Origin of the sequence: Cronbergia sp. UHCC 0137, assembly GCF_034932285.1 — a bacterium.
Lineage (GTDB): Bacteria > Cyanobacteriota > Cyanobacteriia > Cyanobacteriales > Nostocaceae > Cronbergia.
Window position 1 is genome coordinate 50,050 of the sequence record NZ_JAYGHC010000011.1, and the last position, 57,671, is coordinate 107,720.

General features: G+C 38.6%; 41 protein-coding genes, 1 CRISPR repeat array and 1 riboswitch (1 of these 43 running past the window's edge). Of the genes, 18 read left to right on the forward strand and 23 right to left on the reverse strand.

The genetic code is table 11. From position 1 onward, the window contains the following. Positions 1–35 precede the first annotated feature (35 nt). From VB711_RS07440 to VB711_RS07465, 6 genes are all read right to left on the reverse strand, one after another. Positions 36–1,049, reverse strand: a complete 1,014-nt coding sequence (locus VB711_RS07440) for an ABC transporter ATP-binding protein (RefSeq protein ID WP_323285193.1) — start codon at positions 1,047–1,049, stop codon at positions 36–38. Further along, positions 1,046–2,137, reverse strand: a complete 1,092-nt coding sequence (locus VB711_RS07445; RefSeq protein ID WP_323285194.1) for an iron ABC transporter permease — start codon at positions 2,135–2,137, stop codon at positions 1,046–1,048. The genes VB711_RS07440 and VB711_RS07445 overlap by 4 nt, the downstream gene beginning before the upstream one ends. After that, positions 2,137–3,315 (reverse strand): ABC transporter substrate-binding protein, encoded by a 1,179-nt coding sequence (locus tag VB711_RS07450; RefSeq protein ID WP_323285195.1) that lies wholly within the window; start codon positions 3,313–3,315, stop codon positions 2,137–2,139. Before VB711_RS07450 ends, VB711_RS07445 begins: the two co-directional genes overlap by 1 nt. Before the next feature lie 73 nt (positions 3,316–3,388). Beyond that, a complete protein-coding gene (locus VB711_RS07455; protein ID WP_323285197.1) occupies positions 3,389–4,249 on the reverse strand; it encodes a (2Fe-2S) ferredoxin domain-containing protein in 861 nt (286 codons plus the stop codon). 175 nt (positions 4,250–4,424) lie between these two features. Next, positions 4,425–6,506 (reverse strand): TonB-dependent receptor, encoded by a 2,082-nt coding sequence (locus VB711_RS07460; RefSeq protein ID WP_323285198.1) that lies wholly within the window; start codon positions 6,504–6,506, stop codon positions 4,425–4,427. A gap of 227 nt (positions 6,507–6,733) precedes the next feature. Then, positions 6,734–7,144: a DUF1636 family protein gene (locus tag VB711_RS07465; protein WP_323285199.1), complete on the reverse strand. Its 411-nt coding sequence runs from the start codon at positions 7,142–7,144 to the stop codon at positions 6,734–6,736. A 562-nt stretch (positions 7,145–7,706) separates the two neighbouring features. Continuing rightward, a riboswitch (cobalamin riboswitch) is annotated at positions 7,707–7,850 on the reverse strand. Positions 7,851–8,439: 589 nt separating this feature from the next. Here VB711_RS07465 and VB711_RS07470 point away from each other — a divergent pair. The 5 genes from VB711_RS07470 to VB711_RS07490 all read left to right on the forward strand — a co-directional run bounded on the left by VB711_RS07470 (position 8,440) and on the right by VB711_RS07490 (position 13,148). Continuing rightward, positions 8,440–8,940: a DUF2231 domain-containing protein gene (locus VB711_RS07470; protein ID WP_323285200.1), complete on the forward strand. Its 501-nt coding sequence runs from the start codon at positions 8,440–8,442 to the stop codon at positions 8,938–8,940. Continuing rightward, positions 8,937–9,551: a DUF2231 domain-containing protein gene (locus tag VB711_RS07475; protein WP_323285201.1), complete on the forward strand. Its 615-nt coding sequence runs from the start codon at positions 8,937–8,939 to the stop codon at positions 9,549–9,551. The genes VB711_RS07470 and VB711_RS07475 overlap by 4 nt, the downstream gene beginning before the upstream one ends. A 325-nt stretch (positions 9,552–9,876) precedes the next feature. Next, positions 9,877–10,806 carry a cytochrome c oxidase subunit II gene (locus VB711_RS07480; RefSeq protein ID WP_323285202.1) on the forward strand — a complete coding sequence of 310 codons (930 nt, stop codon included), beginning with the start codon at positions 9,877–9,879 and terminating at the stop codon, positions 10,804–10,806. 4 nt (positions 10,807–10,810) lie between these two features. Then, a complete protein-coding gene (gene ctaD / locus VB711_RS07485; RefSeq protein WP_323285203.1) occupies positions 10,811–12,454 on the forward strand; it encodes a cytochrome c oxidase subunit I in 1,644 nt (547 codons plus the stop codon). Between the two features lie 91 nt (positions 12,455–12,545). Continuing rightward, on the forward strand, positions 12,546–13,148 hold the full coding sequence (locus VB711_RS07490; protein ID WP_323285204.1) for a heme-copper oxidase subunit III: 603 nt from the start codon (positions 12,546–12,548) through the stop codon (positions 13,146–13,148). A gap of 86 nt (positions 13,149–13,234) precedes the next feature. Here the strand turns inward: VB711_RS07490 and VB711_RS07495 are convergent, their stop codons facing one another. The 5 genes from VB711_RS07495 to VB711_RS07515 all read right to left on the reverse strand — a co-directional run bounded on the left by VB711_RS07495 (position 13,235) and on the right by VB711_RS07515 (position 15,951). Beyond that, positions 13,235–13,399, reverse strand: coding sequence for a hypothetical protein (locus tag VB711_RS07495; RefSeq protein ID WP_323285205.1), 165 nt, complete (start codon positions 13,397–13,399; stop codon positions 13,235–13,237). A gap of 248 nt (positions 13,400–13,647) precedes the next feature. Next, entirely contained in the window at positions 13,648–14,229 is a 582-nt protein-coding gene (locus VB711_RS07500) for a CPBP family intramembrane glutamic endopeptidase (RefSeq protein ID WP_323285206.1), read from the reverse strand. Between the two features lie 54 nt (positions 14,230–14,283). After that, complete coding sequence (locus tag VB711_RS07505) at positions 14,284–15,330, reverse strand: DUF3326 domain-containing protein (protein ID WP_323285207.1); 1,047 nt, start codon at positions 15,328–15,330, stop codon at positions 14,284–14,286. Positions 15,331–15,356: 26 nt separating this feature from the next. Next, positions 15,357–15,539: a hypothetical protein gene (locus tag VB711_RS07510; RefSeq protein ID WP_323285208.1), complete on the reverse strand. Its 183-nt coding sequence runs from the start codon at positions 15,537–15,539 to the stop codon at positions 15,357–15,359. A 94-nt stretch (positions 15,540–15,633) separates the two neighbouring features. Further along, entirely contained in the window at positions 15,634–15,951 is a 318-nt protein-coding gene (locus VB711_RS07515; RefSeq protein ID WP_323285210.1) for a 2Fe-2S iron-sulfur cluster-binding protein, read from the reverse strand. A gap of 698 nt (positions 15,952–16,649) precedes the next feature. On the opposite strand from VB711_RS07515, the gene VB711_RS07520 reads away from it, so the two are divergent. Continuing rightward, on the forward strand, positions 16,650–19,823 hold the full coding sequence (locus VB711_RS07520; RefSeq protein ID WP_323285211.1) for a substrate-binding domain-containing protein: 3,174 nt from the start codon (positions 16,650–16,652) through the stop codon (positions 19,821–19,823). Between the two features lie 237 nt (positions 19,824–20,060). Here VB711_RS07520 and VB711_RS07525 read toward each other — a convergent pair whose 3' ends face one another. Together VB711_RS07525 and VB711_RS07530 are read right to left on the reverse strand one after the other, a co-directional pair. Then, positions 20,061–20,435 (reverse strand): hypothetical protein, encoded by a 375-nt coding sequence (locus VB711_RS07525; RefSeq protein WP_323285212.1) that lies wholly within the window; start codon positions 20,433–20,435, stop codon positions 20,061–20,063. A gap of 110 nt (positions 20,436–20,545) precedes the next feature. After that, entirely contained in the window at positions 20,546–21,952 is a 1,407-nt protein-coding gene (locus VB711_RS07530; RefSeq protein WP_323285213.1) for a sensor histidine kinase, read from the reverse strand. 662 nt (positions 21,953–22,614) lie between these two features. Between VB711_RS07530 and purB the strand changes: the two genes are divergently transcribed. Beyond that, positions 22,615–23,910: an adenylosuccinate lyase gene (gene purB / locus VB711_RS07535; RefSeq protein ID WP_323285214.1), complete on the forward strand. Its 1,296-nt coding sequence runs from the start codon at positions 22,615–22,617 to the stop codon at positions 23,908–23,910. A gap of 103 nt (positions 23,911–24,013) precedes the next feature. Here the strand turns inward: purB and VB711_RS07540 are convergent, their stop codons facing one another. The 3 genes from VB711_RS07540 to VB711_RS07550 form a co-directional block, all read right to left on the reverse strand. After that, on the reverse strand, positions 24,014–25,087 hold the full coding sequence (locus VB711_RS07540; RefSeq protein WP_323285215.1) for a fatty acid desaturase: 1,074 nt from the start codon (positions 25,085–25,087) through the stop codon (positions 24,014–24,016). Between the two features lie 305 nt (positions 25,088–25,392). After that, entirely contained in the window at positions 25,393–26,451 is a 1,059-nt protein-coding gene (locus VB711_RS07545) for a fatty acid desaturase (protein ID WP_323285216.1), read from the reverse strand. 380 nt (positions 26,452–26,831) lie between these two features. After that, positions 26,832–27,647, reverse strand: coding sequence for an acyl-CoA desaturase (locus VB711_RS07550; protein ID WP_323285217.1), 816 nt, complete (start codon positions 27,645–27,647; stop codon positions 26,832–26,834). Between the two features lie 90 nt (positions 27,648–27,737). Here VB711_RS07550 and VB711_RS07555 point away from each other — a divergent pair, with 90 nt between their 5' ends. After that, positions 27,738–28,958, forward strand: a complete 1,221-nt coding sequence (locus VB711_RS07555) for a methionine gamma-lyase family protein (protein WP_323285218.1) — start codon at positions 27,738–27,740, stop codon at positions 28,956–28,958. Positions 28,959–28,999: 41 nt separating this feature from the next. Continuing rightward, positions 29,000–29,377, forward strand: a complete 378-nt coding sequence (locus tag VB711_RS07560) for a GxxExxY protein (protein ID WP_323285219.1) — start codon at positions 29,000–29,002, stop codon at positions 29,375–29,377. 36 nt (positions 29,378–29,413) lie between these two features. On the opposite strand, the gene VB711_RS07565 is transcribed toward VB711_RS07560, so the two are convergent. From VB711_RS07565 to VB711_RS07580, 4 genes are all read right to left on the reverse strand, one after another. Further along, on the reverse strand, positions 29,414–30,607 hold the full coding sequence (locus VB711_RS07565; RefSeq protein WP_323285220.1) for a Coenzyme F420 hydrogenase/dehydrogenase, beta subunit C-terminal domain: 1,194 nt from the start codon (positions 30,605–30,607) through the stop codon (positions 29,414–29,416). 109 nt (positions 30,608–30,716) lie between these two features. Continuing rightward, entirely contained in the window at positions 30,717–30,956 is a 240-nt protein-coding gene (locus tag VB711_RS07570) for a 2Fe-2S iron-sulfur cluster-binding protein (RefSeq protein ID WP_323285256.1), read from the reverse strand. A gap of 34 nt (positions 30,957–30,990) precedes the next feature. Then, positions 30,991–32,466, reverse strand: coding sequence for a cobyric acid synthase CobQ (cobQ, locus tag VB711_RS07575; RefSeq protein WP_323285221.1), 1,476 nt, complete (start codon positions 32,464–32,466; stop codon positions 30,991–30,993). A 381-nt stretch (positions 32,467–32,847) separates the two neighbouring features. Next, positions 32,848–33,165 carry a hypothetical protein gene (locus VB711_RS07580; protein ID WP_323285222.1) on the reverse strand — a complete coding sequence of 106 codons (318 nt, stop codon included), beginning with the start codon at positions 33,163–33,165 and terminating at the stop codon, positions 32,848–32,850. A 514-nt stretch (positions 33,166–33,679) separates the two neighbouring features. On the opposite strand from VB711_RS07580, the gene VB711_RS07585 reads away from it, so the two are divergent. The 7 genes from VB711_RS07585 to VB711_RS07615 all read left to right on the forward strand — a co-directional run bounded on the left by VB711_RS07585 (position 33,680) and on the right by VB711_RS07615 (position 40,698). Continuing rightward, positions 33,680–33,808 (forward strand): hypothetical protein, encoded by a 129-nt coding sequence (locus tag VB711_RS07585; RefSeq protein WP_323285224.1) that lies wholly within the window; start codon positions 33,680–33,682, stop codon positions 33,806–33,808. Between the two features lie 473 nt (positions 33,809–34,281). Next, the gene (locus VB711_RS07590; protein WP_323285225.1) at positions 34,282–34,974 is read left to right on the forward strand and encodes an acyltransferase; all 693 of its coding nucleotides are present in this window, start codon (positions 34,282–34,284) and stop codon (positions 34,972–34,974) included. 144 nt (positions 34,975–35,118) lie between these two features. Then, positions 35,119–36,762, forward strand: coding sequence for a SpoIID/LytB domain-containing protein (locus VB711_RS07595; RefSeq protein WP_323285226.1), 1,644 nt, complete (start codon positions 35,119–35,121; stop codon positions 36,760–36,762). A 420-nt stretch (positions 36,763–37,182) separates the two neighbouring features. After that, entirely contained in the window at positions 37,183–37,866 is a 684-nt protein-coding gene (gene bchM / locus VB711_RS07600) for a magnesium protoporphyrin IX methyltransferase (protein ID WP_323285227.1), read from the forward strand. 251 nt (positions 37,867–38,117) lie between these two features. Next, the gene (locus tag VB711_RS07605) at positions 38,118–39,704 is read left to right on the forward strand and encodes a hypothetical protein (RefSeq protein WP_323285228.1); all 1,587 of its coding nucleotides are present in this window, start codon (positions 38,118–38,120) and stop codon (positions 39,702–39,704) included. Between the two features lie 100 nt (positions 39,705–39,804). Continuing rightward, positions 39,805–40,287, forward strand: a complete 483-nt coding sequence (locus VB711_RS07610; protein ID WP_323285229.1) for a hypothetical protein — start codon at positions 39,805–39,807, stop codon at positions 40,285–40,287. A 30-nt stretch (positions 40,288–40,317) separates the two neighbouring features. Continuing rightward, a complete protein-coding gene (locus VB711_RS07615; RefSeq protein ID WP_323285230.1) occupies positions 40,318–40,698 on the forward strand; it encodes a DUF423 domain-containing protein in 381 nt (126 codons plus the stop codon). A gap of 172 nt (positions 40,699–40,870) precedes the next feature. Here VB711_RS07615 and VB711_RS07620 read toward each other — a convergent pair whose 3' ends face one another. After that, positions 40,871–41,188 carry a DUF433 domain-containing protein gene (locus VB711_RS07620; RefSeq protein ID WP_323285231.1) on the reverse strand — a complete coding sequence of 106 codons (318 nt, stop codon included), beginning with the start codon at positions 41,186–41,188 and terminating at the stop codon, positions 40,871–40,873. A gap of 221 nt (positions 41,189–41,409) precedes the next feature. On the opposite strand from VB711_RS07620, the gene VB711_RS07625 reads away from it, so the two are divergent. Both VB711_RS07625 and argC read left to right on the forward strand, forming a co-directional pair. Continuing rightward, positions 41,410–44,850, forward strand: a complete 3,441-nt coding sequence (locus VB711_RS07625; protein ID WP_323285232.1) for a GAF domain-containing protein — start codon at positions 41,410–41,412, stop codon at positions 44,848–44,850. 682 nt (positions 44,851–45,532) lie between these two features. Next, on the forward strand, positions 45,533–46,591 hold the full coding sequence (argC, locus tag VB711_RS07630) for an N-acetyl-gamma-glutamyl-phosphate reductase (RefSeq protein ID WP_323285233.1): 1,059 nt from the start codon (positions 45,533–45,535) through the stop codon (positions 46,589–46,591). A 294-nt stretch (positions 46,592–46,885) separates the two neighbouring features. On the opposite strand, the gene eno is transcribed toward argC, so the two are convergent. Both eno and VB711_RS07640 read right to left on the reverse strand, forming a co-directional pair. Next, the gene (gene eno / locus VB711_RS07635) at positions 46,886–48,175 is read right to left on the reverse strand and encodes a phosphopyruvate hydratase (protein ID WP_323285234.1); all 1,290 of its coding nucleotides are present in this window, start codon (positions 48,173–48,175) and stop codon (positions 46,886–46,888) included. Positions 48,176–48,579: 404 nt separating this feature from the next. Beyond that, positions 48,580–55,521: a CRISPR direct-repeat array (repeat unit 37 nt; unit sequence ATTGCAATTTCATTAACTCCCTATTAGGGATTGAAAC). 233 nt (positions 55,522–55,754) lie between these two features. Beyond that, on the reverse strand, positions 55,755–57,671 hold the 3' portion of the coding sequence (locus VB711_RS07640; RefSeq protein ID WP_323285235.1) for a recombinase family protein. 210 nt of this gene lie beyond the right edge of the window; 1,917 of the gene's 2,127 nt are visible here — the last part of the coding sequence; its start codon lies beyond the right edge, outside the window; the stop codon is at positions 55,755–55,757.

A 57,671-nucleotide genomic window follows, 5' to 3' on the forward strand; every position in this document is an offset into this window, starting at 1 on the left:
GGGTATAGTACATTTTGAAGTGCGGAATGTGGGTTTTATAAACAATGCAAAAATTTAATCACTTCATACAACGAATGAAGTATAGACACAGACTGACTATTTGTAATTCGCCAAAAAACTACTTTAGAAGCAGATATCACCTCTACCGTAATTTGTGTATTTTTATCATCTTGTATAACTATAAATCCAACTCTTTTTAAAGCCCGAATAGTCCAAATAGCTGCAATACCTTCACCTATTAAATTAACCTCTCCTTTGTATGGTATATGTAGATGAAATTCCCCAGAAAATATATCAAATTCCACACCTTCACTGCGAAAAATATCAGTAAATGTACCATTTAATATCAAATCTTCTGGTGCGCCAACGTGTAAAATACCATTATTTCCCAATAACCAAACTTTATCAGCAAGACGTAAAGCTAAGTCTAAATCATGGGTAGAAAGCAAAATGGCTTGATTTGTATCCTGCGCTAATTGACGCAACAATTGCATAATCTCTACCCGGCGTGGTAAATCTAAAAATGCTGTTGGTTCATCCAATAACATCACAATAGGAGACTGTGCTAAAGCACGAGCAATCATGATTTTTTGTCTTTCACCATCACTTAATTCGCTAACATTGCGTTGTGCTAGATTTACCGCTCCCACAGATTTTATCGACCAATTAATTATATCTTCATCTTTAGATGTTAACTTTCCCCACCAGTCAGTATAAGGATATCTTCCCATTGTCACCAAAGCATAAGCCGATAACATTCCCACATCAATTTTTTCCGTCAATACCAAACTCAAACGTTTTGCTAATTCTTGTGGTGGTAATTTGTAAATATCATGGTCTAAAAGTCTAACCTCCCCAGCAAGTGGTGGTTGCATTCCCGCCAAAGTTCGCAATAAAGTAGATTTACCAGAACCATTATGTCCTAGTAAACAAACCAATTCTCCTGCTTGCAAAGAAACACAAATATTAGATGCAATATTACGAATAGTCTTTTGGGATGTCTTGTAACCTATATTCAGATTGTAAGTTGTCAGAATTGAGTTACTCATGACGGAAAAGATTTTTTTGAATTACGTTGTAGAATTACCCAAGTAACAACGGGAGTTCCTATCAAAGCAGTAATAGCATTTAAAGGTAAAACCATTTGATTGATCAGAATTTGGGAAAATAAATCAGCAAACAAAGCTAAAATAGCACCCATAATTATAACACCAGGGGTTAATACTCGATGATCTGAAGTATTGAAAACACTGCGACAAAGATGAGGAATCGCTACACCTAAAAATGCTATTGGACCACAAAAAGCAGTAATCGCTCCTGCTAATATTGATGCACTGCTAATAACAACAAACCTGGTTTTCTGCACCGTTAATCCTAAACTGCGTGCATAAGATTCACCTAATAAAAGTGCATTGAGAGACTTTGATTGTAGCAAGGCTATTAATAAACCTGAACAGATAACTGGGGTTAAGATAGCTAATTGTTGCCAAGTTACCCCGGTGAAACTGCCAAAAGTCCACATTATATAACTTTGAATACGTTCTTTTGAACTAAATTGCAACAGAATACTCACTATTGCACTTGTCGCATATCCAAACAATAAACCTAAAATTAACAGCGTCATTGTGTCTTGCACCCGACGAGAAACAACTAACATCAACCCTAATACTGATGCTGCACCAAAACTCGCAGCTATAACTAAACTAAAATCACTAATTATTCCTAGATTAGTTAATAATGTCGGTGCAGTTGTGCTTACAGTTAATAAAAGTAATGCTACTCCTAAACTTGCACCAGAACTAATTCCTAATACAAATGGACCAGCTAAAGGATTTTTAAATAGGGTTTGCATTTGTAACCCACTCACCCCTAAAGCCGCACCTGCTAAAATTGCGGTTAAGGCTTTAGGTAAACGAAACTTGAAAATAATACTTGTCCATGTTGTTTTTTCTCCTTCTTGTCCCAGCAAAATCGTGATTACTTGATTAATCGGAATATCCACAGCACCTAAAGCTAAATCTAGTAGAAATACTAAGAATAAACCTAGTAGTAAAATTAAAAAAATTAGAGTTCTGATTCCAGGAACAACCTTTTGTTGTGGTAGAGAGGTTAAATTTTTAGATTTTGCACTTAACATTATTGAGTAAGTTTTTGGTAGTAAAATAGTTGATGGTTGGGTAATATTTCTGGATGAAGTATTTTAATCAAATCAGATAAAACTACATCTGGATTACTAATACCACTTTGCCAGTAATCATTACCACCATTAGCATTAATACGAGCGTTGTTATTATAAAGATTTCCTTTTTTGAAAGCCTTAAAATCACCATAGCGATTATCTTCAATAATGACATCTTTGGAATTATTCCAAGATTGTCTAAAATTCAACCAATAATCGGCATTAGCAGCACGTTCAAAAACAGTTTCAAAAGATATAGGTAAACTACCAGATGATTTATCCTCACTCCAGAGATAATTTGCTCCTGCGTCAGCGAGATATTTAGCAACATAACTGTTACCACCAGGTGTATACCAAGTCCCTTTAAAATTGAATCCTACAAAAACAGTTGGACGTTTTTTAACAGCTTTAGCTTTAACAACGATATCTTCATACTTATTGGCAATTTCAGCAAATATCTTTTCGGACTCTTCCTCTTTATTAAAAAATAAAGCAGTAAATTTCAACCATTCACTTCTTCCCAGTGGTGTATCTTCCATATATTCAGCATTTATCGCTACTTTTAATCCAGCTTCTAACAGTTTAGGAAAACTGTCAATTTGTTTATTTCCAGTACCAAAAGTGGTAATTAATTCAGGATTAAGTTCTAAAATTTTCTCGACATTAACACTAGAATTATTCCCAACAGATACCACACTACCAGCTTTGATTCTATCAATAAACTCTGCTGTAGTTACTTGCTTGATATCGCTAACACCAATTAACTTATCAACAAGGTTTAATTTAGCAAAATGTGGTAAATGAGTTGTAGAAAGAGAAATCACAGAATTTACAGGTGTAGTAAATATCTGAGATTCTTCAAACCCTTGTGGTATTGGTGTACCGCATTGAACCAAAACATATTTAAACCCCGTTTTAGCATCTTTCCAAGGATTTTTAATCGTCACGACTTTATAGTTGTTATAGTATTCAACTGCAAAGCCCATTGCATGAGTAACCTTCACCTTATTGGGAAAATAATCAACATTAGCATCATAACTTTGAACACAGCTATTATCAACTGAACTAACAACCGGACTATTTTTAGAACCTTGACAAGAAACAACAACTAAAAACAACTGAAATAGAAAAATCATTTTCCATATTGTTCTTAATTCTCTCTGTGCCTCCGCGCCTCTGCGTGAAAAAATAACCCTAAAAAAACACCAACTAAGGATATATATATTCAACAACCTTATTCCCCTCTACTAAATGTTCCTGTACAATTCTTTCTGCAACTTCCGGCTTAACACGACTATACCAAGTTCTATCAGTAGAATGATAAACAACAGGACCCAACTTACAAACTTGTAAACAACCACTTGTTCTAACTTCCAAATCTAATTCCGCTTTTTCAATGGCTGATTTTAAAGCATCAAAAGTAGGTTGCCATTTTCGAGAAGGATAACAACGTCCAGATGTACAAACTGCAAGATAGGCACATTTGAGAGGGTTTTTAGTAAAAGGAATTGGTTTTTTACCTAATACATAAATATCTCTAAGTTCCTGATAAAAATCTAATTTTGTAAAATCTCCCTTACCTTCAGGAAGCAAATTTTCATCCTCTACATAGGGATTAGGTAAAAATATTGTCATAGCTTTTTCACCAGCACCATTCCAAAATTGAATACCCCAACTCCTGGGTTCTCCCTCTGGATTTATCCGTCGATAAAATGCACCCTTATTAATCAAACGTTGTTGTCTTACTTCGATAGAAGTTTCTGCATTAGGTCCTCCTAAAGTTTCTTCGATACATAAATGGAAATGCCAATCTCTAGTAATTACAGTTAAATATCCATCATAGAGAACACATTTTTTAGGCGCTTCGTGAAATTCCAATTCTAAAACACTACCTTGTTCCAGGTGTCCTAAACCGACTTGATGCCAATTTTGCTGAAATAAAGTATATACCAAACAAGCAAGGATATCACCTTGACAATCAAAAAATTCATATTCAATTTGCCAATTACTCCCCGTCGCTTCAATTGTTTTTTCATTTACTGGTGTTACCCAACAATTAAAATCAGCCATAAAATACCTTCCTTGTATTAAACTTTTGTGCTTTTTTAGTGAAATAAGGTGCGTCAGAAACTTAAAATTAGTGATTTTAGCCTAAATTATTCTGTCTGACGCACCCTACAAGAGACATTAACTGTGAGATTTATATAACTCATAACTCTCTAAAATTCTGCGTGAGAAAACAATATTAAAACATAGCACTAAAACCAAGTTGAAATCCTCTACCTCCGTCTGGAAAACCTGGAAACAATTGATAACGCTGATTAAAGAGATTTTCTAGGCTACCTGTAACTACCAGTTTATCAGTTAAAGGTACGCGAATTTTAAAATCAAAGGTGGTATAACCAGATAAAAATTCTGTATTGATATTATTGGTAGGATATCCATTTAAGGAATTCATTAATAAACCCAAATACAAACCTTGAGGATTTTCATAGGAAACTCCTAAATTTAATTTATCTGCACCTGCAAACCGCAATTCTTTGTCAATTTCTGCGGAATTGGAACTTTTTAAAATGCGTGGATCATTTGCAGTATAATTGATGAAGCTATAAATGTTTTTGGCAAGCTGCAAATTCAATGTAGCTTCAATTCCTGTGGTTTCCACTAAGCCAATATTTTCCCAAGTTCCTGTATTACCATTTACTGGTGGTGTCAGTCGCTTAAAGGCTATTGTATCGGATACATTATTTTTGAAAAATGTTAATCTTAGTAAGCCAATATTACCAAGTTTTTGGTCAATGCCAATATCATAACTATCACCTCTTTCTGGTTTAAGTTCTGGGTTGCCAATATTGCTAGGATTGACATTAAATAAGTTAGCAATGGTAGGAACGCGGAAATTTTTGATGTAGTTTGCTCTTAAAGTAGTTGATTCAGAAACAGCAAATTTTGTTCCTACAGATGGGGATGTGACTGAACCATTTACCAGGCTGCTAAAGTCTTGACGTAAGCCTAAATTAACAGTTAATTTAGGGATTAAGGCTACTTCGTATTTGGCAAATAAGGCTCCTTGATTAATATCATTATCGTAGTTTAATCTTTCTTGATTAGTAGAATAGCTAAAGGAAGTATTGCGAACATTGACAGTGCGATAGTCAAAGCCATAAACTAAATTTTGGTCTTTAGCAAAGTTCCAATTGTGTGTGGTTTGAATCCCGTAGGAAGTTTGGTTAGTCTCAAACCGACTTGAACCACTAGGATCAAAACGAGTGTTCAAAAAATCACCATAAATTCTTGCTGTTAATAAAGAATCATCCCCATCTCCTAGTTTTAAATTCCAGGTTAAATCACTCAAGATTTGATCTGTGTATTTACGATTTTTATCTGTGAGTGAATTAAAGAAACCTTGTCCATTGACTGGAAAAGGAATTGGAACTCCTCCCGGTACTCCCTGTTCTTTATTTAAGTATAAAGTCGAGAAACTGAGGGTATTCCGTTTTCCTAAATCTGCTTCTAATTTGAGATTAAAATTGTTATAAAGTGCATCATTATTTTCTCGAGTTCCTGAAAAATTAGCTTCGGGAATAGAAAAAGGATAATTATTTTCTGCTTGGGTACGGTTGTAACCTATAACCCAAGAGATATCATCTTTTTTGCCGCTATTTTGAATACTCTGTTGGTTCAATCCATAAGCACCTAAATTGACTTTAGCTTCTGTAGTAATTTTCTCTGTGGGACGACGGGTAATAATATTAATTACTCCCCCAATTGCATCAGAACCGTAAAGAGTTGAACCTCCTCCTGGTAATACTTCAACTCTTTGAATATTATTGGTTGTAAATTCTGAAAGATCAAAACCACCACTTCCTGCATTATTAATTGGTCTACCATCAAGTAATATTAATACTTGACCTGTATTAGAACCACGAATGAATTGACCACTTAAAGCATTAACTTCTGTGCCAACTGTACCATCACCTAATATACCAGGCAGAAATTTGAGTGCTTCTCTTATGGTTCTAGCACCTTGTGCCTCCATTTCTTCACCTGTAATTACATAAATTGGACGGGTGGAATCTTTAACTGTTCCTTCTTGACGGAAGGGTGAAAAAACAGGTTCATTTAATAGTTTATCAATGACGTTTATTTCAATGTCAGCTTCTTTTTCTGCTGTGGTTTCTGGAGGATTTTGAGTAATTTGTATTGCGACTGGTTGTAAATTTTCTACTCCCATAACTTTGTAATTCTCAAACAATATACCCAAGGAGATAGTTACACTAGATGCAACAATTTTAATTCCCACTTTCGCAAATAAATTAGTAGACATTTTTTGATCTAAACACCTGGATAACTAAAAATTCGGTCATGAAAAAGTTGCAGTCTCTTTAGGAGGAGATTACGACAATAGGACTTGAATGAGAATTGTAATCATTCTCGCATGAATGGTCTAAAATGGCAATAGATATCTCCGAAAATTCAATATGCGTTATCTGGAGACCTTGTAGAGGGGTTCAATGGAACGTTTTTACATTCTTTTCTGGAGATATCTATTAATTAACAACAACTGACGCTTAAATTTGCCCACTTATTGAGAGGGGGAATCTTGGCTAAAATACCTTTTTTCAAGGGTTCTGGCCGTTCTGACCAAGGCAGCAAACCATCTGCTTTAGCATAGTATTGACTGGCACATTCTAATATTGCAGATGTACTTATATCTACGGTTAAATCACCAAAAAGATAGGTGAATTTTGCTGGTGCGGCAAAAGCAATGATACAAGCATGACTACAAGCACTCATACATTCAACCCCCTGAATGCAGAATTGATCATGCAAGTCGCTATGTTTTGCAAGTTTTTGAAGCTGTTGTAGTAGTTGTTCACCTTGACTTTGACCAATTCTTTTACCGTCTTGCCATTGACTACCACAAGTTGTGCAGACAAATAGACTATGTTTTTGATTGGACATTGATTGAAAAATATGTAAGAATAAGTTGGAAAAGCAGATTATTAGCCAATACTTGTTGGTGCTTGGGTTGTTCCCATCAGGGTTGCGGAGTGATGAAACTTATCCCTCCAGGACACTGGATGTTCGCAAAGCGTGTGAAAGGGAAGGCATAACCTAAGATTTATAAGCATTTGTTGGGTTGCTACAAAAATCTTTAACCGAACAGTATTGATATCTATTCCACATTTTTAGAAGAAACAAAAAATCACCGCAATTTTTTCTGTTCTTTTTGTGAAAGGTCGAATTGATTTTGCACGATTACTGATGGAATACAATCAAAGTTAGGCAAATCCTGTGTCTACAGGTTTGAAGATTTACTGACTGTATTTGACTGAGATGATTAGTAATTTTTAGGTTCTGATTAATCTTAATTAATCTAACTAGCAATTTAAGTTAGATATCTGGTGAAAGTTCTTGGATGTGTATTGGATATCTCCAATTTGTAGAGTCTTTATGGAGGTAAACCGATTAATTTTGATTGAAAGATTCATGATTTTAATCATCTGTGCCTCGCAGATGGATATAGTTGATGTTGATTTTCGGCGGGCATTCTGACTTTGAGAGTTATGTCTCATTACAGCTGCGGGACAGTGCTGGATTCACACCAAGCTTTCCCCGTTACCTCTGATGGGTGTTTTTCATCAGAACCGAGTTGCTGTGCTAACTGTATCATGATTGCGAGTTTTTAGATTGGATGATGATACATTTTGTAATAATTACCTGTCCTGTTGACGGTGTTTTGCTGCCTGTAATAAAAGTGATTCAGTGAGAGCGATCGCTATATTAACGCCATTATCCTCAATCAAATAAACTTCTGTGATTTTAATGACAAAAAAATAATTGTTAAATGTACGGTAGTAGACATCAAAACTTTTGCTTTTAACTTAATAATATTTAAATGAAGCAAGTGTGGCTAGATAAGTGCAGTTACCGCCTTGTTCTCTAATTCTAAAAGTTTTACTTTTAGTTTTTTGACAATTCACAAAAATTTACTTAACCTAAAGGTAGGGTTAGTAAATCGGACTCACAACAGCGATTAAATTTAGCTACATCAATGATTGCCGTTGCTGATGATTGGTATGAGGAAATGAGTTAACCCTAGATCATTTTCATAAATACAAAAGGCTCTAATCTGCTTTATTGTATAGCCTCACACAGATATTCTTCAAGACTTGTTGAGGTGTAACAATATAAGCGGGTATGTAGAAATTATTAAAGTGCCACTGAGCAGCAATCAATATGTCTAGGAGAATACAATGCTGAAGTATTTAACTTCATTGAATGACCATAACTTGCCTTATCCCGATACGATTCATCCAATTGTGGTTCACTTTGTAATTGCGATGATTTTATTCGCAGTATTTTGTGATTTAATTGGCTTTTTAACCGGGAAAACTAACTTATTTGAAGTGAGTTGGTGGAATATGTTTGTGGCAACGATCGCTATCTTTGTCGCCATTATCTTTGGTCAATTTGAAGCTGGTTTATCTCAACCCTACGACCTAGTTAAATCAGTCCTAAATTACCACACCCTCATCGGTTGGTCACTGTCGGGAATCATTGCCACAATTACCGCTTGGCGTTATGTTCTCCGCACCCGCGATCCTCAAAGATTGCCAATTCATTACATCGCCGCAGCCCTGGGTTTAACCCTAATTGTTGGCTTTCAAGTCTATCTCGGTGATCAACTCGTATGGGTGTACGGATTACACACTGTACCAGTTGTCGAAGCAGTAAAGGATGGACTTCTACCATGAACCCAGAATTAGTGACTCAATTAAATATTCAACTTGGTGCAAATGGTCTTCCTTACACCATTCCCATTCACCCCAATTTAGTCCATTTAACCTTGGGTTTATTCATTATTGGTATTACCTTCGATATCGTTGGTATGCTATTCCCCTTAGAAATGTGGGCATTTAAATATTTGGGCATTTCTGTAAAACGCGCCCAATTATTTGATGTTGGTTGGTACAACATGGTTGGTTCATCTACCATTACTTTTGCCACGGTAGCGGCTGGTTTTTATGAAATGTTTTTAGCAACTCCCGCATCTGATATTAAAAGTGCTTGGGGTCTAAAGGCGATGGAAACTATGATGTGGCATGGTATGGGAGGTCTTGTACTTTTAGCCCTAATTGTGGGCATGACTTTTTGGCGCGGTTGGCAACGTTATGTTTCCTACAAAGACGAAGATCAAGAAGTGCAATGGAGTTATATATTGGCAGGTTTGACAATCATGTTTGTGATGTACATTCATGGCACTTTGGGAGCGCAATTAGCCGCCGAGTTTGGTGTTCATAATACGGCTGATAGTTTGTTGCGTTTGGGTGAAGACGTTAATACTGTGCTGGGTAATAAGAATTAGGTAACAAACTCGGAACTTCAGGCTTTGAACTCGGAACTTCAGGCTTTGAACTCGGAACTTCAGGCTTTGAACTCGGAACTTCAGGCTTTGAACTCGGAATTTCAGGCTTTGAACTCGGAACTTCAGGCTTTGAACTCGGAACTTCAGGCTTTGAACTCGGAATTTCAGGCTTTGAACTCAGAACTTCAGGCTTTGAACTCGGAATGTCGAGATCAGAAATACTTCCTTTGTGTTGGAAGGGTACGGATTTAGTGAACCGCGTTGGCAAAGCCTCCCGTAGGGATAGACGCTAAGAACGGGAAGAAAAAGGAAGAAGAAGGAAGTTATGAATATCCGGCAAATTGTCAATTTTTTGACTATATCCACGGGGGCGATCGTTATTGGTTTAATTAGTATGGCGATCGGTAAAAGTGCTTATTCTTGGCTTCCCCCCCAAGCCGCAGCCGAATCTGTGTTGATTGATGATTTGTTTAGCTTTTTGGTAACTTTAGGTGCTTTTATCTTTTTGGGTGTTACCAGCACTCTTTTGTATTCCATTACTTTCCATCGCGCTAAATCTTATGATTTGAATGATGGACCCCACATTGAAGGTAATGTGACTCTGGAAGTTGTTTGGACTGCTATCCCCATTATGTTGGTTTTGTGGATTGCTACTTACAGTTACCAAGTTTATGAACAAATGGCGATTCAAGGGCCTAATGAATTGCTACACCTGCATAATCCCATGCAGATGGCTTCAGCCTATGCCGCATCCCCAGAAGAAGCACCAGGGGAAAATGCAGAGGAATCTGTGGAAAAGATTAATGTCCTGGCTAAACAATGGGCTTGGGTTTTCCATTACCCAGAAAACAATGTCACCAGTACAGAATTGCATTTACCTAGCGATCGCCGTGTTCGTCTAATTCTAGAATCAGAAGATGTACTCCACGGTTTCTACATCCCCGCTTTCCGTCTCAAACAAGATATAATTCCTGGTCGGGCTATTGATTTTGAATTTACTCCAATCCGCAACGGTAAATATAGTCTTACCGATTCTCAGTATAGCGGTACATATTTTGCCACCATGCAAGCAAACGTGATTGTGGAAGATTCCACCAATTATCACGAGTGGTTGGACAAAGCTGCTACCCACATCCCTACACCCGCACCTAATCAAGCTGCATCAGAATATGCCCAAGCAGCTAGTCGCAATCTCAAAACCGGTTGGGAAACTGTTAAACCCGCCGCACCTCCTTTAGTTAATTTCCCCGGTTAAAAAGATGACTAATATCGCCGTTAACAGCCCTGGTGAACAACATCACTCACCAACTGGCTGGAAAGAATATTTCACGTTTAGTACAGACCACAAGGTAATTGGGATTCAATACCTCGTTACCTCCTTTCTGTTTTTCCTCGTTGGTGGTATCTTCGCCATGATTCTCCGGGGAGAACTGATCACCCCAGAATCAGATTTGGTAGATCGCACCGTATACAACGGAATGTTCACCATGCACGGAACTGTCATGCTGTTCCTGTGGACATTTCCCTCTCTAGTTGGTCTAGCTAACTATCTCGTACCCTTGATGATTGGGGCGCGAGATATGGCTTTTCCTCGCCTCAACGCCGTCGCTTTTTGGATGGTTCCCGTGGTGGGAATCCTCCTGATGAGTAGCTTTTTCGTTCCCGGTGGACCCGCCCAAGCTGGTTGGTGGTCTTATCCCCCTGTCAGTTTGCAAAACCCCACAGGTCATTTAATTAACGGTCAGGTTCTTTGGCTTTTAGCGGTGGCGATTTCCGGTGTGTCCTCGATTATGGGGGCTGTGAACTTTGTCACCACTATCGTCAAAATGCGCGCTCCTGGGATGGGTTTCTTTAGAATGCCCCTATTTGTTTGGGCTGTATTTAGCGCCCAAATTATCCAATTATTTGGACTTCCGGCTTTAACGGCTGGCGCGGTGATGCTGTTGCTAGATTTAACTGTGGGTACTGCCTTTTTTGACCCCAGTAAAGGCGGGAATCCAGTGATGTTCCAGCATTATTTCTGGTTTTATTCCCATCCGGCGGTGTATGTGATTATTCTGCCTGTGTTTGGGATTTTTTCGGAGATATTCCCTGTTTATTCCCGCAAGCCTTTGTTCGGCTACAAAGTCGTGGCTGTTTCTTCGATGTTAATCGCCGTTGTGAGTGCGATCGTCTGGGTACACCATATGTACGCCAGTGGTACTCCTGGTTGGATGCGGTTGATTTTCATGTTAACTACCATGTTTGTTTCAATCCCCACAGGGATTAAGGTATTTGCTTGGGTAGCAACTATCTGGGGCGGAAAATTGCGTTTAACCACGCCGATGTTATTCGCTTTGGGTGGGTTGATCATGTTTGTTTTTGCTGGTATTACCGGCATTATGCTTTCTTCTGTGCCGGTGGATATTCACGTTAACAACACCTATTTTGTAGTTGGTCATTTCCATTATGTTCTTTACGGAACAGTGACGATGGGGATGTATGCAGCCATCTATCATTGGTTCCCTAAAATGACTGGCCGGATGTATTCGGAAGGTTGGGGACAAATTCACTTTTGGTTAGCTTTTATTGGTACTAACCTCAACTTTTTGCCCATGCACCCTTTAGGTTTACAAGGGATGTTACGTCGGGTTGCTTCCTATGCACCAGAGTACACTGGCTGGAATGTTGTGGCCAGTCTTGGTGCTTTCTTGTTAGGGATGTCTACTTTGCCTTTCATTTTCAATATGTTGATTTCTTGGATGCAAGGTGAAAAAGCATCTAATAATCCTTGGAGAGCGATCGGTTTGGAGTGGACAATTTCTTCTCCACCACCTGTAGAGAATTTTGAAGAAATTCCGATTGTGATTAGTGAACCTTACGGTTATGGCAAGTCTGAGCCTTTAATCGCTTCTCAAGAATAACGAACCGCAGAGGACGCAGAGAACACAGAGGAATAAAATCTTTTCTTCTTTGCGACTTTGCGCGAAACTCTAATTAAGGAGAATTTAACCAATGGATAGTTCCATTAACCCCGATGAGTTACATCACAGTACAGAGGAACATGAACATGATGAAGAAGGCAATAAAATGTTTGGTTTTATTGTTTTTCTCTTATCCGAAAGTGTCATTTTTCTAAGTTTTTTCGCTGGATATTTTATCTACAAAACTACAACGGTTAACTGGCTACCTGCGGAAGTTTCAGGGCTGGAAATTGTAGCACCTGCGATTAACACGGTGGTTCTGGTTGCTAGTAGTTTTGTGATTTACTTAGCAGAAGTAGCTCTCAAACGCGATAATTTACAACAATTCCGCCTATTTCTTGGCGCTACAATGCTGATGGGCAGTTACTTTTTGTATGGACAAGCTGTGGAATGGAGTGAATTAGAATTTGGCTTTACGGATGGTGTATTTGGTGGAATGTTCTATTTACTGACAGGGTTTCACGGTTTGCACGTTTTCACCGGTATTCTGTTGCAGTCAATTATTTTATTGCGTTCTTTCATTCCTGGAAATTACGATAACGGTCACTATGGTGTAAATGCAACTTCGTTGTTTTGGCACTTTGTTGATGTAATTTGGATTGTCTTATTTCTGCTTATCTACGTTTGGCAGTAGAGAGAAAAGAGAATTTAATTCTGGTTCGTAATGGTGGCTCAAATGCTGATTACGAACCAGTTAAAATTTTTATTTTTAAATCTGTCTCAATAGTTATTATCAGCTACACAAATACCTTTACATTTAATACCGTTTGTAGCAGTCCGTTGACAATGAGAACATAGAATTTCTTCTTTTTCTGATTCTTTATCTATTTTTAAATCGGGTTTTACCTGTAGATTATCTTTTTCGGACTGGAGTTTTACATTCATTATAGCAATTCCCATTTAAGTGATGTACAAGCAGTAATAATTAAACGCAGATGGACGCAGATGAAAGCAGATAATTTTGTACTTCATTAGACGAAGAAAGGCTATAGATTTAGTATAAGTATTCAGGATCTCAGACTAATAAAAGCTTTTCGATTCCAATATGATGATTTCGAGAAAATCTAACTTCTCTCTACTCCTGATTTCATAAATATTCTGACTCCTGACTCCTGACTCCTGGGTTCTTATATCTATTTCTGCTGTATTTTCCACCAATAGCTAGATAATATATTGGTGACAATATGGGCAACAATGGGTACTAATAAATTACCACTAAATAGGGCGCTATATCCTAAAATAATGCCGATAATTGTTGCCCAAACCACGTAAGGCCATTGTTCTGCACCACTCAAATGTAAAACACCAAAGCATAAACTTGAGATAACGACAGCTAAATGATTACCACCTAAAGCTGGCAACATTACTCCCCGAAATAATAATTCTTCACTTAATCCTGGTAGCAATCCTAGCCAAATCAAATCTGGTAAGGCTAAAGGCTTGAGTACGAGTTCTAAATAATAATTTGCGCTTTGACGATAGCGGGGAATCAAACGATAGGCTAAACCACTTAAAACTGTGATTGTTACACCTAACCCAAGTCCTAAAAATACATCTCTTGTATACCAGTGCCATTCAAATAAAATAATATTGTCAAAGCGTAACCACAACTTGGCAATAATCCACAAAATTATGGCTGTTACACCCATAGCCACAAGGATTTGGATGCGTGTTAAATAGGGGATTTCTGGTTCTTGGTTTTGTTTTTCAATCACGAGTATTTAAGGATTTGGAACTGAGGATACAGAAAAAATATGAGAAATTTTGATCTACAATCCATAACGTGGACTAATAGCAGATAGATTAATGTTGGCTTTATGAGCAAGCAAGACACCTACAGCTTCTAAATAGGAGTTTACCTGAATGGATTTTATCCCCAATGCTGAAGCAGAAACTTCTATGAGAGTTTGATTTTCTGTCACTGTAATTATTTGACATTGCTGTTGGCTTAAACTGAGTAAGGCACTGCTACCACAGGCATTTGCGGGGGCGATCGCAGCATCAACTTGATCTGCCCAAATATCTATTGCTAAAGAATTGGTAAGTTCTTTTTTGACAATAAATTGGGGGGCATTACTCAAGCCAACTAGAACACAGGGTAGAAAGGTGTAACCCAGTTCTTCGGCGGCTGAACGAGGGGACAAGTGAGGATCAACAGGTGATGGAGCAAGGGCGGGAGCATGGGCGCAAGGTATTTGAAATGTTCGCACTAATAAATGACTAATTACTGCTTCTGCACCTGCTAGGGGATCTACGCCTTTACCATGTCGGTAGTTTTGGGCTGCCTGTGGATCTATGTTATCAGGAAACCGGGCAACTACAGCGATCGCTGTTGCTTTCTCTTTTGTAATCAATTTCTCGGCTGCCCTTAATAAACTATCTGGGTTGCCAATTGTCCCCCAACTTACACCAGATGGAGATGTACGCAATTCCACGTTTAAGGGTGCATCGGTAATTACAGGTTTTGTCACCGTCAACCCTAGAGTTGCCCTAGCTGCATCGGCTGTTTGCAGATGTCGCAACATTAATTCTGGTTCAATGCCCTGGTCTAAAAGTAACCCAACTCTGTTACCATGAACAGGACGTAAACCCCATTCTCCAGCCGCGAATTTGTCAAGACCATAACCTTCTACATAGAAAGCATTGGGGATATTCCAGTATAAACTAGCAGCATTTAAGACATTGGGATGAGTAATTAAGCGATCGCACACCTGTGAAATTAATTTAGCTATTGGCAAACCGTCTCCGGCATAACCGCCAATAGCTGCCCCAATCCCCGTGGGTATCATTAAAATGGCTGTATATGGGCGTTGCATAGAATCTCAGGGCAAATCCCCAATATTCACTCCACGCTGACTGTAGTTACAACCGCTTCCACAGTTGCCTTTTGCTGTTCCTCATCTACAGAAGTAATTGCCCAACGGAGTGCTTCACCTTGTTTTTTCAATTCTGTCTCTATTGCTTGTTGTAATTCTGTGGGCGTTTCTTGGAGATCAATTTCTGCGGTTATAAAATGGGTAGTCATGGCACTAAATTTTGCGTATTGATGATTTAATCATAGCAAGGATGGAGAATTAAAATGAAATACCATAATTCAGTCTCTATCCCTCCTTTTTTAACTATTTTTTACCAAATTGCAACTGATAAACTACGTCTTCTTTTTCTGTTTCAATTTTTAAATCAGAAAGCGGTTTAGCAATGCAAAGCAATACATAGCCTTGTTCTTGTAATTCTAGACTGACACCCATACCCTCACTTTGATCTACTTTTCCCTGGGTAATTTGACCAGCACAAGTTGTACAAACCCCAGCATGACAAGAAGCAGGGAAATCTAACCCAGCAGCTTCTGCCACTGATAAAATAGTTTCATTTTCCGGGACTTGCAAAGTGTGGATTTGCTTTTGGTGGGTAATTTCTACGGTGTAGATATTGGTCATAAATCTAAACTGGATATCTCAAAGGTAAAAGACTATCTTCTATATGAGATCATAATCTAAGTTGCTATGACTTACGCACTAAGTAGGACTTGCATAAAAATCTTTTGGTTAGGAGTCAGGAGTCAGGAGTCAGGAGTCAGGAAGAAGAATAGAAGACAATACTGCTCGGTTAAACAAATTTGTGAGCCGAAAACCCCTGTAGGGACGAGAATCCCTACCCATGGAACGTCTCTACACTCCTTAACCGAGAAGTATTGGAATAGAAGAAGGGCAGAGCAATACCCTCGTACTTTTATTTACATACACGAGTTACGCATGGGATACGAAACATCAGGGTTTGAGATTGTTACGGAAGCCTCACAATGACGAGAATACGTTAATCTTCCGTAATTCCTGAAATTAATGGGTGTGGGTGCAAGGTATGGGAAATAATTTAACTTTGGGGAAATGAGTGATTATTCATAAATCTTTATAAATTAGAAACACGGTAAATTTATTGTCAAATAATCACAAAAATCAATTATCGACTAATATTACTAGCATATTCGATAGACTACACTGAAGTTTATATTTATCCTTAGTCACTTTGGTAACTTGGATAAATATATCAAAGTTGTATAATTAGTCTATCTCTTACAGAGAGAGAACATCTTGAGTAAAGATAGGCTGGCAATTTCCTTGATATTGATAAGGGATTTATGTGGCAACAAGAGAAAAAAGATAGTGCAATTCTTAGTCTGGGTTTATGGCTGGCCTTAGCTACAACCCCAATGGCAGTTAGTTTCTTGATATCAGCACCTTTGATGGTTCATGCAGCTAACAATCCTACCTTTCCATTACCGGAAACCGTGGAAAAGGGAACTGTCGTACAAATTGATGGTTCTATTAACCTGTTAGCAATCAATCAAAGCCTAAAAACCGAATTTGAGCAACAATTCCCTGGGACGAAAGTAGAAGTTGGGTATAATGATACTGATGTGGCGCTGAAATATTTGCTAGATGGCAAAATAGATGTGGCAACGATCGCCCGGGGACTAACCCCAGAGGAAAAAGAGCAAGGTCTAGAACAAATCCTTTTACACCGCGAAAAGATCGCCATCATTGTAGGTGCAAACAATCCTTTCAAAGGAACTTTAACGAGTACACAATTCGCTAAAATCTTTCGAGGAGAAATTACAGATTGGTCAGAATTGGGAGGAACTGCGGGTAAGATCCGGTTTATAGATCATCCTCCAACCAGCGAAACTCGGAATAATTTTCGTCCATACCCAGTTTTTAAAACTGCTGAATTTGCCACAGGTTCTAATGCTATACAAATAGCTGATAATGACATTGGTAAAATTATTCAACAGTTAGGGAAAGACGGTATTAGCTATGCGATCGCTAATCAAGTATCCCAATTAGTAAATGTCCGAGTGATCAAGATCGATCAAACTCATCCCAATGATTCTACATATCCTTTTACCCAACCTTTGGTTTACGTTTACAAAAAAAATCCTAGCCCAAAAGTAACGAGTTTTTTAGGGTACACTCTCGCATCCCCAGGAAAAAAGGCAATAGAGTCAGGTAGAAAAGATGAAGCTGCTGCTATCTCTACTATGACATTGCAAAGTTTTACTCAGGTAAATTCCAATACGATAACCAATGAAAACACATCTGTAGCAACTACTTCTTCCCAAGAAACAGAATCAACACCAATGTCTCAATCGAACTATCCTACTAACGAAAAAACCAATAAAACACCTAGTCAAGATAGTTCTGGGAATGAGCCTGAGTTGATGAATGCTATCAACAATAACCCTTTGTTAGAAGAAAATGTACCAATTTGGATGCTATTTCCTGCTATTTTAATATCTGGGTTTGTTGGGTCTATACCTTGGTTATTTGGTGGAAAACGCCAGCTTAATCAAACAAATAATTCATTACAAGCGCCCACTTCTAATGTGCCAAATAAAGAAATCAAGCCAACAGAAATTAATTACCAATCACCTTCAAATAATAGTAAATCTGAATCAACTAACAATACAACTTTAGCAGATAGTAAACCAGAACAAATAAGCAATCTTGATATTGCTACTGATAACATTACTCTTGATTGTGGCGAAGTAGTATGGGACACCGAAGCACCAGTGGTTGTTCCTAATTCTCACTATTCCCAAATTCAAAATGATGCAGTTAATGGAGAAAGATTAACAGATAATTCCAGTATTTCGTTATCAGAATTACTCGATGCACCAGCAGCATTAGCTCAAAATAATTCCAGTATTTCGTTATCAAAGCTATTGGATTCACCAGTAGAATCGACTTCAAATAATTCAACTATTTCATTGTCAGAATTACTAAGTTCATCAGTTGTATTACTTGAAGAAAATACTACTAATTCATCCCCAGACTTACCAGATATAGGATTAGAAGTAGGTGAGAATAATCTCACTAATTCATCCGCAGAGTCACCGGATATAGGATTAGAAGTACCAGCAAATGATTCCGTTACGTCATTGTTAGATTTGATTGATATGCTAACAGAAGCATCTAATGATGATTTGACAACTTCAGAGGTAGAATTAACTGGTGATTCGACAAATTCGCTATCAGAATTTATTGATGTACTAGATGATGGGTCTGAATTGGAAATACCGATAGATGAAATAACAATTTCTGATTCTAAGTTACCAGATAAGTTAAAAGAGTTATGGTATTCGTTAACAAGTAAGACTCAAATCAAAGGCGATTCGACAGAAGAAGTATCTGAGGAATTACCAGCAGCAGGTGATATTTTAGCCACAAATGAACTTTTGAGTGGTAGTAATAAAACTGAAATCAACGACGGTTTGCTAGAAGAAGTATTTGAGGAATTACCAACAACAGGTGATATTTTAGCCACAAATGAACTTTTGAGTGGTAATCATGAACCTGAAATTAAAGGCGATTCGACAGAGGAAGTATTTGAGGAATTACCAACAACAGGTGATATTTTAGCCACAAATGAACTTTTGAGTGGTAGTAATGAACTTGAAATCAACGAAGGTTTGGTAGAAGAAGTATCTGAGGAATTACCAGCAGGAGGTGATATCCTAGCCACAAATGAAAGTGATGCTTTAATTGAACTGTTGAGTGGTAGTAATGAAACTGAAATCAACGAAGGTTTGGTAGAAGAATTATTTCAGGAATTACCAGCAGCAAGTGATATCCTAGCCACAAATGAAAATGATGCTTTAATTGCTAGTATTGATGAAATTTCAAGCAATCCCCAATTAGAGTTACTAGAAGAAAGCAAAACCACAGAAATTATTAGTTTATTAGATGTGAGTGGTGACAGTAGTATTGTTTTCACACCTAGAACTCCTAAATGGGCTTATGTTTCTTGGTATGTTCCTGAAACTGAAAAGGAAGTGCTGCAAAAACAAGCTAGTATTCTTTTAGCTGTGCGTCTATACGATGTCACAGATATGGATCTTAGTTATGAAATTCCCCAGCTAATACAACAATATGAATGTGAAGAAGCTGTGGACGATCGCTATGTGGCTATTCCTCTGGGCGATCGCGATTACATGACAGAAATTGGTTATGTTATTAATGGCGATCGCTGGTTGTGTTTAGCCCGTTCTGGTACTATTCGTATTTTCAGTCGTCCTAGTGCAGACTTCTGGTTAGTAACAGACACTGAATTAATTATTCATGGGGCTACTCAACCAGGTGCAAAAGTTACGATTGATGGTCGTAATCTTACACTCAAATCTGATGGAACTTTCGAGTGGCGTGTTCCCTTTGTCAATAACACGGCTAACTATCTGATGACAGCCACAGCCTCTAATGGAGAAGACATTAGAACTGTTAATAAAAAATTCTCTCAAGATAGTTCACAAAATTAGAAGTTAAAAAAAAGGGGGTTTTTTACCCTCCTTTACTTCTTAATTTAATGGTCAAAAGCAATTATTTATAGGTTGGCGAGAAGGATAAACAAAAAGTTTGGTAAAAATGGTAAAAAATCACATAAATAAGCGTTTAGCTTATAAGCTAAATTGGAATATTAAACTCTTTATACAGTGAGTAATAGGTTAAAAACCCTTTAATCATTTATTGATTTGACTCACTAGATGCTATGCTTGTTAATCTTCTTTAAGTCGCGAATAAATCTCTAAACAACTCCCTGGCTTACGTTCAAATCCTGACTCGGCCATTTGTATGTAGGAATTTAAAGTATCTATATTTGTAGACCAATCGAATCCAGCCGCTTTATTCTGCTTCGCATTCGCGTAAATCATTCCCGCCAATTTATCTTCGGATTCAAAACATAATGTTTTAAGTTTATCCAACTTTTGCCGATAGACTGCAATATCAGCAGCTTCACGCTTGTCATCTTTTAAAGCCAAGCCCTTGGCGAAGTCAATTTTTTCATTACTGGATACAGGGGTTGAAGGTGTCTTTGATCCTGCACACCCGACAAGTATTGCTGTCATTAAACCTGTAATAAACATTTTCATGGGAATCTTCTTTTGCTAGTGCTGTAATTATACAATACATTTGCGAATTTACGAGAATACAACAGCTTTAGAAACATTGTTAATATCATCTAAAGTTGTAAGCTTGACAATTAAGATACTATTTTTTGTGCTGCATTCTCAAATATAATTGGGATTTTAACAACAAACTCACACCCTTCTCCTACTTTAGATATACAAGAAATTTGACCACAATGTTTTTCTATAATTTGATAACTGATAGATAATCCTAACCCTGTACCTTTACCAACAGGTTTAGTAGTAAAGAAAGGATCAAATAATCGTTTTTGTATTTCCTCTGGTATTCCCATACCATTATCAGCAATTCTAATCACTGCTTGGTTATGAGAATCTAATTCCGTGCGAATACAAATTGTTAAAGGTTTCTGGATTGAAGAAGATAAATTACCATTTGCTTTCCATACATTATAACTTTCAGAAAGGGCATCAATAGCATTGGCTATGATGTTCATAAATACCTGATTCATTTGCCCAGCATAACATTCTACTAATGGCAAATCTCCATATTCTTTAATTAGATTAATCTCTGGACGATCAGGTTTAGCTTTTAAATTATTTTGAAGAATTATTAATGTATTATCTATACCTTCATGAATATTAACAGATTTAATTTCTGCTTCATCTAACCGAGAAAAATTACGCAAAGATAAAACAATTTCATTAATTCGGGTAGCACCAACCATCATGGAAGATAACAATTTAGGCAAATCTTCCATGATAAAGTCGATTTCAATCCCTTGATTTTTTGCCTGCAATAACATTTCTGAATAAGTCTGGTTCTGCTGATAACATTTCAGCATATACATAATCTCTTCGACGTATTGAATAGCGTAGTTGAGATTACCATAGATAAAATTCATGGGATTGTTAATTTCATGGGCAATACCAGCTACAAGTTGCCCCAAAGCGATCATTTTTTCGTTTTGTAGTAATCGAGTATAGTTATGTTGAAGATCACGATAATCTGCCCGTGCTATTCTGGCTCGTTCTTTTTCCTTTTGTAATCGAGTTAAAGTTAAAACATAAATTTGGGAATAGGCTAAAAGTAACTGATGGAAATCGAGTATTCCATACCCAGAAGATTGATCTGTAACTAAAATTGGTTCATAAACTAATTCAGGCGATCGCCCTAAAGCCATTTGCGTAGCTTCCACAATTGGCTGATTTTGTGGTAGTACAAGTGTTTGTGGTTGCAGAGAATTATAAAAATATTCAATTGGCCTTCTTGCAAATAACGCCAAACCATAGGGCTGACTCATTTGCTCAAAAAATAACCCACGGGAGATCATTCCCAAACATTGGTGATTTTTAGTCAGAATAATTCCTGGTAATAAAGGATCTTGCTCAAAAAGTTTAGCTAATTCACCGCCTGGATTGTCTGACTCCATTTGAACAGTCCAAACGGGTAGTTCCTGCAAAGTTGAATCTAGTTTTAAGTTCCGCTCGTCAGTAGTAGTCGTGCTATCCACAGCCAGCATCTTTCAATCCTTGAATTTAAGGTAAAATTTATACTCTTTTAAATCCGCAAAACTGCTCTAGCTAATGTTTCTAAAAAGGTTGTTCAGTTGTATTGCTAGGCAAAATCTTAATGTCACGTCTCTTTTACGGAATATTAGTTGATTAATCAAATCTAGCGATCGCATCTTTTATCATTGATTATGTAAACTAATATAATTTTGGCAAAAGTGAATAACTAGAAACACTATCTGTAGTAAAACTAATTTATCGACAGAATAACGGACTCAGTAAATGCTATCACCTCACGTTTAAGTAAACGTTAAGGATTCACATATAAACTTAAATTTAGTAGCTAATAGAAAACCTTTGTATTTTAAATAATAGATAAAGCCGTATTTTTAATTACTTATTGAGATATTTTCATCTAAAAAAATCAAGCCGTCAGCATTTCAACTTAAAATAAACTACGGCAGATTTTAAAAATCAGTAGTATTTACTAGAAGAAAAGTAAACAAGGCTAAAACCTTTTTTCCCCCTGCCCCCTGCCCCCGGTCACTGAGCGTAGCCGTGGTTGGTGAGCGCAGCCGAACCAAAGTGCTGCCCCCCTCTTCTTCTTCCTAACTTTTTGGGGCTTGCAGCCGAATTTCTTGTAGAATATTACGGTTGTATTATATGCTGAAATGTGATTGAGCGTTATACTTTGCCGGAAATGGGCAATCTGTGGAGTGAAACCTATAAACTGAAAACCTGGCTGCAAGTGGAAATTGCTGTTTGCGAAGCTCAGGCTGAATTAGGTTACATTCCATCTGAAGCAGTTGAAGAAATTAAAGCCAAGGCAAATTTTGACCCCAAGCGGGTGCTAGAAATTGAAGCTGAAGTTCGCCATGATGTGATCGCCTTTTTAACAAATGTTAATGAATATGTAGGTGATGCAGGACGGTATATTCACTTAGGGCTAACAAGCTCAGACGTATTAGATACAGCTTTAGCACTCCAATTAGTGGCTAGTCTAGATGTATTGTTAGAGCGTTTGGAAGATTTGATTGGGGCGATTCGTCAAAAAGCCAAAGAACATCGTTATACAGTGATGATTGGGCGATCGCATGGGATTCATGCTGAACCAATTACCTTTGGTTTTAAGTTGGCCGGGTGGTTAGCGGAAGTTTTGCGGAATAAAGAACGGCTGCAAATTTTGCGAAGAGCGATCGCCGTTGGTAAAATATCCGGTGCAGTGGGAACCTATGCCAACATCGAACCCCGTGTAGAAGCGATCGCTTGTGAAAAACTGGGATTGCAACCTGATACCGCCTCGACACAAGTTATTTCCCGCGATCGTCATGCCGACTATGTGCAGCAATTAGCCTTACTAGCCGCTTCCCTAGAACGGTTTGCTGTAGAAATTCGCAATCTGCAAAGAACAGACGTTTTAGAAGTAGAAGAATACTTTGCCAAAGGTCAAAAAGGCTCTAGTGCTATGCCTCACAAGCGTAACCCCATCCGTTCTGAGCGACTTACGGGTATGGCGCGACTGGTGAGAAGTTATGCCGGTGCAGCTTTAGAAGATGTAGCCCTTTGGCACGAACGGGATATTTCCCATAGCTCTGTCGAACGGGTAATTTTACCAGATGCTTGTATTTTGACACATTTTATGCTTAAAGAAGCAACCGACCTGGTAAAAAATCTCCTAGTTCATCCCCAAAATATGGAACGCAATCTCAACTGTTATGGGGGTGTGGTTTTCAGTCAAAGTTTGTTGTTGGCCTTAATTGATAAGGGATTGAACAGAGAAGAAGCTTATGCGATCGTTCAAACCACTGCTCATGCTGTTTGGAACAAACCGGAGGGAAATTTTCGCCATTTAATCAGTCAAGATCCTCGCGTCACTCAAAATTTATCCCCAGCAGAAATAGAAGCCTGTTTTGATCCGCAATATCATCTCAGACACTTGGATCAAATTTATCAACGTCTAGGAATTTAACCCAAATTGCTGAAGCAGGTGGCAGGAGGTGAAACACTGTTGCTGCTTGACACTGCCCAAATCAAAGTCAAGGTGGGCAATGCCCACCCTACCTTGCCTAATGCTAATCCTGATTATTCTTGGAAGTATAGTAAACCTTACTTCCATTATCTGGTACAAAGTGGCACGTAGTAGCAGAACGCCACAAAGACTTCCAAACTGGCTCATGAGATTCGTGGAAATATTCACCCATAATTGGTTTAATTGCCTCAGTTGCCTTCAACAAATTGTAATGAGGCATATTCAAGAAAATGTGATGAGCAACATGAGTACCAATGTCGTGATGAATATGATTGATAAAACCGTAGTCTCTATCAATACTAGAAACTGCACCTTTGAGGAAAGTCCATTCTTCACCACGATACCAAGGAAGTTCAGGCTCGGTGTGGTGTAAGAATGTCACTAAGTCCAGCCAAATTACAAACACAATGTAGGGAGCAGCGTAGTATTTCAACAACCACATCCAACCCCATTGATAGGTGAGTAAACCTAACAAACCAACAAAGGAAATCCAGAGTGTTGTGCTAGTGATAATATCCCATTTTTCCGAAGGCTTAAACAGTGGGCTGTTAGGTGAAAAGTGAGAGCCTTCTTTACCAGGAGAACGCTTAAACAAATACACTGGATAAGCTAATAGGAAAATATAAAAACGCCCTATTTTTTGCAATAAAGGCATCTCATCGTACTCAGATTCAGATACAGGATACCAGCTTTCATCATTCTCCAAACTGCCTGTATTTTTGTGGTGAGTTCTGTGGCTAATCCGCCAACCGTGATAAGGTACGAGGATGGGAGTATGGGAAAGATGACCAATCAAATCATTCAGCCATTTATGTTTAGAAAAAGATTGGTGTCCGCAGTCATGGCCAACTACAAACAAAGCCCAAAACATAGTTCCTTGCATTAACCAGAAAATAGGCCAGAAATACCAAGAATCTAGATAATTAGCGATCGCATATAGCAGACCGATAATCAAAATATCACGAAAAAAATAATACAGTGACTTAATCACACTAGGCTGAAAACATTCAGCAGGAATGGCAGCTTTTAAATCCTGAAGAGTAAAGGGTAATTTAGTTAGTTCTTCAGATGATTGAGAGCGATCGGAATGATTGAGATTGATTGTATCTAATTGCACTGGATTTTTTGGTTGGATGTAAAAGCAGAAGTATTTTGGAACTGATAAATATAGCAACAGCCAAGGTAGTTAGGACATCAATTGTTAGCGCAGTTAGGCCTAAGCCATTCATAAAACTCCTTTTAAAACGGGGTTTTACTCCTGACTCCTGACTCCTGACTCCTGACTCCTGCCATAACATTTGCCCAATAAAAAGCAGAAAGATATAGGCAATTTTTCTAACCATATTCAGGCCTGGATAATTGCCAAAATTAAAGGAATAAGGATAAAAGTTAAAGTCATAACCATCATCCTAAATCCTGAATTTATCGATCTGTGTAATATTCAGCAAAACTCTTATACCCAACTTCAGGTATGTAGAGTTGACACTCATTTGTAATTTGCTTCATTAAAGTCCAAGAAAACTGACATTCATCATGGAGATAACTGCTCCAATTTTCTTTAATGCTGCTGTAAGCCAACCGCAAATTATAGGAAGGAATAGCAGTAGAAATATGATGGGGAACGTGGACGTTAATATCGTGACAAAAGATTTCTACCCAACGGGGATAATCACAATGAATAGTTCCAGATAACTGTGCTAAAGCTTCGTTCCACTTATTAGCTGTTTTAAAAGGAACATCAGACGCAGTGTGGTGGACAATGGTGAATGTACTCATCCAAAAATGGTAAACCAACCAGGGGATAAACCAAAATTTAATAAACCCCCAAAACCCCGTGGTGATAATCAGTGTAGGGAAAACAATTGCAGCAAATAACACTACTACAGCAATAGAAAGCTTAACACCAGCTTGATCTTTTTTCTGGAACTTCTGGGTATCAAAATGCACAACCGCCCAATGTCCAATTGAACCTACCCACCAGAGACGTTTCTGCATAAACAATGCAAAAGCCGACTGTCTTGTTTTATCCCAAGTTTCAAAAACTTCTACTCTAATGGGATGCCACGCATTATCTTCATCCAGCTTGTTGGTATGTTTATGGTGATAATTATGTTTAATCCGCCAACTATGAAATGGGTAGATTAAAGGCATCATAAATAAATGCCCAACTAAATCATTGACCCAACGACGTTTAGCAAAGGAACGATGACCACAATCATGTCCGATCACAAAAAAACCTGTTAAAGCAGTTCCTGTAAAAATCCAGGCTAAAGGCAACAGAAACCAAGGAGATATTGCCAGGAATAAGTAGCCTAAGCCAGCTAACAAGATACTAAGTGTTGCTTGTGTCCAAGCTTTGCGACTATTTTTCTGAAAACATTCTTTTGGCAGACTTTTGATAATATCTTTGAGCTTGAGTTCAGATTTACCAAGGTCTGTAGAGACGTTATTGATCTTGCTGTTAATTGTTGTTGTAGTCATGAATACCTGAAAAAAACAAACTCCCTTACAAAATCACTCAAAAGCGACTTCTCGCAAAGTTTTGTAACATTAATTCTTAGGATTATAGCAACCTAAGTTACCATAGCGCACCTGCAAAAAATTTTGCCGGCAATTTTTGAATTTGCCAAAAAATATTTAGTTACCTGGGAAAAAACATTAATAGTTCCAAAAAGCTTATGTATTTATCTCATGCTCGTTGTTAATCGGGAACCCCGAACAGTGGAACTACAAAGCCCCCTAAAATCTATGCTTGCTGATGTAAAATCTGTCAACACTTCTCAGCCAAGAGTCAATAATCGGAAGTCAAAAAATGATTGACTCTAAGACTATTGACTGTATGACTATTTAATAGTGTTGATTCACTGCTTCCTATCTGCCAGCTTCACATTTGTAGCTAGACCAAGTAATTGCAGTAATTGAATTGTCATCCAAGTTAAATCAATTTCCCACCATTCCAAGCCATGACGGGCTGAGTATTGGTAAGCGTGGTGATTATTGTGCCAGCCTTCACCGAATACTAAGAGGGCTACCCACCAGCAATTAGTAGAGTTATCGCCTGATTCATGACTACGATAGCCAAATTGATGGGTGGCGCTATTAACCAACCAGGTGCAATGGTAAACCCAGATAATCCTGAAGAAAATTCCCCAAACGACAAAAGACCAGCCGCCTAGAAAATAGAGTAGCAGTCCCAGACCAATTTGCAGGGAAATAAAATTTTTCTGTAAAAACTGATAAACTGGGTCATCAATAATGTCTTTGGTGAAGCGAGGAACTTCCGCGTGAGCAGGGGCGAAATGGATCATCCAACCCATGTGACTCCACCAAAAACCTTTGTTTGAATCATGGGGATCTTTCTCGGTGTCCGAGTATAAGTGATGTATCCGGTGTGTACCGACCCACTCAATTGGACCACCTTCGCAGGAGAAAGTCCCGAAAATAACCAAGACATACTCTAACCACTTGGGTGTTTGAAAACTGCGGTGAGTTACAAGACGGTGATATCCAAGGGTAATGCCTAAACCACCAGTCACCCAGTAGAGTAATAATGCCACACCAACAGCGTTCCAGCTAAAGTTACTAGGAACTAAAACGAACATGGCGCCGATGTGGAGTCCAATGAAAAACAGGGTATTAACCCAGTTGATTTGAGGTTTAGAAGTAGCAATTGTCATGCAGTAACCTGAATAGAAATTGTTCAGCCTAGTCTGCGCGATCCTAAAATCCGCATATCTATATTTTATTTTTTTGAGGATGAGGAAACAATGAACAGCTTAGAGCAGCTGCAAGAAGCAGAACAGGCACTATTAGAAATTTTTTCTGGTATTGACGCTCAGGTCAAGCATAATCTTAAACGAGTGTTAGATGCCTTTCGTAAAAATCGTGTAGGCGCGCACCATTTTGCGGGCGTAAGTGGTTACGGACACGATGATTTAGGACGAGAAACTTTAGATAAAGTTTTTGCCCAAGTGATGGCTGCCGAAGCTGCTGTGGTGCGAGTGCAGTTTGTTTCGGGAACTCATGCGATCGCCTGCGCGCTGTTTGGTGTCCTCCGTCCTGGAGATGAAATGTTAGCAGTGGTCGGTTCTCCCTACGATACGCTCGAAGAAGTGATTGGTTTGCGGGGGCAAGGCCAAGGTTCTCTAATTGATTTTGGCATAAAATACCGCCAATTGGAGCTAACTTCCCAAGGAAAAATAGATTGGCAAGCATTAAGCACTAGCATCACTGATAATACCAAGTTAGTGTTAATCCAACGTTCCTGCGGTTATTCTTGGCGGCCTAGCTTATCAATTGGGGAGATTGAGAAAATTGTCCACTTAGTCAAACAGCAAAACCCGCACACTGTATGTTTTGTAGATAACTGCTATGGCGAGTTTATTGAAACCCAAGAACCTACAGCCGTAGGTGCTGATTTAATGGCGGGATCGTTGATTAAAAACCCTGGGGGAACGATCGCTAGTGCGGGGGGATATATTGCTGGTCGTGCCGACTTAGTAGAAGCAGCAGCTTGTCGGCTAACAGCACCGGGAATTGGTAGCGAAGGGGGGGCCACCTTTGACCAAAATCGGCTGTTATTTCAAGGGTTATTTCTAGCGCCCCAGATGGTGGGCGAGGCGATGAAAGGGACTTATTTAACAGGTTATGTATTTGACAAGCTCGGTTATCCAGTTAATCCTGCACCCCTAGCGCCACGGGGGGATGTCATTCAAGCCATTAAATTGGGTTCTGCCAAAAAGCTGATTGCCTTCTGTAAAGCCATCCAACAGTGTTCGCCCATCGGTTCTTATCTCGACCCCGTTCCCGATGATATGCCAGGGTACGAGAGCCAGGTGGTGATGGCTGGAGGGACATTTATTGAGGGCAGTACCTTGGAGTTATCGGCAGATGGTCCTTTGCGTGAGCCTTATATTGTGTATTGCCAGGGGGGGACTCATTGGACTCATGTTTCTATAGCTTTACAAGCGGCTATTGAGGCTTTATGAGGTAAGATTTTTGCACGCAGAGACGCAGAGACGCAGAGAGAATGATTGAGAATGAGATTTCGGGAGTTATTGTTGATGTGGCCTATAAGGTTCACAGTAATTTAGGACCTGGTTTGTTGGAGTCGGTGTATGAGACGGTGATGGATGTTGAGTTGAGGAGGCGAAAGTTGGGGGTGAGAAGACAGGTAATCATTCCCATCATCTATGAGGGTGTCGTTTTGGAGGAGGGTTTCCGGGCTGATTTGATAGTTGAAGACAAGGTAATTGTCGAACTCAAATCAGTGGAAACTATTCACCCAGTACACAAAAAGCAGCTATTAACCTATCTACGCCTTGCTAATAAAAAAGTCGGACTACTAATAAACTTTAACGTCTCACTAATAAAAGAAGGCATCACACGCATAGTCAACAACCTCTAAAAACTCTCTGCGCCTCTGCGCCTCTGCGTGAGCCTTTTATTCCGGTAACTTATACTGCCCCACTATCCGCTTTGCAAACTCCGGTACGTGCGCTTGCAACTTCTCCCCATAATTCCGCTTCACATACAAATAATTTCTTGTAAAGTGGGAATCTATAGAAAACCGTGCATATTCCAAGCCTCTAGGTCCAATTTTGTCAATCACCACACCCATCAATTTTGCAGCCCACATCGGTAGGGTAACGGCTTGGTCATAAGCTGGTATGCTTTGCTGTACGGCGGGTTTACGGTTTCCTTGGGACATGACGGGCTGGGTGTCGAGTTGGTCTTTTACTAATTCCAGCATTTCTTTTCCTGTATCATTTCTCACGACTATCCACTGCCAACCAAAGGGCGCGCCCATGTATCCCACAACTATATCAGCGAGGGAGTTGACGTAATCGAAGCAACTCATACAGGATGGGGCGAAGATGTCTTTGAGGACGTTGGTTTTTAAGCCAAAGAAGGGAACTGTTTCTTCTGAACCGTCTTCGTGTTTGAAGTGTACCCGGAAGTCTTGCATAAATTCATAACTGACTACTGTTTGGGGTGATCGGCTGGTGGTTTCTAGGAATTTTTGCAGTCCGGCACGGGTAACGTTATCTACGCATGGTGTTCCGAGTACATAGAGTTTTTCTAAGCCGAGTTTTTTCTCTACGGCGCGTAATGCTTGGATTTGACAACCTACACCGATCACTAATAACCGCTTCATTCCCGATTGTTCTATCTGTTCTAATACGGATAAGTTGGGTGAAAGGGTAGGTTTATTGACTTTTGCTGCTAATATTTCTTCTGGGGTGCGGGCGATGATGGGCATGGGTTGAAAACGGTCTTCTTTGGTGTTTTGAACACATACGACTCCTTCAACTAAGCCACGGTTGAGCATTTCTATGGCGATACTACTTACTATTCCTGTCCATTGCGCGCCTTTTATGGGTTGTTGTTTTTTGGCGGACATCATTTCTTGATGAACTCCAAAGTAAAGTTCATTTTCGTCTTCTAGCTTGCGGGGACGGTTATGGGTGGTGGTTTCTAGTTCGTCTATTCTTTGGGTGATAAAGGCGCAAGCTTCTTTGACGTAGTGGATATAGTAGGTGTCGCATAGCCCGCATTCGCTACAGAGTTCTTTGGCGGGGCGCAGGCTTCCGGTTTTAAGGGCTTTGGCTTTTTTGTGGGAATCTATGGTAGTCATTTATTTTGTTTATTTTTACTATTGATACCAAAGTGGAACACGGGAATTACAATAAATATTCATAGACACCATCGCTTTCTCTGCTCAACCATAGCAAGATTTCCCTTTCTTACCAAGTTGGATCACTAGACAAATTAATTATTAATTCGTCCTTTCCTGGTGGCACTCCAGTGATACAAGCCCGGATCACTTTCCCGTCTTCTAATTCTACAGTGCAAGCGTGACAAGAACCCATCAAACAACCAGTGGGTATAAATACCCCTGCCCGATCTGCTGCATCTAATAGGGCTTCTCCCACTTGAGCCTCAATGGTGACATCATCTGGTAAAAAGCGAATCCTCATAGTGATTTTTCCCCCTTCTTCCTCACTGTCCTTGATCTTGCTATGGTAAAAACGGGTTTAAATTTAAATGCTGTTCAACTTGGTTAGCTAGGGAGTTTAATATCTGCTCTCGTTGCTCTCGGTAATTGGCAACTCCGGTGGGTAAAGATTTTAAACCTCGTTGCTGACGGAGACGGTTTACCCAAGCACGTCGCCAGGGTCCGTTATCAAAAATTCCGTGTAAATAAGTACCCCAAACCGATTGACAACTATCCACTAAACCTAAGTTAATATCATCAAATAGAGGGTAACATAAAGGTTCACCGGTTGGTTGTTCTAAGCGCGATCGCCCTTGGTGAATTTCAAAGCCGCTGACAGGTAAACCCATCTGTGGATAATTGGAACTAACTTGGCGCTGACGGGCAATTTTTTGGCCTGTAATTACAGTTTTAATTGGTAATAAATTCAACCCTGTAAATTTGCCTGCTTGTCCTTCTAATCCTTCTGGATCTGCTATACTTTGACCTAACATTTGGAAACCGCCACAAATACCTAACACTGTTCCCCCAGAAGCAGCATAATTTTGAATTGCTTCTGCCATTCCGGTTTTTTGTAGCAATAATAAATCAGCAATTGTGGTTTTTGTTCCTGGAATAATTACTGCATCTGGATGTCCTAAATCTTGTCTGGGACTAAGGTATTTAACTGAAATTGAGGATTCTGATTCTAAAGGATCAAAGTCAGTAAAGTTGGCAATTCTCGGTAAACGAATCACAGCAATATTTAATTCAGCTTGGTATTTATCAGGTTTGCGTTCCAATAAATCTAGTGAATCTTCCGCAGGAAACACCTCTTCTAAATAAGGAATAACACCAACAACAGGAATACCGATACGCTTTTCTAACCATTGGATTCCCGGTTCGAGAATTGATCGCTGTCCTCGAAATTTATTAATAACTACGCCTTTAATTAAAGCCCTTTCATCGGCATCTAGTAGTTCCAATGTACCTACAACATGGGCAAAGGCTCCACCCCGGTCAATATCTACTACTAATAATGTGGGCGCGTTTAAGTGTTTGGCTATCCGCATATTAGTGAGATCACGGTGCTTGAGATTAATTTCTGCGGGACTCCCTGCCCCTTCACAAACTAATAAATCAAATTCTGTGGCTAAATGGTTTAAACATTCTTGAATTGTCTGCCAACCTAGTTCAAAATAATGCTCGTAATAATCCTTGGCATTAACAGCACCTACAGCTTTACCTTTGAGGATGACTTGGGATGTCATATCACCTTGAGGTTTGAGTAAAATGGGGTTCATTTCTACCACGGGAACTACTCCCGCAGCCCAAGCTTGCACTGCCTGAGCATAACCGATTTCTCCCCCAGTGGCGGTGACATAGGCGTTTAAAGCCATATTTTGACCTTTAAAGGGAGCTACTCTCCAGCCACGGCGCGATAGTATGCGACAAATAGCGGTGGTCAATAGTGATTTCCCCGCATGGGAGGTTGTACCCACTACCATAATTGATTTCATAGGTTTCATTCTAGAATTTTTCTAGAAAAAATAAGCTGTTGGAACGGAATTTTAACTGTATTTTGATCATTGGTTGACCACTTTCCTGCAAGCGATCGCTCAAATGGTTATTTTATGACAAGCTGTATAATATAACATGAATAGCGATATCCTTCCAAGGGTGATATTATTTTTATAATTTGTTGGGGATTCCCTTTAGTCTTATTTATGTATATCTGTTGATTTTTAGCTGCTGAACTTTCCCACCCAGCCTTGTGAGATGATCTGCAAGTATTTAATTATTTTTTAATAAAATTGACTATAAACGGTCATCACTAAACCATCCCATTTTCAGCGATCGCTTGTCCATGGAAAAGATACTTTGACCAATATTTTACCCAGTCAGGAAGGTTGATCCTGGGGTTTCTGTGGCATAGTTAGAGCCAATGCTGCGGCAAAAGCCATTTCTGCCGCTATCTGATAAGCCAACTTGATATTTGATGAAGCAGTTTTATTTTTAGGTAGAACGTAGGTTTTCTGACTATGTGATTTTTCTTGCTTAACTTCTCCGCACTCCACAGACCGTTGCAAGATCACCAAAGCATCTATGTCTTCGGAGTCGTAATTGGTTTGTAAAAGCAATCGGATTTGACTTTGGGCTGCAATGGTTAAACAACCGCTAGTTAAGGCTTGTTGGACAATTTCTTTAATTAAGTGCATAATTGAGAACCAGTTATGTAAGCTGAAAATGATATTTTACTATGTTGGCTTCATTTTGCCCTGTGGGGTTTGACCAGAACCGAAAACTAATAAAATAAGCTGAATTTTTTAGAATCTATCATGGATACCACCAAGCATACATCACCCGCATGGTTCATCCGATTGGGTGATTTACAAATTTGCAATCACCAACTAATAACCCTTTCAGAGTTTCTACACTGGCAATAGCGCGTATGTCTAAACTGTAAAAGATAACAGAGAAAAAAGACAATATTCTGTAATCATGTTCAAAATTTAGTCTTATTTCTGATACAGATTAAGGTCTATGGGATTTTTTGCTTATGAAGTACCTAAGAACCAAAATAAATACATCCTCATTTATTTCCCCAAGCTATTATTTATAAAAATTGACAGTTACGAAAAAATATGTTAAGGTTAGGAGCAATTGTTATTAAAAGCTGCTCATTTTATTCATAATATGAGTTAGCTGTTATGTAAAAAATTTGTGTGCAAAATGATTAGAGCAGCATACTTCAAAAATTCGCTGCAAGAGTACCGTCATAACAGTCGGGGAAGTGCTTACTTATTTGCACCAATGGCGAATTTCAATGTAATGGCAGAAGTGGGAGACACTCCACCCTAGATTTATTTAATTAAAAAATCTAAAAAAAACTGAATGAAAATTACATGATAATACTCAAACTAAAGTAGTGTTAATTCTGTCAAAAATTGAGTAGTAAATGTAATTTGATTGGAAAATAATTCGTTACCATCAAGTGTGATCGTAGCACTGAATAGCCTGGGGAAAAATAGCTTCAATTTGCCAAGCTGCATCACTGCTGACGAAATTTTTCATTACCCTGTCTAAATGTTCCCAGAAAATTAATTGCACCGTAACGTTTATTTGCGCCTCTCTACCTAGATAATCTCATAACTATTAAGTAGGTTGCCGTTAAAAACTTATCCTTGGGATCAGATAAAGACCTATTGCAATACGGACTTGCTTTTCTTGACAAAGATTAGTTTTATTCTGCCCACCTACTTACTAGAAACACAAATATAGGGTGTTCAAATTTCATGCTTGTAAAAAATAATTGATTTGAGAGATATATAGCCATGATTAACCAAAAATATTTTGCAAAATTACAGCGAATTAAAGAACTTCTCTTCACTACTTTATTAGGAGAAATTCCTACAATTGCCTTGGGTCCTAACTTACGGAGATTGTTATATCGAAATTTATTTGCCAGCATGGGCAAACAAGTTTACATTCAACATGGTGTGGAATTTATTGGTACTTCTTGTATTGAAATTGGGAATGGGGTATACCTTTTTAAAGATGTACGTTTAGACGGTAAAGGACATCCAGATAATAAAATTACACTAGGCAATCAAGTAGCAATTGAACGAAATGTAGATATAGGCTGTTTAGACAACACACGGATTCTTATTGGTGATGAGACTTTTATTGCACCGAATGTATCTATTGCTGGGCCTGGAGACATCAAAATTGGTAAACACTGTATGATTGCATCTCACTGTGGGATCTTTGCCAATAATCATCGGTTTAGTGATCTTCTTTCACCAATAAAAGACCAAGGTGTAACTCGTAAGGGTATTGTGATTGAAGATGACTGTTGGCTAGGCCATGGAGTAACTGTAATTGATGGTGTTACCATTGGTCAGGGTAGTGTGATTGGTGCTGGTGCAGTTGTTAATAAAGACATTCCACCGTTTTCTATTGCTGTGGGTATACCTGCAAAGGTAATTAAAAGTCGTAAAACTCAGGACGCAGTATATTGTGGGTGAATTGAGGTACTAACAAAATTAATGGTCTAACGAACTGGTCGGGAACAGGATTAATTTCCAGATTTCCCCGTACCCTATTCCCTATTTCCTGCTGTATCATCAAGAAGGACGAGTTATAGTTTTCAACTCCCACCCTCGTTATACATGGAAAAAACACGAAAAATCAGATTCTTACCCCTGTTTGTTTCCCCTGTTCTCCCGTGTTTATTCAGAGTAATAACGACATTGTGCTTATTCGGTTTGACGGGTGCATCTAGTTCTGTCAGCGAAAAAGATGTAGAATTAAGAGTAGGCATTGTCCAAAGATTTGGGGCAAAAATTACAGATAAAATGCGGTTAGCACCCACAAATGGCGATCGCATTAAGTTAAGATTCACTCAAGGCAATCAACAAAAAACCCTAACTACTGCTAATCCTGTCCAGTTAGAAACAGTAATGCAAAAGTTATCCCCACCAGCACTTCAGGAAATATTGGTTTTGGGTGACTTCCGCACCTTTGAAACGGCAGAAGACAGTGCCACAAAATTGCGTTCTCAGGGGATAGAGGTAGAAATAGCCCAGCCAGAACGGTGGCAAGTATGGGCTAAACGAGATGTTTATAGCACTCCCTTACTTCGACGCTTACTTTTACAAAGCCTAAAAGCATCCGGTCAAGACAATGGCTATTTAGATACCCAAATATTAAAAGAAACACCGCAACTTAGTTGGGTAGTTAATAACGAAGCATACAAATCCGATCATCTAGAAATTACCACAGACAAAAATTTAATTCGGGTAAGCGTAGGCAAAAACCTCAATCAACCCCGTCTTTATGCTGGTAAAATGAACTTACAGCCCAACGCCTACGGCACTTATACCTTAGTTAATCAAGTATTATTAGAAACCTATTTACGCGGAGTTTTACCCTACGAAATCGGCACAAAAGCCCCAAAGTCTGCCCTAGAAGCCCAAGCTATTATTGCCCGCACCTATGCCTTGCAAAATGTCCGTAGGTTTGATGTAGATAATTATCAGTTATGCGCTGATACCCACTGCCAAGTTTATCAAGGACTAAATGAAGTTTCTACCAGTACAGATCAAGCAAGTGCAGATACTAAAGGGATGGTGCTAACTTATAATAATCAACTTGTAGACACACTCTATTCTTCAACTACAGGGGGTGTCACGGCCTATTTTAGCGATGTTTGGGATGGAGAAGATCGTCCTTATTTACAACCAGTAGTAGATGCACCCACCAATATTTGGAATTTATCTACCCAAAATTTAGCTGATGAAAATAATTTCCGGCAGTTTATTAATTTGAGAACCGGCTTTAATGAAAGTGGCTGGAATGTTTTCCGTTGGCGCAAAGAAAGTAAACTAGAAGACATTATCACAGACTTGCAAAGATTCTTAACTCTCAAAAAAAGTCCCTACGGTAAATTGAAGACAGTTGAGGCTATGTCTATAGTTAAGCGTAGTCAAAGCGGACGTGTACTTGAACTGGCTGTAAAAAGCGATATTGGAACTTTTGTACTACACAAAGACGAAATCCGTAGTGCCTTTAGAGATCCCATTAGTACACTTTTTTATCTCGAACCTTTGAATAAAGGTCAAAAAAATATTTGGGGTTATGCTTTTGTCGGTGGTGGATTGGGACATGGAGTTGGTTTAAGTCAAACGGGCGCTCAAAATCTCGCTAAACTAAATTGGTCAAGTTCCAAAATTCTTCAATTCTATTATCCTGGAACGCAAGTGACTATGCTGAGTGAAAAATTAAAGCCACTTCCAACTCAAAATTCAAAATAAAGCTGATTTTATTATAAAGGTTGGGTTTCGTTCCATTGCTCCGCAACGCTAACGCGAACAGCCTAATCTTGTATCTTAGAGGATGTTTTAAAAGTTTTGGGCGAATATAATAGAGCCTCCGGCTTCCGTAAGGGATACACCACTACACAAGCCAAGTCCACCTGCGTGGACTAAGGAAAGATTAAGGGTTTGAAACCCACGGAGGTGGGTTTTGTCTGTGTAGCCGCGACTTCTAGTCGCCAGGGCGAGTATGAATTTAGACTTTTCAAACACCCTCTTAGAGGTATGTTAGATATTTACCTAAAACCCCTAAAGCCTTTTTTTAACGAACATCATCGCCAAAAATCTTTTAGTAAAATTGTGATTAACGGTTTTATCAGTGATAATTTTAAGAATTGTAAATAGTTAAAATCAACTTGTATGAACGCAGCCGACGATAAAACGATAGTTCGTGAGTATTTTAATTCCACAGGATTCGACCGTTGGAAACGCATCTATGGAGATGGTGAAGTTAACAAAGTCCAACTAGATATCCGTACTGGACATCAGCAAACTGTGGATACAGTCATCGGCTGGTTAAAAGCAGATAATAATTTACCAGAGTTATCAATTTGCGATGCTGGGTGTGGTGTGGGTAGTCTCAGCATTCCCCTCGCAATAGATGGGGCTAAGGTCTATGCCAGCGACATTTCTGCTAAAATGGTGTCGGAAGGGCAGGATAGGGCTGTACAGGCTTTATCAAATACTGTCAATCCCACCTTTGCAGTGCAAGATTTAGAATCTTTAACGGGTAGTTATCACACTGTAATTTGCTTAGATGTTCTGATTCACTACCCTCAAGAAAAGGCAGATGAGATGATTTCCCATCTCTGTTCTTTGGCACAATCAAGAATAATTCTCAGTTTTGCACCTAAAACTTGTTTCCTGACTATTCTCAAGAAAATTGGTAGTTTCTTCCCTGGTCCTAGTAAAGCAACTCGCGCTTATTTACACCGTGAAGCTGATGTGGTGAAGATTCTCGAAAAGAATGGTTTTACAGTGCAAAGACAAGCGATGACTCGGACTCGTTTCTACTTTTCTCGCTTGCTGGAAGCTACACGTTGATCAAAGGTGAACCACCGCTAAATCAATTATAGCAGGGAATAGGGAATAGGGAATAGAGAATAATACTTATCCGTTAAGAGTTTTTGTAGGTTGGGTTAAGCGACAGCGCAACCCAACAAAAGCCCGTAAATGTTGGGTTTCCTAACGTCAACCCAACCTACCTGATTTAATGTTTTTAGCTTAACCGACAAGTATTGCCCTACGTCTTGCGTAAGTCCTAAAAATCTGAATTTATCCTGAATTTATCAAAAATGTCAGATCAAAAAGCAGTTCAAAAGCTAAATTTTAATTCTCCTTGGTTCATTATATTTGTTTTTTCGATTTTGGGAGTTGTTGCTATTCTCAATCATTCGATGTGGAGAGATGAACTAAATCCTTGGTTGATTGTCCGAGATAGTGAGTCTTGGGGCGATTTTATTGGGAATATTCGTTATGAAGGTCATCCGGTTTTATGGTATTTTTCTCTGGCAATTTTGAGGAATATTGCTGATACACCAATGATCATGCAATTATTTCATTTGGGTTTGGCAATTAATTCTGTAGCTATTTTCTGGTTATACAGTCCTTTTGATAATAAACAAAAATTGCTTTTTACATTTGGCTATTTACCTTTTTATGAATATTTCTTAATTTCTAGAAACTATGCTTTTGGAATGTTGTTTATTTTTGCGTTTTGTGCAGCTTTTGAATCTAGAAAGAAAACTTATCTAATTTTATCAGTTTTATTGGGTTTAATGGCAAATAGCAACGCCTATGCCTTATTAATATCATTTGCTTTATTATTAACATTAATAGTTGAATTTTGTTTTGATATTGAACATCGTAACCAATATTTTAACCAAAATAAAAAATATGACTTATGGCTAAGTATTGCAATTATCGTATTTTGTTATATTTTAGCAATATCTATTATTACTCCTCCGGCTGATAGTTATCTTCATGGAGGATTAAGCAGTGGATGGTCTATTAAGTTTGATATCGCTCATTTATTGAAAACTATCGGTAAATTATTTGCTGGTTATTTTTTAATAATACCCGAATCTAAACGATGGTTAGATTTAATTGTTTGTACATTAATTTCTCTATTCATCATCAGTTTAATTTTACTGAAGTTAGGAAAAAAGCCCTTTGCTACCTTTTTCTATATTTTCGGAAATCTTGAATTACTTGCATTTGCATATTTTAAATTTTCAGGTTCAGGTCCTCGACACTTTGGGCATTTTTATTTAATCCTTTTGGCTGCGTTGTGGTTGGGAAGTTACGATCAGGAATCGAGCTTTTTAACTAATAAATTGAGATTTTACAAAAATTCCGCTAAATTTGTTCAAAAATGGCAACATATCACCTTAATGGCTATTTTATATATCCAATTTTTTGGAGGAATCTATGGATTTGGTAGAGATTTAATTATCCCATTTTCTGCTAGTCGAGAAACAAGCCAGTATATTCAAAAAGCTCAAATAAATAATGAATTTATCGTAGCTAGTCGAGATGCAAATATGGCAGCATTATCTGGTTATCTTAATCAGAAATTTTATTATCCTGAACTTGGGGGTATGGGAAGTTTTACTCTCTTTAAAAAAGGACGTAAAGATGTTGATCAAGATGAAATATTAAGACAAGTAAGTTCTATTTTAATTCAGCCAAAATCACCAAATAGAATTTTACTAATTTTACATCAAAAGCTGAAATCAAACCGCAATGATTTGAAGATTATTAATATTAAGAATTTTGAGAGGGCTTGGGTAGATACCGAAAGATATTATCTCTATTGGGTATATAAAGACAGCATAAAAACTGCTAAAATATCTCCTCCTATCCAAGAACTGCGCCTTTAAGATATGATAGATTCTTGACTGATTTGTGGAAATATTATTGGAATCTTAACGCAACCAACGTTAAAATCGCAAGCAAAGTTAAAAATCTGAGAGGGGAACTATGAAGACGGCTGAAAAATTAGCTGCGGGTTGGCTACTTACACTCGGATTCATGTTTTTGACATTATCAGTATCAGCAACACTTGAAAAAATAAGTACACAGAAGGCTATTATCATCCCTCAAGACGAACATGATTATATCTCGCCAAATGCTATTTCTGACAAGTATGATGAAAGGGCTGTTGGTGGTTTAATTTATGGGGTTCCCACCTTTTTACTAGGGGGATGGTTGGCGTTAGGATTATATCGTCAAAGCCGACTAGAGAAAAAGGCGCTGAATCAGCAGGTAAATGAGAATTTACAATATTTGTTTTATCAAATGTTAAAAGAGAATCATGGACGCATAACTTTGTTAAGCTTTGCTATGCAGTCACAATTACCTGCGCTGGAGGCTAGATATTATTTAGATGAAAAAGCTAAAGAATTTAATGCCAATTTTCAGGTTAATGAAGAGGGAGGGGTATCATATCATTTTGATGTGTAAGGTAGATATCCTAATTTACGGCTAGGTTTTATGGCGCAAATTTTTGTCAGCATAGCTGCGATTTTAGGCGGTTTGTCTGTGGCTGGTGGTGCTTTTGCGGCTCATGCTTTGCGAGAAAAAATCAGTGCGCGATCGCTAGAAATTTTCGACACTGGCGCTCGTTATCAAATGTACCACGCTCTAGCACTTTTGTTAGTTGCTATCCTCATCAGTCGTACCGCAACACCTCCGTTTACCCTGGTAGCTAGTGGGTGGATGTTTATTGTGGGTGTGGCTTTATTTTCAGGTAGTTTGTATATTTTGAGTCTCACAGGTATCAAATCCTTGGGGGCGATCGCTCCTTTGGGAGGTTTAACTTTGATGCTTGGTTGGGCTACTTTAGCGATCGCTGCTGCAAGTTTAAAGTTTTAATTTTAGGTTGGGTGGACGCAAGAAAACCCAACTTTTATGAAAAGGAATTTGGCGTTGCTGATTAAGAATATGATTTTGTTTCACGCAGAGGCGCAGAGGCGCAGAGAGTAAGAGTTTGAAATCATTGATTTTTCAATTTCATACCCTAATTCACCAACGCCAGGAATTTTATTTAAGCGATACTTTTAATTTGTTTGAGTTTTTGTTGCACTAAAGAAGGACTTTGAGTTTTTAGTTCTCTAGCATAAATTTCATCTTCCTCTATGTCTTTTCTAATTTCTTCTAAATGATCGTAATAATAAGTTAATGCTGCATAAACGTCAGCTAAAGTGATACTAGGATAGTGATAAACAATTTCATCTGGTGACATTCCCATTCGTTCGTGCCAAATCACAATATTTTGTACTTTAATTCTATGTCCAGCAATGCGAGGTTTGCCACCACATATCCCAGGAGTAATTTCAATATGATTGACTATTACTGCCGTCATTAGAATTTTCTCCTGTTTTTCAGTCATCATTAGCATCTTATAAAATACTATAATTGTAGTATATTCTCAATAGTCAGGCTAGGACTAAGCTTTTTTGGGATGATAGACTACTTTAGCGATCGCTGCTACAAGTTTGAAGTTTTAATTTTAGGTTGGGTGGACGCGAGAAAACCCAACATTTTCTCAAATAATGTATAGTAATACAAAATAAATATACTTAAATGCTGACACCTATCAATGCTCTCAGTGAAACTGAATTAAAGTTAGCTATTGTTCGTAATCCCCTGATGGTGACACCCGATAAAACCGTGATGGAAGCCATAGCACAAATGAGTGGTGTACGAGCAATTTGTTCAGTTTCCCAGGCTACTGATAGCCAACTGGAAAGCCTACTGATAGATGCACGCTCAAGTTGTGTCATCGTTGTAGAAAATAATCAACCACTGGGGATTTTCACAGAAAGAGATGTGGTTAGACTCAGCGCCCAAAAACGAAATTTAGAAAATTTAGCCATCCGTGATGCCATGGCTCATCCTGTCATCACCTTGCGCGAGTCAGAGTTTAACGATCTCTTTTTTGCCGTTAATCTGCTCCAACACCACCGCATTCGCCATTTACCGGTGGTTGATGAGCAAAATCAACTGGTGGGACTGCTGACTCATGAAAGTTTACGGCAAAGATCACGGCCAGTAGACTTATTGCGATTGCGGCTGGTAAATGAAGTGATGACGAGAAAGGTGATTTCTGCGGCTGCGGATGTTTCCATATTAGCGATCGCTGGCTTAATGGCAGAAAATCGAGTTAGTTCTGTAATGATTGTCCAAGTACAGGAATCTCGACAAATTCCCATTGGTATCGTGACTGAGCGTGATATTGTCCAATTTCAAGCCTTAAACCTGAATTTTGAAACCTGTACAGCACAGGCTGTCATGAGTACACCGGTTTTCTGTGTCAATCCCGATGAATCTCTGTGGACTGTGCAGCAGATAATGGGACAGCGATTGATTCAGCGTTTAGCTGTGACAGGAAAACAGGGTGAACTACTAGGCATCGTTACCCAAAGTAGTATTTTACAAGTCCTCAACCCCTTAGAATTATATAAATTAACGGAAGTATTAGAGCAAAAGGTATTGCAATTAGAAGCAGAGAAAATAGAACTGCTGGAAAATCGCACCATTAAACTAGAACAGAAAGTAGAAGAGCGCACCATTGCACTCCAGAAAAAAGTAGAGCGAGAAAAGTTAATTACTAAAGTTGCTGCTCAAATTTCCTCATCTTTAGATTTACAAAATATTCTCAATACCACAGTTGCAGAAATGCGATCGCTGTTGAAATGCGATCGGGTGATTATTTACCAGTTCCATCCTGATTTAACCGGCAAAGTGATCGCCGAATCTGTAGTTACAGATGGAATTTCTATTCTACATAACGAGCCTCAAGATCGCTGTCTTACCCCAGAATTGCTTGAACCTTACCTTCAAGGACAGATTCAGGTAATTAATGACCTCTATTGTGAATCCATGAGTGAGTGCCATCAGAATCTGCTGATCAAGTTGGATATTCGCGCCAAACTCATGGTTCCCATCATCGTCGAAAATAAACTTTGGGGATTAATCTTAACAAGTTACCGCCATACTCCCCACGATTGGGAAGTTGATGAAATCGAACTGGTACGCCAACTATCAATTCAAGTTGCAATTGCTATTCAACAAGCAAACATTTACCAACAAGCACAAATTGAACTCAGACAAAGACAACAGGCAGAATCAAAACTCTATCACCTTAATCATGAACTAGAAGCTAGAGTACAGCAACGTACAGCCGAACTGCGTATGCTGCTCCAGACTACTCAACACATTCGTCAATCACTAGATTTGTCTACTATTTTTAATACTGCTACCCAAGAAATTCGGCAATTAATTAATGTAGATCGGGTAGGGATTTTTAAATTCGATCCTAACAGTAATTTTAATGATGGTGAATTTGTCTCAGAATCTGTAGTTGGTGGCTTTAAATCTGCTTTAGAAGCTAAAATTCATGACCACTGTTTTGGTGAACAATATGCTCCTTACTATCAGCAAGGTAGAATGCAAATAGTAGATGATATTGACAATGCTGGACTTACAGACTGTCATCGTGATATTTTGGCACAATTTGAGATTCGAGCTAATTTAGCTGTGCCATTACGACAGGGGGAAAATTTGTGGGGTTTGCTGTGTATTAATCAATGTTCTCAACCCCGTCACTGGCAAGATTTTGAAATTGAACTTGTCCAACAAGTAGCCAACCAATTAGCGATCGCTATTCAACAAGCAGATTTATATGAGCAAGTACAGTCAGAACTAATCATTAGAAAACAAGCCGAAAATAAGATTTTACTGCAACTACAACGGCTCAAAACCATTCAGGACATTACTGAACAAATTCGTGGGACTCTAAATCTCAACGATATTTTAGCCACCGTCACCAAACAAGTTCAAGAATTAATGCAGGTTGAGCGGGTGATTGTTTTCAGTCTATTTGCTGATGGTAAAAGTAAAATTGTCGAAGAAGCCGTTGCTAATGGTTATGTGGCCTTGAAAGATCGTCATTGGGATAATGAAACATGGTCACAAGAGATTTTAGACCACTACTACCAAGGAAAACCCCGGATTGTGCCTGATGTGATGAACGATATCTGGGCTAATTGCTTGGCAGAATATTCTGTAGAAGGAAATATCCAATCTAAAATTGTTGCTCCCATCTTGCAGGAACTTACAGAAAATGAAACCGGACGTTGGGTAAATGCTCCTAATAATAAACTCTGGGGTGTGCTAGTTGTCCATGCTTGCAGCACAAAACGCATCTGGGAAGAATCTGAAGCTCAATTATTGCAACAAATAGCCAACCAATTAGCGATCGCTATTCAACAAGCAGATTTATTTGATCAATTACAACTGTCTTTGGTTCAAGAAAAAGAAGTCAGCGAAATGCGATCGCGCTTCATTTCTATGGCATCCCATGAGTTTCGCACACCTTTAGCCATTATTTCCTCATCTACAGGTATTTTACAAACTTTTAGCGATCGTCTGAGTGAAGAAAAAAAACAGGCACACCTAGAAACCATTCAAAAGACCATCAAGCATATTGTTCAACTTCTGGATGATGTCCTCATGATCAACCGTGCGGAAGCTGAGAAAATGGAATTTAACCCAGAAGCATTAGATATCATTTCTTTCTGTCGTCGTCTCAAAGAACAAATAGAAACTACTAGCACCAAACATACAATAGAGTTTTCTTTAAATGTCAGTGAGCCAATAGTAGATGATACCTTAGTTGTTCAATTTGATCAAAAACTCATTCGACAAATTTTGACAAATCTCCTCAGCAATGCTATTAAATATTCTCCTGAAAATAGTTTAATTAATTTTAATTTGACCATAGAAAATAACCAACTCATCTTTAAAATTCAAGATTGTGGAATCGGCATTCCTGAACAAGATCAAGTTAATTTATTTGCCTCATTTCATCGTGCTTCTAATGTCGGTAGTATTTCTGGTACAGGTTTGGGTTTGGCAATAGTCAAAAAATGTGTTGATCTGCACAAAGGTATAATTACATTAGATAGCCAAGTAGATAAGGGAACAATATTTACAGTTAATATTCCTTTTTTAAGAGGATGAAAATTTTACTCTAAATAGATATACTTGAGAAGTCTATAACTTGCGTTTTTACATCAATAGACATCTCCAGAAACTAAATATGCGTGACCTAAAACCCCCGTAGAGACGTTCCATGGAACGTCTCTACAATCTTTACCGGAGATGTCTAATATGTCCCCTTTAGGCAAAAGCTCAAATTGTAACCTTGAGAAGTATAAACAGAAAAATTTAAGAGGATATTTGAAAAGTTTCCGGCGATTATAAAGATGCCTCCGGCTCCCGTAGGGTACGCTACTACACAAACAAAGTCCGCACTATGGCTAACGCCACGCTACGCTATCGACAGGCTCAGTGACCACCTGCGCGGACTAAGGTCAAATAAAGGGTTTACAACCCACGGAGGTGGGTTTCGATTGTGTAGCCAAGCCACTGCGTTGGGCGGGTTTCCCAACTTAAAGCAAGTGGCGCGCGACTTCTAGTCGCCAGGGCGAGTACAAGTTCTTACTGATACAGATCGTCTACACACTATGAGTGTAATTGTTTCTGAAAGATATTTTTGATTATTTAAGTACGCTAAAGGAAGCTCTTTGCTATACAATGCAGCGAAAGTTCAATAGCAACAAGTCATAGGTGATTTAGCTAGTAGCTTGGCTGTTGATGGCTGATAATAGATTAACAATTCATCGGATAAGGATTTGATATTATGGGTAATTTAAGGCGCGTACCAGTTGGGATTGTTGGCGCGTCAGGTTATGGGGGAGTGCAATTAGTCAAGCTGCTGATGGATCATCCAGAAGTGGAACTGGTGTATTTAGGCGGCGAAAGTAGTGCTGGGAAATCTTTTGGAGATATTTACCCACATTTTGGGAATATAATTAATTTGCCAATTGAGGCAGTAGAAGCAGAAATTATAGCCAGTCGTTGTGAAGTTGTGTTTCTGTCTTTACCGAACGGCTTGGCTTGTAAAATTACGCCGGACTTGCTAGAAAAAGGCTGTAAAGTCCTGGATTTAAGTGCTGACTATCGGTTTAGTGACTTAAAGACCTATACAAATTGGTATGGTACTCAAAGGAGCGATCGCACTGTAGCAGCTACCGCCATTTATGGTTTACCAGAATTGTATCGCGATCGCATTTCTGAATCTCAACTCATCGGTTGTCCCGGTTGTTATCCCACAGCCAGCCTTTTAGCACTATCACCACTGCTCAAACAAGGGTTAATTATCCCAGAAACAGCCATTATTGATGCTAAATCTGGAACTTCTGGTGGTGGAAGACAAGCCAAAGTCAACTTATTATTAGCCGAAGCAGACAACTCTCTAGCAGCTTATAACGTTACTCGTCACCGTCACACCCCCGAAATTGAGCAGATTTGCAGTCAATTAGCAGGACACGAAGTTACAATCCAATTTACACCCCACCTGATCCCAATGGTGCGAGGGATTTTAGCCACTGTTTACGCCACTTTGCGAGATCCCGGTTTAGTGCGCGATGATCTAATTACCATCTACAATGCCTTTTACCGTAACTCACCTTGGGTAAAAATTTGTCCTAGCGGTGTTTATCCCCAAACCAAATGGGCAGCAGGTAGTAATGTTTGTTACATTGGGCTAGAGGTTGACCCACGTACTGGCCGGGTAATTGTGATGTCAGCCATTGACAACTTAATTAAAGGTCAAGCAGGTCAAGCCATTCAGTGTATGAATATCATGATGGGTTGGGATGAAACTTTGGGATTGCCCAAAATTGGATTTTATCCATAAGAGGGAACAGGGAACAGGGAACAGGGAACAGGGAACAGTTATTCCATAGAGATAAACGATTTTCCTATGGAGGTGAACAGTTATTCCATAGAGATAAACGATTTTCCTATGGAGGTGAACAATTATTCCATAGAGATAAACGATTTTTCTGTGGAGGTGAACCATTTTCCTATAGAGATAAACGATTTTCCTATGGAGGTGAACGATTATTCTATGGAGATGAACAATAATTTCTACCTCCCCCTCCCCTGCCTCCCCTGCCTCCCCTGCCTCCTGCCTCCTGCCTCCTGCCTCCTACTTAGGCCCTAAACCCACAGTACCGGCATAAACGGCGCGATCGCCCAATTCATGCTCAATACGGAGTAAGCGATTGTATTTTGCTACCCGTTCACTACGACACAGAGAACCGGTTTTAATTTGACCAGCGCGAGTAGCTACAGCCAAATCAGCGATCGTTGTATCTTCTGTTTCCCCAGAACGATGGCTAATAACTGACCGGAACCCGTTGCGATTCCCCAAATCAATCGTTTCTAAAGTTTCAGTTAGAGAACCAATTTGATTCAGTTTAATCAAAATCGAATTACCAGCTTTTTCGTCAATGCCCTTTTGTAAGCGAGTAGCATTAGTGACAAACAAATCATCACCCACCAACTGCACCTTAGAACCCAACTTCTGAGTTAGTAATTGCCAATTTTGCCAATCTTCCTCATGTAAACCATCTTCAATGGACACAATGGGATATTCGTCAACCAATTGTCCTAAATAATCGACAAATTCACTGGGAGAATGGGGTTTACCATCATAGACATACTGCCCATTTTTGTAAAATTCACTCGCAGCCACATCCAAAGCCAAAGCCACTTGTTCCCCTGGCTTGTAACCAGCTTTTTTAATCGCTGCCACCAGCAATTCTAACGCCACTTGGTTAGATTCTAAATTAGGTGCAAAACCGCCTTCATCACCCACACCAGTCAGCAAACCTTTTTCATCCAAAACCTTGCTGAGAGTTGCAAACACTTCCGCACCCCAGCGCAAAGCTTCCTTGAAAGAAGGAGCGCCAATGGGTACAATCATAAACTCTTGAAAATCAACGTTATTAGAAGCGTGCGCTCCACCGTTGATCACATTCATTAAAGGAACGGGTAGCAAGTTTGATAATGGACTGCCTAAGTAGCGATAGAGGGGAATATCCAAAGACTCAGCCCCAGCTTTTGCAGCAGCCAGGGAAACTCCCAAAATCGCATTTGCTCCCAAATTAGCCTTGTTAGGTGAACCATCTAAAGCGATCATTGTCCGGTCTAACAGTTCTTGGTTGAGAGCATCTAAGCCTAACAATTTTGGTGTTAGTACCTCATTGACATTCTGTACCGCCTTGAGTACCCCTTTACCCCCATAACGGCTTTTATCATCATCACGCAGTTCATGAGCCTCAAAACTGCCAGTAGAAGCACCACTGGGAACTTGAGCTAGTCCTACCACACCATTAGCCAAATGTACTTCAGCCTCAACTGTTGGTTTTCCCCGTGAATCGAGAATTTCGCGGGCTACAATAGCTTCAATAGCAGTATCCAGAAATGTAGTCATTCGTGTTTTGTCCTTATTTTGAGTCTTTAGGGCTTAACCCAACCGTTAGTTTATGTGTTTCTGGAGCGAAATCGGCTTACATTAAAGAAGATTTCCAATCGCGAATTGTTGGAGCTTATTTACTGGGTAAAAAGAAAAACACAGAAGAGGGCTATATTACTAATTTTTTTCCCTTAATGCGCGACAGGGTGGGTGTAAAAAATTCACTATCTCAAAAAATGCCTGAAATGATTTCTACACAAGGCTTTGCTTGCTTTATTTCTGTCTGCACACCCGCGCCTTTTACACAGCAAGGGTTTCAGCCATTTTTACTCTTGACACAATTCCTGAAATGTACTAAACTTAAACCATCCGCGAAACTGAACCTTGAAAACTACATATATATAGGCTTTCAGCCTCCCGCTATTGCAATTTCATTAACTCCCTATTAGGGATTGAAACCCAAAAAACAGTGGAACAAAAATATTAGTTTTATCCAATTGCAATTTCATTAACTCCCTATTAGGGATTGAAACTTATTGGGGTAAAAGCCCCGATGGGTTCTGGAAAATTGCAATTTCATTAACTCCCTATTAGGGATTGAAACCCAAGACAGGGACGGGGTAGACCATGACATAACCATTGCAATTTCATTAACTCCCTATTAGGGATTGAAACGCATAAGGAAAGCAAACGAGAAAAAAAAACAAATGAATTGCAATTTCATTAACTCCCTATTAGGGATTGAAACTTTTACCGTTCCAATCGTGAATAAACTCTATTTCATTGCAATTTCATTAACTCCCTATTAGGGATTGAAACTATTACACATTGAGGATATACCCTACCGTGTGAAATTGCAATTTCATTAACTCCCTATTAGGGATTGAAACTCATGCTCTTTACTTTTAAAGATTGGTACAGCAAATTATTGCAATTTCATTAACTCCCTATTAGGGATTGAAACATAAAGACTAACCATCAGCATACCTCCGTGGTCAGATTGCAATTTCATTAACTCCCTATTAGGGATTGAAACTTAAATTTTGACTACTCACTCACTACTCACTCAAAATTGCAATTTCATTAACTCCCTATTAGGGATTGAAACAGTTAATATGCGATCGCAAGACCTAAGAAATATCGTATTGCAATTTCATTAACTCCCTATTAGGGATTGAAACTTAAACCTTTCCTTATAGCTAATAACCCCATCATATTGCAATTTCATTAACTCCCTATTAGGGATTGAAACAATTGGTGGCACTCATCAATAGTTAGTACCAACTTTATTGCAATTTCATTAACTCCCTATTAGGGATTGAAACATACGTTGAAAGCGTAATAATTCCAATGCTTCCAATTGCAATTTCATTAACTCCCTATTAGGGATTGAAACATTAGTAAATTTATTTATGGCTCAACCCACATAATTGCAATTTCATTAACTCCCTATTAGGGATTGAAACCACACTCAAACTCAGAGAAGGCGTTAATTATTAAATTGCAATTTCATTAACTCCCTATTAGGGATTGAAACGCTCTTTTGAATGATGGGACTTTATACTGCTTCATTGCAATTTCATTAACTCCCTATTAGGGATTGAAACTAGGATTGATGGGATCTTTTTATGAAAATATCGGATTGCAATTTCATTAACTCCCTATTAGGGATTGAAACATCACCTGGAAGAATGGGGAAATAGATTCTTTCAATTGCAATTTCATTAACTCCCTATTAGGGATTGAAACTATTACCACCTGGATGTACAAACTGTAGATATAGAATTGCAATTTCATTAACTCCCTATTAGGGATTGAAACTAGGCTAAGGAATTGATATGGTAACAGTAGGGCAAGCATTGCAATTTCATTAACTCCCTATTAGGGATTGAAACGATTTATTCGTAAACAAGGAATTTCAAAATCAGGGGATTGCAATTTCATTAACTCCCTATTAGGGATTGAAACGTGGAAGTGCCGCCGAAAACCAGGGATTGCTTATCATTGCAATTTCATTAACTCCCTATTAGGGATTGAAACTGAATTTGAGCAGTTGAAGGTGGCGATCGCTCAATCTAATTGCAATTTCATTAACTCCCTATTAGGGATTGAAACTTAATTTGGCCAATCATCTTACCCACCTGCGTGAGCGTATATTATTGCAATTTCATTAACTCCCTATTAGGGATTGAAACAAAATCCTCCTCCGACTCAGAGGATTTTTGTCCAATTGCAATTTCATTAACTCCCTATTAGGGATTGAAACGAGCAATAGGAATCTCAAAAGCGTGCCTATTCTCCATTGCAATTTCATTAACTCCCTATTAGGGATTGAAACAATGGTCAGCATTACAAACATTTGTCAACTGGATGAATTGCAATTTCATTAACTCCCTATTAGGGATTGAAACATAGGAATATTTAACTCCTGATTCAGAAATAATTATTGCAATTTCATTAACTCCCTATTAGGGATTGAAACATATAGCATTATGTTTGACATATATCAAACTAAATATTGCAATTTCATTAACTCCCTATTAGGGATTGAAACACCAATTTAAGACGATTGGGTGAGATAGAAGCTTTATTGCAATTTCATTAACTCCCTATTAGGGATTGAAACACTTTTTTGCTTAAACCTGGGACTTACATTACTGATTGCAATTTCATTAACTCCCTATTAGGGATTGAAACCCATTTATTCTTACAGTCCAAGTTCCGCTACATTGATTGCAATTTCATTAACTCCCTATTAGGGATTGAAACCACTTTGGACAATAGCGCCGAACGCTTGAATAGGTGATTGCAATTTCATTAACTCCCTATTAGGGATTGAAACCAAGAATTGCGATTTCAGGCCGCAATAACATCAATTGCAATTTCATTAACTCCCTATTAGGGATTGAAACTGCTTTTCTAGATGCTGACCGATTTTACACGGTGGATTGCAATTTCATTAACTCCCTATTAGGGATTGAAACGTGTAGATGTGGTATTCATGGTTTTATTCCCAAATTGCAATTTCATTAACTCCCTATTAGGGATTGAAACTCAAAAACAAGGTTACAAAATAAAGGATAAATACCAAATTGCAATTTCATTAACTCCCTATTAGGGATTGAAACTGTCTACTGCTACCAATGATTACAACTCAAAGATTATTGCAATTTCATTAACTCCCTATTAGGGATTGAAACTTCTAAATATTTGATTTTAACCAATCCAAAGCGGAATTGCAATTTCATTAACTCCCTATTAGGGATTGAAACACTAAAACAAAACGCCATTTGGACAAGTACCGGAATTGCAATTTCATTAACTCCCTATTAGGGATTGAAACCTTATCCTTTAACCATAACTTCTCATATTTATACAAAGGAAATTGCAATTTCATTAACTCCCTATTAGGGATTGAAACTTTCCACAATCTTTTCAACAGCCCTGATTTGTGAATTAGCAAATTGCAATTTCATTAACTCCCTATTAGGGATTGAAACTGGACAAGCTGGCTACTAGTCACACCCACGACATATTGCAATTTCATTAACTCCCTATTAGGGATTGAAACGAAACTGGGGTGCGATCGCCATAAAGATCCTAGCGATATTGCAATTTCATTAACTCCCTATTAGGGATTGAAACTTCCAGCTTGTGTTTACATCATCGCTAGAAATTATCTCTAAAATTGCAATTTCATTAACTCCCTATTAGGGATTGAAACGCCCGTAATACATTGGACAGAGTGTGATGGTCGATTACATTGCAATTTCATTAACTCCCTATTAGGGATTGAAACGAAGAAAAAGAAGAAAAAGAAGAATTACAAAAAGAATTGCAATTTCATTAACTCCCTATTAGGGATTGAAACAAAACTAGAACAAGAGAATAGCAGATTAAAAAACATTGCAATTTCATTAACTCCCTATTAGGGATTGAAACTTATGAATGTCCCCCCTTGGATTGAGGAAGATAAAATTGCAATTTCATTAACTCCCTATTAGGGATTGAAACGAAACCAAAAGGCATAGTGTAAAGTTTGAGCATTGTGATTGCAATTTCATTAACTCCCTATTAGGGATTGAAACAAAAATGTTGTACTAGCATCTTGTTTAGTATTAGATTGCAATTTCATTAACTCCCTATTAGGGATTGAAACTTATAAGATTCTCTATGCTTTGCAGTGCTTGTAAATTGCAATTTCATTAACTCCCTATTAGGGATTGAAACTTCTGAAGCCGGATAGGATTGGGGGGATTGGGGGGATTGCAATTTCATTAACTCCCTATTAGGGATTGAAACGGGAAACCTGAATATTGCTAATCAGGATTGGCAGCCAATTATTGCAATTTCATTAACTCCCTATTAGGGATTGAAACGATTTAAAAAGGATGAAAGTTGAGCGAGTCTTGTATTGCAATTTCATTAACTCCCTATTAGGGATTGAAACTGATTGTTAACCGCGTTATTGACATTATTTATGATTGCAATTTCATTAACTCCCTATTAGGGATTGAAACTTTTATGAATGATAATGGTACTTTAGATTATCAAATTGCAATTTCATTAACTCCCTATTAGGGATTGAAACGAAAAAGACGATCTTTCGATGCTATGGAGTAAAATTGCAATTTCATTAACTCCCTATTAGGGATTGAAACGCTTGCTTTGTTTAGTGCATCTTGAGCGAGTTTGACCACATATATTGCAATTTCATTAACTCCCTATTAGGGATTGAAACTACCGCTTCCTTCATCACCAAAGCAAAATAAGATCGGATTGCAATTTCATTAACTCCCTATTAGGGATTGAAACGAGAATCGTTTTATCGCAAGAGCAAAAACAGATTGCAATTTCATTAACTCCCTATTAGGGATTGAAACACCAAGTAAGTCACGCCATGAATAAGTAGGCGTGTCACTTATTGCAATTTCATTAACTCCCTATTAGGGATTGAAACTTACTAGGCTTGATTGCCCAGATCAAAATTTCTGATTGCAATTTCATTAACTCCCTATTAGGGATTGAAACTTGATTGTTGGTTTGTTCATCTGCCACAGTTCCCAGCCATTGCAATTTCATTAACTCCCTATTAGGGATTGAAACATCCTGCTAAAGTCGTACTGAGAGGTTGATTGCGATTGCAATTTCATTAACTCCCTATTAGGGATTGAAACCTTTCGCCATTTCGGACCACTTAAAAAAATTGAAATTGCAATTTCATTAACTCCCTATTAGGGATTGAAACCTCTTTCGGGTACTGGTAGTACCACTACCCAAGGCGGTGGTACATTGCAATTTCATTAACTCCCTATTAGGGATTGAAACCGAAAGCCGCACCAAAAGGCAAAACAGCAACCGCATTGCAATTTCATTAACTCCCTATTAGGGATTGAAACAAAAAATAAATATGCAATCACAATGCAACGTCGAAAATTGCAATTTCATTAACTCCCTATTAGGGATTGAAACTGCAATCAGCCAGAATAGAAATCACCCATTCACCATTGCAATTTCATTAACTCCCTATTAGGGATTGAAACTTCAGCGCATATTTATTGGTCAGGAAATAGCAATCTATTGCAATTTCATTAACTCCCTATTAGGGATTGAAACTTAATGACTGCCAAGATATTGTCTAAAGTCTCACATTGCAATTTCATTAACTCCCTATTAGGGATTGAAACGATAATGCTTATATGCAGGGTGGTTATGTATTTAACCAATATTGCAATTTCATTAACTCCCTATTAGGGATTGAAACTTTCCTCCAGAACTCGTTTACTTTTGCGGCAATATAAAATTGCAATTTCATTAACTCCCTATTAGGGATTGAAACCTAATGATGGGAGTTGATATCCTGGGAACTTAAAATTGCAATTTCATTAACTCCCTATTAGGGATTGAAACAGGATTATCCTGATACATCTTCACTAACTGCTGTGCTATTGCAATTTCATTAACTCCCTATTAGGGATTGAAACTTTTTAATTAATTGGGCTGACCCCCCTACCTCACATTGCAATTTCATTAACTCCCTATTAGGGATTGAAACCATCTTCTAGCCACACATCGCGCCATACCCCATCCTATTGCAATTTCATTAACTCCCTATTAGGGATTGAAACTTTGATACCCCTTTTATCAATGTACAATGCACACTTTATTGCAATTTCATTAACTCCCTATTAGGGATTGAAACATGTCTCCATCAGTGGAATCATGGGGGATTACGAGAATTGCAATTTCATTAACTCCCTATTAGGGATTGAAACAAATGCAATTGTACCCTCTTTATACGCTTTCACCAATTGCAATTTCATTAACTCCCTATTAGGGATTGAAACCCATCTCAGGATTTTACATTGTTGTCAGAAATTGATTGCAATTTCATTAACTCCCTATTAGGGATTGAAACATGTTGGCTTTGATGTTGGGATAGGAGAAGGCAAAGCAATTGCAATTTCATTAACTCCCTATTAGGGATTGAAACACCAGCTTAAACAGCAGGTAGTGGAAAAAGTAACAGATTGCAATTTCATTAACTCCCTATTAGGGATTGAAACGTTAATGGCATTTATTGTGTTGTTAGCTGCTGTATTAACTCATTGCAATTTCATTAACTCCCTATTAGGGATTGAAACGCGGCCATGTATGGGCTTATGATGCTGATGACCCTATTGCAATTTCATTAACTCCCTATTAGGGATTGAAACCAATTTATTTGGAATTTCGACTGGAACATAACTGACGATTGCAATTTCATTAACTCCCTATTAGGGATTGAAACCGACAATTCACCAAGTTCAGGAGGGAGCGTATCAGAATTGCAATTTCATTAACTCCCTATTAGGGATTGAAACCTGCCATATCGAATTTTCCGGTCTTACCTTGAAATTGCAATTTCATTAACTCCCTATTAGGGATTGAAACATCTGGAGTTGAGTACCGACTAGACGGTGGCAACATTGCAATTTCATTAACTCCCTATTAGGGATTGAAACAATGCTTGATTAGAGTAGCTAATATCCCCATTTTGATTGCAATTTCATTAACTCCCTATTAGGGATTGAAACTCAGCCTTGCCACCATTAGCCACAATCGCTGCGTTTATTGCAATTTCATTAACTCCCTATTAGGGATTGAAACTTTTCCCCAAAACTGTCATTGGCATCAATACCAATTGCAATTTCATTAACTCCCTATTAGGGATTGAAACACGCGCGGGACAAAATTAACTCATTACCCAAAGCAATTGCAATTTCATTAACTCCCTATTAGGGATTGAAACAGGTTGTTGGCTTCAATTAGTAGGTCTATTTGGTGTATTGCAATTTCATTAACTCCCTATTAGGGATTGAAACTCATGTTGGACAACGCTATACAAAAGCTTGAAGTAAACAAAATAATATGTGTTTTGATTGCATAGGTATAAAGCAAAATGAGGAATTAAAAATTGAGAGAAGGAAAAGCCTGAAAAAATTGACCAGCAAAGATTTCAGACTTTTGTTGGGTAAAATGATAAGGGTCATTTACATTTTTATTGGCATATTACTGTTATTGCCTACATAAGCAACAATCTCTTCTTAAAAGATGCCTAAAAAACAGGAACACAAGCATGAACCAACGGCGATAATGGACCCATTTGTTCCTGTCCATTGACGGCTAATTCACTGTGACATAAATATACATTCTCAGAAACACGGGCGAGTAAATCGACTAAAATGCGTTGTAATCTTTTTTCATCTGCCATTTTCTCATCTTCTGCTGTCCAGGGTTCACCTAACCTATCTTGTAAGAAAAATGTAGCCCCAAACAACGTAGCAGCGCCACCTTTAGCCCAAAGTGGTGAACCAGAATCTAGCCAAAAATGCCATCGGTGATATCTTCTACTAGCACGGTATTGGAAAATAGTGGCTAAAGTTACAGCCTTTCTGACTCCACCAACGGGACGCACAGGATAGGGGTTGGCGGTAATCGTTCCTCTACGCAATAATTGAATAAATTCGGTGATAGTGTCGTTAAGGGAAAGAATCGGCGAATTTGTTTGTTTTAATCTTGTATCAACTTCCCAATAATGTTGGGCGGTTTCTAGCAGTTCTCGCAGTGCGGCTAGTTGATCATAGGGGGGATTTTGATCTTTGCACAAAAAATCTTGAATTGCCAGGTATAACAGGGAAATGGGACTGGGAATCAAACGTTGGACTTGTTGATTTCGTTGTTTTTCAATCCACTCTAATATCTGATCATAAGCTTTGCTGGCCGCATAGCCAATTCTGTCCCACCGTTCAAAGGATTTGATTGGTAATAAATGCGGTGCGTCTGGGTGGGGAACAAAGCAAAAATCGGCGATTAAACCAGCCCTAACTGGATCTATTCTAGGCTGAAAGGATTCTTTTTTCTCCCCATCATGGGTATGATTCTGACTCAAAACCACCAACATTTCTGCTACTACATCCCGATCTACCAACCTGCCCAAACCAGGATATACTAAAGTTAATAAAGTCAGTAATGCTCTTACTGTTGGGGAACTAATTAGGGGACGTTGGTCGTTGAGAGATTCTACCTCGATATCTTGTTTGGTGAGAATTTCTTTGATAGTATAACGGGCGATCGCATCTAATCCAGGGGCAATAATCGCTACTTGTTCCGGCTGTACTTTTCCTGATTTAATCGCCTCAATGATCACTTCTGCTGTTTGACGCAACAGTTGGGCGCGAGAAGTGGTTTGGATCATCTGCACCGACTCAGGTAAACTCAACATTAATACTTTTTCTGTCACCAATTCTACCATCGGTTTAGCTAGTTGATGAGCTAAACTATCTGGTGAAATAGGCGCTAAATTTTCTACCTGACAACGCCTAGCTAACTTGCTTAAATATTCAGGATCAGCCCCCAACCCCCAACGTATCGCCCCATCAGGATTATAGCTAAATGCCCCCACTGCACCACTATCTAACAGAAATTCAAATAGATGGAGAGCGATCGCTGGATAATCATCCACATCATCTGCTATGATTGTTTGATATCTTTGCTGGAGATGGTGCTGATAATTGTGATTAGTTAACAGGTGTTGACCGTAGAGTTCGGTAATTAACCCATAGGTGAGAAATCCCCTTTCTAAACACCAGCTACGCCAATCCAGCAGCAAAGATCCTAAAAATTCTGGTTCTAGATTGATGTTATTTTCCTGCAAACCCCTTTGCAAAATCTGACCAATATCTTCGCAGATTATACCAGCGTAAGCTGCCAATTGCCATAAATCCAAAATCCGCCTGACCAATCGGTACTCATTTATTCCAGCATGACGCAAAGTTTCTGCATCTAAGTGCGATCGCCATAATTTTGTAGCTAATTCTTGTTCTGTCTCTGGGCGTAATCTTACCGGAAATTGTGCCTTGAGTTGTAACGACTCAATCAACAACGGCCAAAATAAAATGACTTCATCTTGAATAAACCCTAAAGTTGTTTTAGCCCGAATTGGATAATTTCCTAATGTTAATTTAACAATCTT

What these genes read in the sequence shown, in the direction of transcription:
- VB711_RS07620 (WP_323285231.1), bottom strand. Translation starts at nt 41,188, where the DNA reads ATGACGGCAGTAATAGTCAATCATATTGAAATTACTCCTGGGATATGT.
- VB711_RS07580 (WP_323285222.1), bottom strand. Translation starts at nt 33,165, where the DNA reads ATGCACTTAATTAAAGAAATTGTCCAACAAGCCTTAACTAGCGGTTGT.
- VB711_RS07550 (WP_323285217.1), bottom strand. Translation starts at nt 27,647, where the DNA reads ATGACAATTGCTACTTCTAAACCTCAAATCAACTGGGTTAATACCCTG.
- VB711_RS07490 (WP_323285204.1), top strand. Translation starts at nt 12,546, where the DNA reads ATGGATAGTTCCATTAACCCCGATGAGTTACATCACAGTACAGAGGAA.
- eno (WP_323285234.1), bottom strand. Translation starts at nt 48,175, where the DNA reads ATGACTACATTTCTGGATACTGCTATTGAAGCTATTGTAGCCCGCGAA.
- VB711_RS07460 (WP_323285198.1), bottom strand. Translation starts at nt 6,506, where the DNA reads ATGTCTACTAATTTATTTGCGAAAGTGGGAATTAAAATTGTTGCATCT.
- VB711_RS07595 (WP_323285226.1), top strand. Translation starts at nt 35,119, where the DNA reads ATGGAAAAAACACGAAAAATCAGATTCTTACCCCTGTTTGTTTCCCCT.
- VB711_RS07545 (WP_323285216.1), bottom strand. Translation starts at nt 26,451, where the DNA reads ATGACTACAACAACAATTAACAGCAAGATCAATAACGTCTCTACAGAC.
- VB711_RS07495 (WP_323285205.1), bottom strand. Translation starts at nt 13,399, where the DNA reads ATGAATGTAAAACTCCAGTCCGAAAAAGATAATCTACAGGTAAAACCC.
- VB711_RS07555 (WP_323285218.1), top strand. Translation starts at nt 27,738, where the DNA reads ATGAACAGCTTAGAGCAGCTGCAAGAAGCAGAACAGGCACTATTAGAA.
- VB711_RS07450 (WP_323285195.1), bottom strand. Translation starts at nt 3,315, where the DNA reads ATGATTTTTCTATTTCAGTTGTTTTTAGTTGTTGTTTCTTGTCAAGGT.
- VB711_RS07465 (WP_323285199.1), bottom strand. Translation starts at nt 7,144, where the DNA reads ATGTCCAATCAAAAACATAGTCTATTTGTCTGCACAACTTGTGGTAGT.
- VB711_RS07530 (WP_323285213.1), bottom strand. Translation starts at nt 21,952, where the DNA reads ATGCTGGCTGTGGATAGCACGACTACTACTGACGAGCGGAACTTAAAA.
- bchM (WP_323285227.1), top strand. Translation starts at nt 37,183, where the DNA reads ATGAACGCAGCCGACGATAAAACGATAGTTCGTGAGTATTTTAATTCC.
- VB711_RS07610 (WP_323285229.1), top strand. Translation starts at nt 39,805, where the DNA reads ATGAAGACGGCTGAAAAATTAGCTGCGGGTTGGCTACTTACACTCGGA.
- VB711_RS07605 (WP_323285228.1), top strand. Translation starts at nt 38,118, where the DNA reads ATGTCAGATCAAAAAGCAGTTCAAAAGCTAAATTTTAATTCTCCTTGG.
- VB711_RS07505 (WP_323285207.1), bottom strand. Translation starts at nt 15,330, where the DNA reads ATGCAACGCCCATATACAGCCATTTTAATGATACCCACGGGGATTGGG.
- VB711_RS07455 (WP_323285197.1), bottom strand. Translation starts at nt 4,249, where the DNA reads ATGGCTGATTTTAATTGTTGGGTAACACCAGTAAATGAAAAAACAATT.
- argC (WP_323285233.1), top strand. Translation starts at nt 45,533, where the DNA reads ATGGGTAATTTAAGGCGCGTACCAGTTGGGATTGTTGGCGCGTCAGGT.
- ctaD (WP_323285203.1), top strand. Translation starts at nt 10,811, where the DNA reads ATGACTAATATCGCCGTTAACAGCCCTGGTGAACAACATCACTCACCA.
- VB711_RS07440 (WP_323285193.1), bottom strand. Translation starts at nt 1,049, where the DNA reads ATGAGTAACTCAATTCTGACAACTTACAATCTGAATATAGGTTACAAG.
- VB711_RS07590 (WP_323285225.1), top strand. Translation starts at nt 34,282, where the DNA reads ATGATTAACCAAAAATATTTTGCAAAATTACAGCGAATTAAAGAACTT.
- VB711_RS07515 (WP_323285210.1), bottom strand. Translation starts at nt 15,951, where the DNA reads ATGACCAATATCTACACCGTAGAAATTACCCACCAAAAGCAAATCCAC.
- VB711_RS07625 (WP_323285232.1), top strand. Translation starts at nt 41,410, where the DNA reads ATGCTGACACCTATCAATGCTCTCAGTGAAACTGAATTAAAGTTAGCT.
- VB711_RS07615 (WP_323285230.1), top strand. Translation starts at nt 40,318, where the DNA reads ATGGCGCAAATTTTTGTCAGCATAGCTGCGATTTTAGGCGGTTTGTCT.
- VB711_RS07565 (WP_323285220.1), bottom strand. Translation starts at nt 30,607, where the DNA reads ATGACTACCATAGATTCCCACAAAAAAGCCAAAGCCCTTAAAACCGGA.
- VB711_RS07445 (WP_323285194.1), bottom strand. Translation starts at nt 2,137, where the DNA reads ATGTTAAGTGCAAAATCTAAAAATTTAACCTCTCTACCACAACAAAAG.
- VB711_RS07585 (WP_323285224.1), top strand. Translation starts at nt 33,680, where the DNA reads ATGATTAGAGCAGCATACTTCAAAAATTCGCTGCAAGAGTACCGTCAT.
- VB711_RS07510 (WP_323285208.1), bottom strand. Translation starts at nt 15,539, where the DNA reads ATGACTACCCATTTTATAACCGCAGAAATTGATCTCCAAGAAACGCCC.
- VB711_RS07560 (WP_323285219.1), top strand. Translation starts at nt 29,000, where the DNA reads ATGATTGAGAATGAGATTTCGGGAGTTATTGTTGATGTGGCCTATAAG.
- VB711_RS07525 (WP_323285212.1), bottom strand. Translation starts at nt 20,435, where the DNA reads ATGAAAATGTTTATTACAGGTTTAATGACAGCAATACTTGTCGGGTGT.
- VB711_RS07480 (WP_323285202.1), top strand. Translation starts at nt 9,877, where the DNA reads ATGAATATCCGGCAAATTGTCAATTTTTTGACTATATCCACGGGGGCG.
- VB711_RS07470 (WP_323285200.1), top strand. Translation starts at nt 8,440, where the DNA reads ATGCTGAAGTATTTAACTTCATTGAATGACCATAACTTGCCTTATCCC.
- cobQ (WP_323285221.1), bottom strand. Translation starts at nt 32,466, where the DNA reads ATGAAATCAATTATGGTAGTGGGTACAACCTCCCATGCGGGGAAATCA.
- VB711_RS07520 (WP_323285211.1), top strand. Translation starts at nt 16,650, where the DNA reads ATGTGGCAACAAGAGAAAAAAGATAGTGCAATTCTTAGTCTGGGTTTA.
- VB711_RS07475 (WP_323285201.1), top strand. Translation starts at nt 8,937, where the DNA reads ATGAACCCAGAATTAGTGACTCAATTAAATATTCAACTTGGTGCAAAT.